This is a genomic window from Candidatus Nanohalobium constans (genome assembly GCF_009617975.1).
GTDB classification, from domain to species: Archaea; Nanohalarchaeota; Nanosalinia; order Nanosalinales; family Nanosalinaceae; genus Nanohalobium; species Nanohalobium constans.
This window is the reverse complement of sequence record NZ_CP040089.1, coordinates 385,023-442,036: the sequence shown is the minus strand read 5'-3', so window position 1 is coordinate 442,036 and position 57,014 is coordinate 385,023. Positions and strand designations below refer to the sequence as shown.

Here is a 57,014-nt window from a genome sequence, read left to right as displayed (position 1 = left end):
TGAAGCAGGAGAAAACTTTGTGGAAGCTTTAGCCAATGGAATAACTATGAGAGGTCATCTTGAACTATGAGGAATTTTAACGAACTATTGAAGGATGACAGAGTTGAGGAAGTAAGCGAAGATTACGCAAAGCAAAAAGGACTTATCAAAAGATCAAAGGCAAGACTTGAGAACCAGAAGTCCAGGAAAATAGATGAAAACACTGCCTTTGAAATCCTGGAAAACATATATGAGTCTTTAAGAGAGGCTTTAGAGGCAGCAATGGCTGCTGATGGATACAAATCAAACGACCATGTCTCCACCATAGCTTATGCAAAAGACGAATTAGAATTCAACAGATCCATAGTAAACAGGCTGCACAGATTCAGAAAGTTACGAAACGAATCAAGATATGAAGCAAGAGAAATCAAAGTGGAAGAAGCAGGACAAATCAAAGAATTTGCCGAAGAAATCATCCCTGAAATAGAACAAAAAATCAAGGAAAGAAACTAGACTTTGACCTCGAGATTGTGATCAGAGGCAGATCGAAGTATTCTGCCTGCTACCTCTGAACTCTTAGTCAGTGAAACTTCTCCTGTCTTCCCTACTGTTGCGGTAAACAGGTACTCCTCTCCATCAAAAATATCGACATCCTGGCTGGCGTATTCTTCACCCAGTTCTAATACTACAGAATTACCTCTTTCATCGATATCGTAGTCAATATTCTCCTTGTTACTTGCTCCTCGAGGCTCTACAGTGATGCTGAGACCTAATTCGTCCTCTATCTCATCGATTCTCTCGCCGCCCTGACCGATAATCTGTGGAATGTTTCCTTCATCAATGAGAAGTCTGATGTGATCATCTGAGATAAACTCTATCTCCGGGTTTTTCACATGCTTTTTGAGTCGGTGCTTGATCTGGTCACGGGCTAGTCTCTGAGCTCCGGTTTCTACACTGGATTCTTCGATCGGTACAACAACCGTTTCCTCGCCGTAAGTGTAGATCTCATATTCCGGTTTGTCGTTTTCGAATCGTGAGATCTGGATGACCGGTCTTGCAAGGTCTTCTTCCGTCATTCCTTCCGGTACTTTGACCGTGAGTTCAATCTTGTATACTTTTTCCACTCCTGCGTTCTGGATGTGGATTACTGTGTCGCAGACCTCCGGAATCATTCCCAGCTCAACCCTGCCGATCAGCCTTTGAACAGCGTCCACTGCCTTCGAAGCGTGGACAACACCAATCATCCCTACTCCTGCCAGGCGGAGGTCGGAGAATACTTCGAAGTCCCGCGTTTTCCGTACCTCATCATAGATAGTATAGTCAGGACGAGCTAACAATAGGAAGTCACCAGTATTCTCCATCGAGCCATCAAGTTCTGAGTACTGTGTGATTCTTTCGCCGACATCCAGGTCACGCGGCTTCTCCATCGTCTTAACAACCTTATTCTTAGCCTCATAGTGCTCTGCCAATGCCTGTGCAAAAGTAGACTTTCCATGCCCTGGTGCACCGGCGATCAGGATTCCTTCAGCTTTCTCATCCAGCCTATCCATCAACTCATCGCTTAAATCATAATCCTCTAATCCAACCTTGGCAACAGGTCGTACAGCCGTGATCTCAGCCTTTTCAGAGAAAGGAGGACGAGTTATAGCAATCCTGTACTTACCTATTTGTACTACTGTTGCCCCATTCCCTTCCATCTCGATAAGTCCTTCATCACTCATCTCAGCATTTTCAATAGTCTCAGAAATCAAGTCCTCAATCTCCTCTCTTTCAATTACATTTTCACCTATCTGTTCTAGTTCGAACTCTCCCGGCAAACCCTTCTTCGCCCTCGGAACATCACCTTCCTTCAAGTGAACACTCATAGTCTTATCATCAAAGTAATCCTCCAAGGAAAACTTCAAGTCATCTTCAGTTTCAAAGAATCTTACATCAACGCCTTTAGCCTCAGCCAAGCGATACTGAACATAGTCGCCAGTAAACAAAGTAGCATCCATTTCCTCAGCAACATCACGAATCAAAGCATCGATACGGCCATTACTAGCCATCTTAATCTCTTCAGTAGTTGGCTTCCTACCAGTAAAGGAAACAGTTATATTATCAAGTTCCTGAAACTGTTCTAGTTCTTCGATACCTTTGTAACCTACTTCCATTCCTTTATTCGCCTGATTCTCCAACTCATCCACAACAAACTCCGGAATAACCACTTCAACATCTTCTAACTCTCCTTCATCAACAAGTTTGGAAACTTCTCCATCAATCAGTGCGGAAGTATCAGGTACAATTTTGTTAGTCATATTTAGTGGTTTCCTGTCTCATTCTTAAAACTCTCAGCTGTGTGACAGATATTCTCTAGAAGACACTCTATCTAGCATGTGAGCCATTGCTGCAATGCTTTGGTAGGTGTTCTCTCCTCTGGGAGTTCTCTTCCTGTTATCCGGCTCACCTATAAATAGACCATGATCATCTCGCATTTTCTCATATCTTATGGTTGCAGCCCTTCTGCCAGCCTCCAAATTATCAGCTATTTCTGTAAAAGATTCCTCTGTCTCCATTGAGTAGAGAAATGTTAGAAGACGATCCTCTTGATACGGTTTTCTCCCTGCCACTCGAGACAGGATTCTAGAGGCATCCTGATAATCTTCAAATTCTGTGACTAGAGGAGTTAAACCTTCTTTTACGGCTTTCCCAGTTGAAGTAATCTGTGGAGACTCTTCATCATCAAAGTAAACCAAATTCTTATCCTCAAAGTCAGAAAGTGCATCGAGATACGTCGATTCCTTCAAACCTAAAACCATTTGGGAGTTGACGGAGCTATCGACCGCATATAGAAGCCCTGCTTTATTCGTATAACCTTCTCCCTCAGACCTTGGATTAGCTGATAGAAAATTAAGCACCTCTGCAAAGCTTCCAACCTCTAAACAATCTACTAGACTTCCAGCACATGGAAAAATATCCTCAAAGGAACTCCCAGGATCAACAGGAATATTATTGAAATCAAACGAATCTGTGAACTCAGAATTACTGTCAGAACGGGGAGGACCAAAAACACCCTCATCAATAATACTCGAAAGATCCTCCTCTTGTTTTCTAATCACCCATTCAGGATTCTTCTCTGCCACTAACACAGAGTTATAACATAAAACTTTATATGAAGTTATTCTAAATTTGTCACTTCTTACTCAACATTCGTTTTGGGTCAACATCGCAGGATATATAAGGAGTAGGTTGGAATATTGACTCAAAGGCACAAGATGTTGTGGGAGGGGAATAGAGTTCTCCACGACATATAGTGGTTGATTGTTCAGCCAGAGGTAACTATATCCAAATGAAATGCATCTACTGCAGCGACGGCAAAACAAAAGTAGTGGACTCAAGAGAATCAGAGGGAAAAGTCCGTAGAAGAAGAGAATGCCAGAGCTGCGGAGAAAGATTCACAACATATGAAACTGCCGACGACCTCGACATCCAAGTCATCAAAGGAGACGGAGAAACGGAAAAATTCAGAGAAGAAAAAATCCGCGATGGCCTGGAAAAAGCAACCAACAAGACCTCACTAGGCGCAGAAGAAGTCGAAGAAATCATCGAAGAAGTCAAGAAAATGGTCCGCGGCAAAAACAAAGTCGAATCAGAAGAAATAGGCAACAAAATAAAAGAAGAACTCTCAACACGAGACGAAGTAGCCTACATCAGATTCGCATCAGTATACGAATCGTTTGAAGATGCAGAATCATTTAAAGAAGAAGTAGAGTCTCTGAAGTCAAAATAATAACTTAATCCTATATTATCAAGTGGTTTAACCATGGCTAACAAAGTCAAACAAAAGTCAGATTTCAAACTACCCGTAAAAAGAGTAACAGGCGACACAGTCGAAGAAAGACTGACAGAAAACGCCTACCAACGGATCCTGCCATCCAGATACCTCCTCAAAAACGAGGAAGGAGAAACGGTGGAGGAACCAGAGGAACTCTTCGAACGAGTAGCCAAGAATGTAGCGCAACCCGACAAAGAATACGATGATATAGACTTCGAGGAGAGCTGGCAAGAATTCTTCGATTTAATGTCCAACCTAGCATTCATGCCTAACTCTCCAACGCTGATGAACGCAGGAGCAGAACTACAACAGCTCTCAGCATGCTTCGTCGTCCACCCAGAAGACGACATGGACAGCATCTTCTCTACAGTTCACGACGCTGCAAAGATCTTCCAGTCCGGAGGAGGCATGGGATACCCATTCCACCTAATGCGTCCAAAAGGCGACAGAGTGAGCAGTACAGGAGGAGTAAGCTCTGGCCCACTAAGCTTCCAGCAGGTTTACGACACGATGTGTGGAACCATCAAGCAAGGAGGGAAGCGTAGAGGAGCACAGATGGGAATCATGAAAGTAGACCATCCTGACATCCTTCGCTTTGTGACAGCCAAGAGAGAAGAAGGAAACCTATCCAACTTCAACATCTCCGTCGGCTTGACGGAAGACTTCATGGACGCAGTCAAAAACGACGAAGAATACACACTAATCAACCCAAGAACCGACGAACCATTCGAAGTCGCAGAGATGACCGCACAGTTCTACAACTCGGACGAAGAATGGTACCCGGAAGCAGCAGGTTCAGACCAAGGTAAGGATGATAACTTCTGGAGAGACTTCGCTGCAACCTTCGGAGACGAAGTCCAGAAATACGACATCGACCTCGAACCCGGCGAAGAAATGACACTCCCAGCACGATTCATCTGGGAATGTCTCATCGACGGAGCATGGAGAAACGGAGAACCAGGACTATTCATGTACGACCAAACCAACGAAATGCACTCTTTCGACGTCGAAAAGCATCCAGAGCACCGGATCGAAGCAACCAACCCTTGTGGAGAACAGCCACTGGAGAACTACGAGGCATGCAACCTCGGACACATCAACCTGTCCGTCCTAGTAGACGACAAAGGCGATGGAAGAGCGTTAAGCTTCCCAGAATGGAAGGAAGAAAACTCCGGAAGATATAACTTCGACGACCAGGCAGATCTAGAGGCAGCAGTTCAGGAGTACATGCAGGAAGCACTGGACATGGAAAGATTCGAATACGTCGCCAAGACAGGTCTACGGTTCCTCGACAACGTTGTCACCATGTCAGACTTCCCACTGGAAGAGATCGAGGAAACAGTCAGCTCCTTAAGAAAGGTTGGACTCGGACTCATGGGATACGCACAGATGCTGATCCAGCTAGGAGTCCGCTACGGTTCAGACGAATCAGTAGCAATCGCCAAAGAAATCCAGCGGTTGATCACAAGATTCTCAATCGAAGAATCCAACAGACTCGCAGACGTCAGAGGAGAATTCTCAGAATGGGAGAAATCCAAGTGGGCAAACCCGACAGAACACGAGGAATGGTTCAAACAGTACACAGGAGGTCTTGATCCACAAGAGTTTGAGGACGGCCTCAAGATGAGAAACCACAACACGGTAACCATCGCACCAACCGGAACAACATCCATGATCGGAAACACCTCCGGAGGATGTGAACCGATCTTCAGCCTGGCCTACTTCAAGAACGTCGCAAAGGACATCCAAGGAGAAGACATGCTTGTCGAGTTCGACGACTACTTCATCAGGGCTTTAGAAGCCAACGATGTAGATGTAGAGGAAGTCAAGGCAGCTGCACAGGAGAAGATGGAGAACAACGAATGGGAAGGCGTAGAAAGTATTCCCGACGAAGTTCTTCCGGCACACGTTAAAGAAATCTTCGCCACAGCCAACCAGGTCAGCCCTGCCGAACACATCGATATTCAGGCAGCATTCCAGCACCACAACCACTCAGGCATCAGCAAGACATGCAACTTCCCAAACGAAGCTTCGAAAGACGACGTCAGAGAAGCCTACATGCGAGCCTACGACAAAGGAGTCAAAGGCATGACAGTCTACAGAGACGGAACAAGAGACACACAAGTCATGCAAACCAACAAAGAAAACACCTTGACAGACATGGACAAAGTCGACATGCTCTCCGAAGTCATCGACGAATTCGGAGGACCAGAAGACCTAGTACAATCCAACGAATTCGAAGAAGTAGTCAGCCAGACAGGAGTACAACTCCAAGACGAAGAAACAGAAAACCTGGACAAAGAAGTAACACAGGAAGGAGTAGAAGCCGACAGCCCAGACCAAGGCGGAGCCACAGAAATGGGCAAATCCAAAAACGTCAAGGAAAGACCAAAAGTCGCACAAGGAACCACACAGGAAATAGAGACAGCCTACGGCGACCTCTTCGTCACCATCAACAACTCAGAGAACAACGGACCATTCGAAGTATTCGCCAACCTAGGCAAAAGCGGAGGTTATACCCAGTCATTCACACAGGCACTAGGAAGAATGACCTCACTGGCACTACGGTCAGGTGCAGAAGGAGAAGATGTCATCAAACAACTAGACGACATCAGAAGCCCACAAATCGCATGGGACCAAGGAACACAGATCCACAGCGTACCCGACGCAATCGCAGAAGCAATGAAACGCCACATGCAAGTACAAAGCGGCAACCAACAAACCGTCGACCAGTACGAAACACCCGGCCAGAAACAGGAACAAATGGGCGAAACACAGCCAAAAACCAGTCAAGAAGAAAAAGCAGACGCAGCCAAAATCGTCCAAGACGGAGGCAACCCAGAATGCCCAGACTGCGGCGGCATGCTCGTCCTACAAGAAGGATGCAACAAGTGCCCCGAATGCGGGTATTCAAAATGTTAGGAGGTGATTCAAATGACTTGGCTAGATGACTTACAGGATTACCTGATCGAAGTTACTGGAACCATTATCTTCCTAGCTGGAGGCCTAGCAATATTGAACAGTGCGACCAACATTATTCCCTCAATTCCAGGAGGTTTCTTCCTTGGAACAGGATTGGTGACTGTTGGTCTAGTCTTAATGGGTTACAAGAAGATGGCGCAAACATTTTCAGAATTATTCAACAATTAGGCTTGGTCGAGCCTTAATCGACCATATTTAGCATTTTCTTACTCTAATCGGGTGGAAATGCTTTCCACATTTATGATAGACAGATTCCGAGAGAAGGCTAAAGAAGATCCTTGGAAGCCTCTGATAGTTTTAGTAGGTGCTATAGGATCCATCGGAGCATTTGAAACAGAAGTAATCAACCCTATAATACTTCCTCTGATGATGCCACTATTAGAATGGTTCGCTGGCATGAAAGAAGGTTTACAGAGCACCGGTATGCCCGAATCTGCAGCACTCTGGATTTCGGCGTTTGTGGTTCTTTTCCCTTTATATGAGGCTGTAAAATATAGAAGCAAATTTATTGAACTCATAAGTCATAATAAAGACTACTTCAAAAATGGTGATGTCAATGAAGATTGAGGTTGAAGAGATAATAGAGGTTGGAATAGGCTCAATATTCATCATATTAGCAGCAAGTATAGTGGCACAGATTTACTTGCCGCAGTATGAGTCAATAATAAATCAGTTCGCTTCAGCTTTGCTTGAACTCATAATTCCTGCAATTTTAGGTATAGTAGTGGCAGTTCTAGTAATCAGAATAATAGAAGAGTTACCTAGCTAAAAATCTTCCTCAAGAGTAACTGAGTAATCTTCAAAACCGTTTTCCTGATAGAACCGAATAGCGTCTTCATTCTCGGCTGATGCTTCTACTCTCAATCGATCTGCGCCTTTCTCTCGTGCCCAGTCTTTGAATTCTTGTACTAGTTTAGAACCAATTCCTTGTCCTCTGTATTGTGGTTGGAGGTACATGGTTTCGAGTTCTGCTAGTGTGTCGGTGGTTCGGAACTCTTCTGCTGATTCTGTGACTCCTATTGCGTATCCGATTACTGTTTGGTCTTCTTGTGCTACTACTGCAAATCCGTTTCCTTGGTTTATTCTTTCTCTGTACCAGTTGGCTGCTTCTTCTGTTAGCGTCCATTCTGGGTCGATTGTTGGGTCGTGTTCTTCTGCTTCCATTTCTGATAGTTCGGTGTTTAGTTCCTATATTCTTTCTATGTCTGAGTTTTCTGCTTGTCGGATTTGAGTTTCCATAATTACCAGATTTATCTAAAGAGTTATTTTTCTAGTTCTCCGAGAATTTGTATGTGTTCTGGAGTTTTTCCCATGTTTCTATAAGGAGGTCTGAGTGGTCTACTGCTGTGATCATTGAGGGTACTTCTGAGTGTTTGGTTGTGGGTTCTCCTTCGGACAGATTCCCGTTTATTTCCTGGAATGAGTTTACTATCTCTGTGTAGGAGTTAGCGCCTGTGTTCATTATGGTCACTGTGTAGGAAGTATTTCCCCTTTCGTTTTCATTAACTGTTTCGATCGGGAACTTGGTTGTTTCTTCTTCGAAAAATGTGTCTAACTCAGCCTCTGCTTCTCTTACCTGATCTAGCCAGTACTCTGTTTGTCTGTTTTCCAAGGCATGATTTTCAGGGATTCTGATTCCTAGAAGATGGTTGATCTCTTCTTCCAGTGTTAACGCATATCTTGCTCTTTCGAGTGATGAATTCAGTTCGTCGAGGCGATCGAGAAGTTCTTCGCCTGAATACTGGTAGCTATCTAGGTTCAAGGACACGAATAAGACTCAGGCATCAAATTTATTTAATGCTGGTCACAACAACATTTTAAGTTTTAGATGTTCTTTGTTTTGAGTGAACTTTGATCAGGATTTGGAGCATCTTTCGTATGTTGATGAGTCTAAGAATAGCAGGTATAATTCTAGGGCTGTTTTTTCGGATGTTGGTATCGGTGTTGAAGTTGAGGAGTACGAGGGCTTCACTCTGTATGAGTGGAGAGGTGACAAGGATTTTGAAAGTGTTCTTGAGGCTGTTGAGAGATTTTTCCCTCTGCAGAAACCAGCTTTAGGTCTGGTTAAAGAGGAAGGGCGTTTAAGAGATGTGAAAACTGATTTTGAGTCTAAGAAAAAAGTCTATGAGGATAGAGAGGATTGGCAGGAAGGTAGATGGGATGAGTATTCGCTGATTCAGATGAATCTTGAGAATTCCAAGGTTGTCTATGATGAGAAAGAGGGATGTCCAAGGTTGAGAGTTTACGAAATAGGTCAAACAGATGTATTTGAGAAAATTTTCCCTCAAACAGTTTCCGAAAGTTCAGAAAACATTTTGGAAGACATAATAGAGACTCAAAACTGATTGAACTTCTTACATCTCTAGAAATCAAGTCAAGATTATTTCGTGTTTTCCTCTATCCATTTTAGGAAGTCCTGGTTTCCGTCTATTTCTGTGTATTCTATGATTGGTGTTTCGTCAGAATGAATTTCTCTTACTTTATCTATGATTTCTTGCTTCAGGCTTTCTACTGTGTAGGCTTGGATGTTGTAGTATGTTTCGTTGACGATCTCTCCTTTCCAGTGGTACCGTGAGTCGCCATCCACAATCAGTGTTCCAGCAAGGAGTTTTTCTTCCAGTAGTTGGTCGCAGATTTGTTCGGCTTCTTCTTTGGATGTTGCGGAGATCACTGCTTTGATGTGCATTAGTTTCTACCTTTATGGAGTGTGAAGTTTTGATTGATTAAAATATTTTCTTGTTGAATGCGGGTTTATGGGAGAGAGTGTTGATTCTGTTCTGACTGGTTCTGTTGAGAGAGCTTCAGGTATTTTGGAAGGTAATCTTGGTTTTCTTGAGGATGATATTGATGCTTTGACCGGGATTGAGGGATATATTAAGGCAAACAAGAGAGAAGTCTCTGAAGAGATAGAAATAACAAGGAATAGCCTGCTTAACTACCAGGATGATTTAACTACTTTGGAAGATCATGTAATTCACGTGAATGAAGAGTATACTTTGCCGATGGATGTAGATGATGCAGAAACAGTTGTAAAATACCTGGATATAGTGGAAGAAAGGCTTGACCAGCTTGAAAATAGAAGAAAGCACGAACTAAGAAGAATGCCAGATATAATCAGTGATCACACAGTTGAAACGATAAATAACTACTTTGAAGACGAGGAATTCGATGACCCTGTCCTCTACGACATAGATGAGATGCGGGAAAACATCTACGAAGCAAGAGAAAATATCCAGGTGAAATAAACAAACCAGTCTTTAACCGAGAGTTTCCGGATCAACTCTCAATATCTTATCATCTTTCTCTCCAGGATTTCCTCTCCCATCCGTATTGCTGGTTGATATGTAGAGGTCTTCTTCAGGTCCTTTTTCTACGGCGCGCAGGCGACCGTAATCGGTTAGGTGGCGTGAAAGATTTTCCACACTGTTTCCATCTATCTCGGCTTTGTAAAGTGCGTTACCTCTCAGGCCAGCAAAGTAGATACTGTTGTCCATACTGGCTGTTCCTGCCGGCGCCCAGGTATCACTGCCGGAATGTATAACCGGTTGCCTCATTCCTCCTTGGTCCTCATTTCCTTCTATCTCAGGCCAGCCATAGTTCTCTCCTCTTTCAATCCTGTTTAATTCATCTCTACCTGTAGAGCCGTGTTCGGTAGCCCAGAGCTGGTTGTCTATCCATGTAAGTCCCTGAGGATTTCTGTGGCCGTAACTATAGACAGCGTTGTCAAAAGGATTATCTCCCGGTATGCTGCCGTCCGGGTTTAGTCTCAGGATTTTACCAGCGTATCTACTGGTGTTCTGCGCCCATTCCGGGTTTGTTGCGTCTCCTGCTGTTATATAGAGTTTTTTATCCGGTCCGAACTCTATCCTGCCGCCGTCGTGGTAAGGTGCGCCAGGCAATCCTTCGATTATAATTTCTGAATCAGTTAAACTGTTCTCTTCTAATCTGTACCTGACTACTCGGTTTTCAAGCATATCTCCGTCTTGAGTGGTCATGTACAGGTACAGCCGGCGGTTTTCCGTGAAGCTCGGATGGAGTGCTATTCCCAGGAGTCCACCTTCGCCTCTGTGTTCGACTCCTTGTATCCTGTAAGTTCTCTCGAGGCTGCCGTTCTCTCGTTCGACTAAAACCAGATTCCCGGGACGCTCCGTCACAAGCATATCTCCGTCAGGGAGAAATTCGATACCCCATGGCACATCCAGGTCCTCAGCTACCACAGACACATTTCGGTCTTCAACCTCTGGAGTACTATTTTGAAGGGATTGAAGGCTGAAAACTGCTATAGCTAGGGAAAGTAGGATAATACCGGCGTATAGGATTTTTGAGTTCATAGAGATGTTTGGAGTTTGTACAGGTTAAAATACTGACCAGAATCACTGCAACAATAGGCGAATATTCAGGATATTTTGACACATTGATGCCGGAAAGTTATGTTAGATCAACAGTTTTCCGATATAACCTTGGAAGAGGTTATGTTCAGAGAAAAATCAACTATTTGAGCTTTAGAAGCCAGATAACGGTGTAGAGTTGTGTATATAGTATAATGCAACTGATGTTTTAATCTGGTTTTATTTTATGTTTCTTAAAAAATCGTGACTACAGGCAACTATATAAGTTTTTGTTACTTAATAATTGTAAATAGGGGAGAGGGTTTTTACTAAATGATTCCAAAAAATCCATTGTCTGGAAATGAAGATAACGGAGAATCTAGTTATACCAATATAAATATAGATAGAAGAACTATGGTAGCCGTAGGTGCGCTTGCCGCAGCTTCAGGTATTTCAGTCTACTTAGGTGGAAGGAGACAAGATGATTCTGATGGTTTGCCTGGATCCAAAGATCCGATGGATCTTAACTCTTCGAAGCCTAAGACTGCGGCAGATGAGACTGGGAGTGTTGGTACGAGTAGAGACGATGGTTTAGTGTTAAATTATGATAGCGGGAGCTTGGAAGAGTATTTCTTTGGCAGTATTTCCGACAATGATCACGTAGATGATGTTCAGGAGCATTTCTTTGAATCCGGACATGAGACAGTTCTGGAGAGCAGTGAATACATTGATTCGGGTTCGGAGGCGCTTAGCGCGCAGGAGGCGTATGAAACAATTCATGACGGATTCTTTGATGAAACTTACCTTGATGAAGATGGAACAAGTCTTGATGAAGGCGCTATAAGCGACGCCTTTAGCGGAGAAATCAATATCACCGACCTTCTCGTCGACAACGAACAGCACCACTCGTCTTCAAACTCTAGAACCGAATTCTACAGGGCTTTAAGCTCTGTATCAGAAGATGAAGCTAGAGATACAGCTGAAACATTGAAAGACTTGGAAACTGCTTCCGAATGGTACGACAACAATGTCAGCACCGAAACAAGTACTAGCTCAGAGTACGAACCAGACTTCGAGTTCGGCAAGTTCATCGACATCTACGACGATGTAGTACAAAACGGACAAACCGAACAGTTGATGAACCGTGTCCAGGAAGAGAACATTGAGGCATTCCAAATAGTTGAACAAGCCTACGATGTAGGACTAGCCTATGAAAACTCCGACCAATCTATTCAAGACGGAGATCATACAGTTCAAGATGGATCCAGATACATCCTTGCCGGAGTACTAAACAAGGACCAAGAGATAAGCGAAACCGAAGTAGAATGGATGAACCATAGAACAGACAACAAAAGTAGCTTCGAACTACCAGATAATCCATACGAAGACGACTGGTCAGGAGATGGTGTAGATAACGATACAATTATCGGGCTTGGTAGAGGTCCGAATGAACAAAACTATAACATGAATCCTATGCGGAGTTACGGAGCCTTCAACGAAGATGACAACTTGAAGGATATTTCAATCTCCGATGAAGGAAAAGTCAAAATAAAAAGGAGATCCGACATAAACGACAGAACTCTAACAACAACTCTAGACTTCAAAGACTGGAAAAACCACAGAGACGGAGCCTTCAAAACCGCCAACAAACTAATCGAAGATTCAGACAGCCATTACCACCTCAGGAATCCATTATTCAACGAAAACAGCTTAGGAAGAAGAGTAGAGAAAATACTAACAGGCTCCCGGGAAGATGTCTTTGAAGACCTGGTCGTAGACATGCACAACCTTGCTACGATGTTCCCAGAAAACAACAGCAAGGTCCAAAAAATTGCTGAAAAAGCATTCAATGACCGGCTTGAAGATAGAAAAGAGAAATTCAATATTCTAGAATCCTCCACGGCAATATACAATATTGCCCATGAATACATGACGGAAGACAGCTCCGAATTCAAAGACAGAGACTTAAACGAAGAAGCCTTCGACTACTTAGAAGCAGCGGCAGCCCCAGTCAAAGAACTAGGAATAACCAGAGAAAACTTCATAGACAACTTAGCTCCTATAGATGAAATAAAAGAAGAGCAATTCAGCGACATCATGGAATACCTAGAAAAAAGAGGCAAACCATTCGACAAAATGCCAACAGAAGTAATCAATCAAGAAATCGGCAGCACAATCTCATCCAGTTCAAATGACGATGATGAAGACGACGATTCCGGAGGCGGCGATAATGGCGGTCTACAGGGCGGAGAAGACAGAGGAGGCGGAGTACAATGAAAAGAAAAATAGGCAGCAAAATAGGTTTACTGATAGTGTTTGCAGCTGCATTAACAAGTGTTGCAGCAGCTCAGGCTACGATAAATTATGATTATAATGTCGATGATGTCGAGGTAATGGCGTTCAACTGCCTTAACTCGACCGACTGCAGCAATGTCGGAGATTTCGGAGGAAACATTCTGGACTCAGGCACCACCAGTAATGGAGAGATAACTATCGATTACCCCGCAGAGCTCCAAGACCATGGCTACGCAGTCTACCATGTATCACCAGGATATGTGCCTGTAGAGGCATACGCAGACTGGAGCTGTGGTGGTTCAGGATCATGCGGTGGAAACACTACGGATGTCCAATTCGAGAAGATTTCACAGTGCTCAGCTACAGTCGATTCATTTTCAGTTACCAACGATGTTTATGCCAATGAACCGTTGACGGTAGACGTATCTGCGACTGCAGAATCAACGGTTTCCAGTGCTTTCGAGGAAGCAGGGCCTGTAGATCATGTACCTGAGGCATACAAGGATCAGTACTACTCCGCTAATACAAATATCAGTCTAGAAGTAACTGATACGGATGGAAACCCTGTTCACACTGCCGAGCAGCAGAAGAACATCTACATGAATGAGACCGACCAAGTCGAGTTTGGATGGACTCCAAGCAAGTCAGAGAACTACACTGTCCAAGCGTCAACCGAAGTAATTGACCCACAGTGCAGCAGCACCAACATACTTTCCACAGACAAGGAACCCATCACAGTACACGAGGAAAGACCGCAGAACGAGTACTACACCTTAATCAACGACCTAGACATACAGGACAACCATCCAAAAGCAACACAGCAACAGACATTCACTTACAGCAAGATAAGCAACTACGCCGACAACGATTACGACAAAACTGCAGTGAAGACTGATGTAAACTACACTGTAAGAGACAGTGACGGTCAAGAAGTAAACTTCAGCACCGAACAACTACCTGCTAACCAAAACGAACAGGATGCAGAATCATTCTCATTCAGCTGGACTCCAAAGAGCGCAGGAACATACACTGTAGAAGTTGCCGGCGAATCAGTCCAAACAGAAGGCGAAAACCCTCCTACCTCTCCAGATACTGCCAACCTAGAAATAGATGTAGCCGAAGAACCAAAATGGAAAGTAGAATTCAACGTAGTAGACACAAACGGAGACCCAGTAAACAATGCAGAAGTCAAAATAAACGATAGAACAAATCAAACAGACTCCAACGGAAACACAGAGATCACCAAACTGACTAAAGGCAGCTACACATTCAATGTCTCCAAGACTGGATATACAACGAGCAGCGGCTCATTAACCATAGAATCAACCACCTCAGATCCTTTACAAAAATCAGTAGTAATCCAGAACAACAACACTGCTCCAAAAGTACTTGATATCCCTAACAAGAAAATAGTCGAAGGAGACACCAACAACGATATCAACCTAGACAATTACGTATCAGACCAGCAAGACCTGGCATCGGAGATTAGCTGGACATCTAATGGAGCAGAAGACAACCAAAACCTAGATGTCAACATTGATCCGGATACACACGACGTAAACATAACTTCAACCAGTGGATGGACAGGCACAGAATCGATCACCTTCACAGCCACCGATACTGCAGGAGCAACAGACTCAGACTCGATGACAGTCACAGTAACTGAGAAAAATACAGCTCCAACAGTCTCCGAAATACCAGATGTAACACTTGACGAAGACACCACAGAATACGATTATGTGAACTTAGTGAACTTCGTATCCGACGCAGAATCAACATACAACAACCTAGATGTATCAATAGATGTCTCCTCAGACAAATGCGGCGTCAGCATCGATGAAAACGAGATAGACATCGCACCAAACACCAACTTCCACGGAACATGCACAGTAACAGTCCAAGCAACAGACCCTTACGGCGCAACAACCAGCAACAACTTTGAAATCACAGTCAACCCCGTAAACGACCCGCCAACAATCACATCAAACCCACAAACCACTGTAGACGCATACACACAGTACTACTACCAGCTATCCGTAAGCGACCCCGACAACGGAGCAGCATCATTCACATACACGAAAGAACAAGGACCTGCCAACATGACAATCAATCAAAACGGAGAGGTAACCTGGACACCAACAAACAACAACGCCGATAACTCACCACACCAAGTCACACTAAATGTATCAGATGGAACAAACAGCACCACACAAAGCTACAGCTTGACAGTAAACAAAGCACCGAAAAACCAAATCCCTCATCCAGAGATAACAGTCAATAAAACAAAAGGAAAAGCACCACTAACAGTAAATTTCAACGCTTCAAACAGTGCAGACCCTGATGGAAGCATAACACAGTACAACTGGAGCTTCGGAGAAGGAGGCAAAGCAAACGGCATAGAAACCAACTACACATACACACAACCAGGAAACTACACAGCAACCCTGACATTGACAGACGACAACGGATCAACAGCAACTGAATCAGTGCGGATAGAAGTAACAGGAAACAACGCTCCAAGCTTCACATCAACCAGCTTCAAAACAACAGCAACCGTCAACCAACAATACACCTACGATGCCCAAGCCACAGACCCAGACGGAGACACACTAGAATACTCACTCAACACTGCACCGCAAAGCATGAGCATAAACAACAACACCGGTAAGATAACCTGGACCCCAAGCAACACCGGAGAATACAAAGTCGAAATCCAAGTATCAGATGGAACAGACACAGCAATCCAAAGCTACAACATCACAGTATCCTCCAACTCAGACAACGACGGAGGCGGCGACGATGAAGACTCAGGCGGCTCATCCAGCGGAGGAGGCGGTGGAGGTGGTGGAGGCGGCTTCGGAGGCAGCTTCACCACAACAGATGAAGAAGAGGAAGAAAGCATTGAAGAAAGAATCCAGACAGGAGACAACGAAGTAGACCTGGATATAGAACCAGGGATAGATGACAGTTACAACCTGACATTCAATGTCTCGGAAGACACAAACATCACCACAAGTGTAACCGGAAATGTATCCGAAATCGTGTCAGTACCGGCTAACTTCACAGCTAAGAAAGGAGAGAACAACCTGCCTCTCCAGATTAACGGCTCAGTACCTGGAAATTATACAGGCAACCTGACACTTCAGTGGAACAACCAGACACTGAACATACCACTGAACCTAAATATCGAGGATACAGGAGCAAGTGACTACAGCGTCGCAATACTCCACAAATCAACCGCAGATGAGAGGATAAGCTACGATGTCAAGCTCTGGGACGAAGAAAAACCAGACACATCCAACCAGGTCAGCATAACAACCAGCGTGATCGACAGTGAAGGCGATGAGGTCTACCGCAACACAGAGACAGAGAGGATCTACGATGTACTGGTAAGAAACTACAGGACCAGCATCCTGCCAGAAGGAGAATACACAGTCACCGCAACAGTCACAGATGATGGAGAAGAATTCACCGGCAGCAGAACCATCCAACTAGGACCAAGCGAAACAATAACAGGTCAATTCACATCATCGAATAGTTTAGGCAGCCTTTTCCAAGACATCATTGACAGCATCAGCAACCTGTTCTAGCTACTATATTATTCTTCTTTTCCTTTCTATTGACCGATGGGTTTTAATCCAAATAACACCGAATAAACCTTGTGGCAGTTTGGAAAGGACAGTCCTCAATCGAATACCTGGCAAACTACGGTTGGATGGTTGTAGCAGTAGCATTGATAAGCGGCACGGTATACACCCAGATACCAGACCCATGTAACCTTGAACCCCAATCACTTGGCACAAGAGATGTAAAAATCTCTGAGATGGGTATAACCACAAGCCAAGAACTAGCATTATCCCTTCAAAGCATGGTAGCAGAAGAAGTAGTAATCGACCAGATAATCATAGAAGGAAACGAAACACTGTACAATAATCAAAGTAAAGCACTTTATAGAAGCAGCGAACCATTCAACTTAGGTGGAGCAACTAAAACAGAAGAATGCAACGATTTCACATTTACAGTAGTCTACGACCGTGCAGAAGTACCTAACATCAAGCAAACAACGGATATCAGGCTGCCAGTACAACTGGACAGCATCCAGATACCTTACCTGTTAATCGGCGGGGGCGAAATCAGTTCCCTTGAATCAAATTCTACATTCCGAGCTACGAACTCAGATATCTGTCTAGGCGGAAACTGCGGGGACTCCGGTCCAACAGACGACAACCGTGTAAGAGAATATGTCAACCGTAGCGGAGATGAGATGACTGGAGCCCTCGAAACCAACTCGGTAGAATGGGGTTGCATAGGTGGAAACTGCGGCGTCGAAGAGGGAAGCCTCGAAGGATATGTAAGTGAAGAAAACAATACCGTTGATGGAACCCTCAACCTTACAGAAATAAAACCAGACAACAACCTCTGCATGGGACAAACATGCTAAACAACAAAATACTCGTATTAACCCTGATCACCGGTCTTCTAGCAGTTCCAGCAGCCGCAGACCTAGAATTCCGAGACCCAGACCCAGTCCAATTCTACACAGACATACAACTAAACGACGGAACCACAATCGAAGGACTACCCAACCCAGGATCAACATCAGCACCAATGACCAAAGGATACGCAGACAGCACATACCTCAACAAAGAAGGAGACACCTTAAACGGCAGACTAAACGCTAAAAGCAACAACATAACAGGACTACCAACACCACAATCCAATTCAGACGCAGCACCCAAAAACTATGTAGACAACCAGTTAAACGGAATATCAGGAAGCCAAAACCTTTCACAAATACTCAACGAAGGCAACAAAGCCAACACAACAATCAACATGGGAACAAACAAAATAACCAACCTCAAAAACCCGGAAAACTCACGAGACGCAGCAAACCTCAACTGGACACAAAACAACTTCGTAAGAGCAAACGGCGACAGCATCAACGGATCAATAGACCTACTAGGCACAAACAACATAATAGCACCAGATCAGATAATGACAGGCGGACAAAACATCCAAATCATAGACACAAACAACAACCAAGACATTTTAAGACTCAAAGAAGGTGGAAATGTAGAAATACCAAACGGCAACCTAGACCTGAACGGAAACCAGCTTGTCAACCCCAGCAGAATCGAATACATGGATAACGACGGAGACGGCAACTCCTGGATAGGAAGAGAATACTCAACAGACGGAAGCTTCAGATTCTACGACGATACAAACGTAAACCTCATAATGCGGCAAAACGGAAACATGGAAATACCAAACGGAAAACTAACAGTAAACAACCCTGGAAACGGCGATATAATCGATGCATCAGCCGCCAACGCAAAGTTCCTGGTAACAGAAGAATCAACATCAACATACTGGGCAACCCACAACATCACCGACAACGGATACAACATAGGAACAAACAGCGGATCAAGAAACATCAAACTCCAACCCGGAGAAACCAACACATTAACAGCAAAACCAGGAGGAAACATAGAAATACCGAACGGCGATTTGGATATAACCCAATCTAGTAGTACTCCTCTAACCCTGGAAAGCACAGAATCAAGCAATAATGTCAATATTCGTTTCCAGAGAAATAGTAACGATCTCTACAACTTAGGTTACTCAAACAACAAGAATGGTCTCTCCATCTTTAATTTCAACACAGGAAACGATGAAATTATCATTCCAGATAGTGGGGGTGTCGAAGTCCCCAACGGAAATCTTGACATAGCTAGTCCGGGCGTCAGTGGAACAGCGTTAGATGTTGGTGGAAACATGAGATTAAACTCCGGAGCTTACATAGATTTAGGAGGCACAAACTGGAGAATAGAAGATCAAACTGGTAGTAATAACAGGTTAGTAATCCATGACAAAGTTGGAACAAACGAGCATTTAATGTATCTTAATAACGGCGGCAGCATAGAAATACCGAACGGAAACCTAGATTTAAACAAAAACGAAATCAAAAATGCAGTCTTAGACAAAAGAGACTGCAGCAGTAACGGTCCTTCCACAACAGGACAAATCGTATACTGCACAAACTTAGACTAAAAGAGGTACAATGATGGGAGAAGAAAAGACTTCACGCAGAGAATTCCTGAAAGTACTCGGCTTAGGTACAGGCGCCGCAGCACTCTCTCTATCTTCTCTCCCAGGCATGATAGAACAACTACTACAAACCTTCAACAAGAGAAAAACTAATTTAGACCTATCTGAAATTGATGTGAGACGAACTGATCCTCAAAACCCTGAAAATCACAAAATCTGGTTTAGGAAAGATTTAAGTTGATTTAGTGTGTTTAGATGGCACTGAGTAATGTTTTGGATGATTTTGAGGATAATGATCTTGCTGAGTGGAATAATGTTAGTGGCTTGAATACAGACTCTACTTCTTATTCCGGTTCTTACAGTGCGCATGGAGACCATGGAACTAATTATGATAATTATTTGATGGCTGAACGGGGTTTTGGCGAAGAAATAAGCAAGTTCCGAATATATTATAAGGAGACAAGTAATAGCCATGGGGCAGCTTACCAGTTGTTTGATAGTTCCGGAAACCGTGTTTGTGGTTTTGGAACTACTAATCCTGGCTGGACATATACGGACGGTTCATCAGGAGTAGATGCCTACTCAAGCTCTAATTATAATGATTGGCATGAGGTAACTTTGACTTTCGACTACAGTGCTGGAACATATGATATCAGGTGGGAAAACCTGTCAACCGGAACAGTCAAGAATTACACAGCCAACTTAGACACAAACAACCCTGTCACCAGCATTGAAATAGTGAATGTTAATCAGCCAGAAGATATCGCCGATCAGACAATGGATCAAAATACTTGTTGTGGCGCTGCATATGATCATTGGACAGACTACATCCAATATGAACCTCGTGTAAGTGCTCCTTCCCAACCGCAGAATGTTTCTGTAACTGTCGATGCCAATGACCAGATCACAGTGCATTGGGATGAACCAGATGATTGGGGTGGCGAGCGTGGCGATTACAATGTTGACATTAATCGTGATGGAATGGGGTATACAAATCCGAGAGGCGCTCCTAATCTAATCAACGACGATGGCTCCACATCTTACTCGCAAGCTTACACTCCCAGTAGTGATGAACCCTACGATAGAGTGGTCGGCATCGACTCTTCTTTCAAGTTCCGTATCCGCGCTCAAAACAGTGCGGGAAACTCTTCGTGGACATACTCCTCGACGGTCTACACAGAACCTATTCCACCGCATAAGCCGTCAGTATCAAGACCTGATGCTAATACATTTGAATTTAAATGGACTAATAAAACTGATCAAGCGAGCTTAGGTAGCATAAGTACTACTTTAGTTCTTCGCGAGGATACTGGTTCTGGATACGGGAACTGGCAGCGTTTCTGGGGGACGGATGTAACAAGTAAAGGTGACACACAGACTCTTACAATAGATACAAATACTACATTAGAGGCAGATATGTCGGGCGAAACCTTGAATGAAGATGCTCGTTACCAGTTTAAGATCCGATACTGGAATGGTAGCTCTGGGTCTGAGAATGTTCACTTCGACTACGGTAATAATGGTAATGTCTATTTTGAGGATGATTTTGAATCTGGAGACCTGAGTAATTGGGATTCTACTACTGGAGCGAATGTAAGAAGTGATAGTGGAAATGGAGATCTTGGTATAAGTGGTGCTGATCAAGGTACTTACTGGGTTGATTTGACACAGGATATCGATAATGACGGTAACTTGATTCAGAAGAATCTCGGTGATCTTTCAGGTGAATCGGATGTTATCGTTAAGTGTGTGATGGCGACAGGTTCAATGGATAATTCAACTGAGTGGACTGTTATAGACTGGTATGATGGCTCTTCCTGGCAAGAAATAGTTGCACATGGCCATGAGTACAACAAGCAAGGATGGGTTGAAGTAAGCGCTTTAGTCCCTAATTCTTACCTTTCTACCGATAATAGAATTAGACTAGGTGGTCGTGGTGGTCTTGGTGGAGCAGATTTCCATGGATTTGATAGAGTGGTTATCTCGGATATTCTCCATGAGTACACTAAGCCTGCTGCTCCTACTAACTTGGTTTCTCGAGCTACAGGTAGCGGGGAATTAGAGCTTGGTTGGACGGATAATGCTTCGTTTGAGGATCAATATGAGATTTTTTACAGGCAGACAGGTGCTTCCAGTTGGACTGACGATCAAACTATCTCTTCTGATTCGGAAAAAGCTACAATTACTGGTCTTCCAAACGCTACACGATATGAATTGAAGACTCGGGAGGTTGTTGAACAGCCACGGAACGGGAGTGTCAATGAGTGGTGGTTCCATGATAATATTCATCCTAATATCTCTACCCCTCTTGGAGCTACCAAGCTGAATACTCCTTCTGGCAGTATTGAGGTTCCTGTGTTCGATCTTCAGGATGTTGATAGAAGCTTTATGCGTTTGTCGACTCCTAGTGGAACCGGTGCCTTAAACTTTGTTGACCCAAGTAATGCTGATTTGGATCAGATCAGGGTTAACACTGAGAGTTACGGTGTGCAGGGATTGAGTAGTGAAGTTGAGAATGAGTGAATACTTTGAATAAAAGGGGGGCTATGTTTTGGGTCAACCTTATATTTTTCAGTCGTTGGTTATTGTTTGTATGAAGCTTGCTTCTGAGGAGGATATACAGGATTTTGCTGATGATGTTAGAGATGTCTTGGGCGATAAGGTAGAGGAAATTATTCTGTATGGGAGTTATGCCCGTGATGATTATACTCCAGGAAGTGATATAGATGTAGTTATTTTGGTTAATGAAGAGCAGAGAGAAGATGAAGAAAAAGTCTTTGATATAGTAGAACGGTATATGGCTGAAAGGGACTTGATGTTCTCTCCTCGGATTTACGAGGAAAATGAGTTTAGATCTAAGGAAGAAAGAGGCTATAGCTTCCACACAAATGTGACTTCAGAGGGAATTACACTATGAGTCAACAAGAAGAAATGATGCAGGTTGCGGAAGAAAAGCTCGAAATATACTTGACCTCTAATAATTGTAGCTTTTGAGCCTAGAGAGGATAAAATTAGGAAAGAAAAAGATTTAGAGTTTGGTGTGTTCTCCTATTACTGCGTCGTTTAGGTCGGTGTCTTGGATTTCGCAGTTTTCGTCTATCAGGCTGTTTCTGATTTCTGAATCCACGATGTTTGTGTTGGGGAAGACTATTGTGTTTCTTAGTTTGACGTTTTCTAGTTCTGCATCTTCCATTATTACTACGTTTTCTCCCAAGTCGCATCCTGTGGTTTCTCCTTCAATCTGGTTTCCTTCGACTATTTCTGCGGTTGCTTCTAGGTAGCCTTGCCGTGTTCCTACGTCGAACCAGTGTCCGTCGAAGCTGTATGCGTACATGTCGACTTGGTTGTGTGCCCATTCGATGAGTCTTCCGGGTTCGTCGAGGTACTTTTCCTTGGGTATGCTTGTTTCTTGGAAGTGTTTGTCGTATTCTTGGAATAGGTTGATGTGGTCTTTTGGGAAGTAGTAGCAGGCGGTTGATGCCAAGGTGCTTGGTGGTTCTTCTGGTTTTTCTTCGAATCCGACGATTCTGTCCTTGTCTGTGTCTACTATTCCGAAGCTGGAGGCTAGTTCGAAGTCTTTGACGTCGTAGACTACGTTTGCAGGTCCTCTTTCTTCTGCGTAATCGATGAATTTGGATATGTCGAAGCTGTAGATGTTGTCGCCTCCTATGATCAGCAGGTCGTCGTCAATGCTTTCCTGTTCGAGTATCTTCAGTATGGCCCCGATTGTACCAGGTTTATCTGCCTCTGAGTCTTGGTCTTCGACAACTACTCTTACATTGTCTCTTCCGTATTCTTCTGCGTAGTCTTCAAAGTCTGTGGAGAACTTAGCGTTTGTAGAAATCAATACTTCGTCTAAGTCGTCTAAATCTTCAATTATGTAGTCTATTATTGGTTTTTTCCCGATAGGTAGGAGTGGTTTAGCACGGTTTTTGGTTATCGGCCAGAGTCTTGTGGCGTGTCCGCCGGCTAGTACAATTGCTTTCATCGCTTATCAAGTATTACAAACTAATACACTGACGGGTTAAAACCCTTTCCGTCACCTAGGAAAGCCCCCACAAAAATAAGGTTAGCAAGCCAATCACAGATTATGAGTAAGGAAAAAGATGTCAAACTTTTCGGAAGCATAGCTAAGAAGAGTAGAAGAGGCCTTGAAAAGCTAGCAGAGGAAAGCGAAGCCGAAGAGATGAGAGAACACAGATTGAAAAGAAAGTTGAAGAAATACTACCGCCGATACATCAAAAAACCGGAGGCACAGCCAGTAGAAGTCTAAATCTTTCTTTCAATACTCGTCTCCAAAGACCTCAGATAATCCTCCAGAAACTCTAGGCTTTCCTCACCAACCGCGATATCCTGCAAAATAGATACGAAATCCCCATCCAGCAAAGGAATCACAGGAGCTTCAACGCCCTTCTCCTGTTGAAAACTCATCAAAAACACACAACCAGAGATGTAAGCAGTCCGCTTATTCCCATCAGCAAAAACCTGAGACTCCGCTAAAGTCTTCACTATAAAAGCAGTCAAATGGATAAGACCGGAGTTCTGTCTACACTCCATGAAAAGAATATTTTCAAACAGGTTGCCCAGAATTCCCTCATTAATAACCTGGTGATAGTCCTCGTTTCTCGAAAACTCGATATCACGACCCTCTCTAAACAGTGAAATAAAATCTGAGAACTCTTCCGAGCTTAACTCATCATTCTCCTTCAACCTCTGTCTCTCCTCTTCAGTCTCAGTAACCATCCTGTTAATGCTGATTACAAGCTCTTTATCCAGATAATCTTCCAATCTACCGCAGTCTAACAGGAACTTCTGCTCGGACATAACTACTGATTAAATCTTCAACGGGTTTAAATCTAGAAACCAGATACTTCTCCTATGACAAGGGAAAAAACCGTTTTACATATCGACATGGATGCATTCTACGCATCAGTAGAGAAAAACAGGAAAGACATGGAAGGTCCTGTAGTCGTATGTGTTTATTCAGGTAGAAGCGAAGACTCGGGTGCTGTCTCAACATGCAGCTATGATGCCCGCGAACTAGGAATACACGCAGCGATGCCAATTACAATAGCCAAAGATATTGCGGAAAACGCAGAGCAAGAAGTACACTTCGTACCTATGGACAAGGAATACTACAGAAGTGTATCAGACAGGATCAGAGAAGAAATATATGAGAGATACGCGGATACAGTTGAACAAGCCTCAATAGACGAAGCATATCTAGAAATACCTGAAGAAACAGATGACGCAGTTGAGGTAGCTGAAGAGATTCAGAAAGAAGTGGGAGAGGATTTTCATCTCACCTGTTCTATTGGTGTGGCTCCGAACAAGCTTGTAGCTAAGATCGCCTCGGATAGACAGAAGCCTGAAGGGCTGACAGTAGTTAGAGAGGAAGAAGTCCGGGGATTCATGTATGGATTAGAGATAGAGGACATTCATGGGATAGGTGAGATAACTCGAGAAAAACTGGAGAGTTTGGGAATCAACTCAGTTGAAGAACTGGCTAATGCAGAAAACGCCCTGCTTGTGGAAGAGTTTGGCGAAAACTTTGGTCCCACACTGAAAGAGAAAGCACGAGGAAAAGACTCTTCAGAGGTCAAACCGCAAGAACAGAAACAGATAACACGGATAACTACCCTGGGAGAAAACTCCAGTATACCACGCTACATAGAAAAATACTTCCCGGAACTGGCACAGGAGATAGTACCAAAGGCAGATGAGAAAGGAGTAGGGTTCAGAAAAATATCGGTTATAGTGATCGACGACGAAATACAGATGCATACACGCAGCACAACCCTGAAGAGTCATGTCAACGACAAAAAGATAATAATTCAGGAAGGGGAGAAACTGCTGGAAGAATTCCTGGAAAACTTCTCAGGACAGGTAAGAAGAATAGGATTAAGAATCTCCGATTTGAAGGAGATAGAGGACCAGAGTAGTTTAGGAGATTTCTAGACTACTCCAATCTCATTGCTTCCAGGTTCTGAGGTGCTGAGGTATCGATATGCAGGATCTTGTGCAGTGCTGATGCCAGACTGTAACAGTTTTTCTCTTCTCCGTGGTTGGTGAAAATCCTGTTAGGTGTGCTTCTCAGGTCTTTGGCGAAGTCGATGATCTGTTCCCTGTCGCTGTGAGCTGAGAAACCTGATACAGAATTGACATCCAAGTTGACATCCACCTTCTTCCCGTTTATCTCTATCTGATCAGCTCCATCCTGAATCTTCCGTCCAAGCGAACCTGCAAACTGGTAGCCAACGAAAATCAACGCGTTGTCAGGATTATCTGCTTCCTGCTGCAGGTAGGAAAGCACTGGTCCGCCCGTAATTGAACCTGAGGTGGTCAGGATGACGCATGGTCCTTCATCGAACACTTCCTTCCTCTCATTATGGCTGCCAATCGCCTTGATATTATCCTGGAGGAATGGGTTTTCTTCCTCCTCGAAAATCTTCTTCTGTACTTTCTTAGACAGGAATTCTGGGTAAGCTGTGTGTAGTGCGTTGGCATCCTTAATCATTCCATCGATGTAGACAGGGTAGTCGAAGTAGCTGCGCTCCATCTCATCAGCAAGAAGGCCTAATACTTCCTGAGACCTTCCGACTGCGAAAGCTGGTACGATAACCTTTCCGCCCTTGTTCAAGGTCTGTTTGACCTTGGAGAGGAACTTCTTGTTCGCTTCTTCTCTTGGAGTCTGCTCATCATCTCGACCTCCATAAGTTGACTCTGTGATCATTGTCTCGACTCTCTGGAAGTCGGTGGATGCTTCTCTAAGCATCTCGGTATTATCGTAGTTATAGTCTCCTGTGTAAAGCAGGTTGTGGAGTCCTTCTCCTACATGAATATGGCATAGCGATGAACCAATTATGTGCCCTGCGTTCTCAAGTGTCAACCGCATGTCCGGGGTGATATCGGTTACTTCACCGTAGTCAGGAGTGATTGTTCTCTTAACTGCTTTCTTAATTGCTGTAGAATCATAAGGTGCAGTATTATTCTGTGAGTGAGCCAGTCCGATGTAGTCCAAGGTCAGCATGATCATCATGTCTCTTGTCGGCTCAGTACAGTACACAGGACCGTCATAACCCATCTTGAATAAGTAAGGGATCATTCCACAGTGGTCCATGTGTGCGTGAGAGAGTACAACAGCGTCTAGCTGCTTCAAATCCAGTTCCGGAGCGTTCAGGTATGGGAAGTTCTCCGGCGTTCCTGATTCTGCTGCAGGATCGATTCCTGCATCCAGTAGTACATTTGATTCCTCAGTTTGAAGAAGGAAACAGGACCTTCCGACCTGTCTACATCCTCCTAATGCGGAAACTCTGACCCATTCATCGCCTACAGACTTGTCAAGCCTGATTTTCTTTCCTACATCGTGCAAAAATTCTTTCCGGAATTCTGGATCTTCTACTGTTAGCTCCCGGGCTCTGTCTACTACTTTGGAGTCGATGGCCGGTACTCGTTCGACCTGCGGGCTCCACAAAGTTTTTTCCTTGATTTCGTCTAGTCCTGAGCCCCGGTTTCCTATAACTTCTCCGGGTTTTTCTGCCCGGATTATCATTTTTCCGAGGCTTGGCTGCATTATTACTTCTTCTACTCCTGCTTCGTCTGAGACAAGTTCCTTGACTTTTTTCTTGGCTTTTTCAGGTGTTGTGTATAGTTTTGAGGATGGTCGTATCTCTACTCTTTTTTTCAGTTCTGATACTATTTCTTTTACAGTATCTGAGTTGTTTAAGAAGAATTTTTCACTGTCTGTGTATATTACAATGTCTGATCCTTCGTATTTTAGTTCTGATACGCTTGCGTAGCTTGGTAAAAATTGTTTCACATCTTCTAGTTCTTCCATTGTTGTTGATTCACTTTGATTGATAAAATAGAGTTAAACTGTGTGAGAAAGGAGGAGAGAAGTAATAAACCGAGTACTTCTTTTTTGAGATCCTTTTGTGATCTCAGTCTCCTTTCTTTATTTGAGTTTGGATTCTACTTCTTTCTCTTCAAGGATTTCGAAGCCATCCTCAGTAATCTCTGCAACCATGATACCGTTTCCGGTCGCTGTGTCTCTCTCCATAGCTGCCTGAATAGCCTGAACTGCTACATTCTGTCCGGTTTCGTGGTCGATTCCGTCTTCATACTGGTCTTCCAGTACTCCGAATGCCATCTGGCTTCCACTCCCTGTTGCTGTGTAGTTCGGATGCTCCATCAGTCCTCCTGCAGGGTCAAGGCTGTAAACTGCTCCTTCTCCATCCTTGACTCCTCCCATCAGGAACTGATTCATGAAAGGCATCATCTTGTTATTGTGCAGGATGTTGGAAAGCAGGGTTCCAGCACCTTTCAGGGAAAGCTCCTTTGTCTCCAGTTTGTGAAGCTTTAACTGGCTTCTCATTACTCTGACAATCCTCTGAGCGTCTCCTACGCTTCCGGCGATTGTCAAACCGATGTTATCATCTAGTTTGAATACTTTCTGCGCGTGCTTGTTGCTGACCAACCGTCCGCCTAGAGAAGCTCTCTTGTCTGCTGCTAGGATCACTCCTTCGTCTGTTGTTAGTCCTAGGGTTGTAGTACCTGTTTTGAATTCGTCCATTTTCCCTTCTTTCTGCATTTGCTCTTGCATAATTTCAAACACCTTGTGTCTAATAATTTAACCAGTACATTTTCACATTCATAAAAAATCGCCTACACCTGCGCTGAAGACCCTCCAACCGAATGTGGAAGTTCTCAAGAACAGGTCTCCGAAAAGACTCTAACAAAGTATTGCCTGCCTAAACTTAAATAGGTGATTAACTCTTTTTCCCGGAAAATGGATAAAGACTCTGTCCTAAAAAAGTTGTATGAGCTTGAGAGAAGGCGCTTCGACAATCATCGACCAGTGTTTGGAAGTTCAACAAAACGAAAAAGTGTTGGTATTAAATGACAGTAATGATAGAGAGCTTATCGAATCTTTAGTTAAAGTTCTGGAAGATCGAGATGTAGAACACGGCGTGATTAACTATGAGGAGCCGGAGAATCAGGGAGATGAACCACCTGAATATGTTGCAGATGCGATGAAACAGTTTGATGTGGTTATAGCGCCGACGATGAAATCCTTATCCCACACAAATGCTTCAGGCGAAGCAGCTGAACAAGGAGCACGAGTAGCTACATTACCTACAGTAAATAAGAGGATGTGGAAAAACGCGCTTCAAGCCGACTATGAAGAGGTTGAAAGGATTACAGACAAAGCGGCTGAACAGTTACAAGGAGTAGAAAAGATAAGAATAGAAACGGAAAAAGGAACTGATTTAGAACTTGAAATTGACTCAGACTATTTAGAACCTTCCAATGGAAAACTAACGGAAGCAGGGATAGGAAACATCCCTTCTGGTGAGGTATTTACAGGCCCGCTAGATGCAAATGGAACTCTAGTGTTAGAAGAAAACAGCTTCGGTTCTAAAGAAGATGAAGGCAATGAAATTGTCATTGAGAACAGAAGAGTCACAGAGATAAGAAATGCTCCTGAAGATTCCAAAATAGTGGAGAAAATAGAGAATATTGAAAACGCAGACCAAATCGCAGAATTCGGATTTGGAACCAATCCAGAAGCAGAATACATAGGCCATACACTTCAAGACGAAAAGATTCTGGGAACGGTGCATATCGCGCTCGGAGAAAACTCTTTCTGTCTACCTGAAGGACATGAAAAAGCGAACGAAAGCAGTCTTCACTGGGACTTCATACTACAGAACCCAACTGTATGGTTCGACGATGAGAAAGTCTTGGATGAGGGAGAGCCAGTCTTCTTGGATTAAAGCCTAGGAGCTTCTTTGTATTCTTCTTCTATTTCTGTTATCTGTTCCTCTAACTGTTCTAAGTCTGTATCTTCTAAGTATTGGTTAAATTCCTTGTTAATTCCATCTTCTAACTCGATATCTATTTTCAATCTGTCTGTAGAAGCATTGTACGATAGTCTGGCGGTGTGTTTGTCGTTTACTACCTGGGCGTTCAATGACTTTCCCATGGATGCGTATCCTTCGATCATTTCTCTTGCAGTTTCTCCAGTTCTAAGATCTCTATCTCTCCCTGTGTAAGGTGTGGAATTGTCGGGATTGAACTCTGCTTGGACTTCTCCATCATAGTTCTGGAAGATTGTTTCTACAACATCCAACAAGTTCATGTTGCTACATCTTGATGACAATTATTAAATGTTCTTTTCCTGAGTCAAACTTTCAGGGTTCTCGACTTTCCTGGCTTTGTGACCGAGAATCGTATCATATCCTTCAGTTGACATCAGAACAGGATAGAAATCTTCATCTGCTCTCAACTCTTTACTTCCGTTCCTAGCATACACTTCGCCTTCCTCAACTTTCTGGAAGTTTACAGCAATAAACTCATAGTCCGGCTCTTCCACGGTGTCATAGATTTCGAAAACTGATGGACTGGAGATACGATGTTCTGCATCAATTATTCCATAAGCAGCTAGAAAATTCTTTACAATTCTGTAAGCATTATCTACAGCACTTTCAGATCCCTGGAATCCGCATTCAACCTCAACACATTTCGCGTGATCATCCAAGGTATCCAGATCCTTATCCCGGTGGTACGAGGCAGTTCTGATACCTGTTTTCCTGACTAAATCCATATTATCGGGTTCAAGTGAAGATAGGGCTACGAAGGGGTCAGCATAGGACTTCGTGGAGTGAAGACCCAGGACTTTAAGCCCCTCTACCTGAGCCATTATCTCGGCAGCCAATCTCTCTTCGTGATCCTCACTTTTCAGATCGCCAGGAAAGCTGCGATTCAAGTCACAGTCAACGAATCTAGTATCTTTTTCCAGCGCTTTCTCGTTCGCTATAATTAATTTAACAGGCTTCTTCACTTCAAAATCCGAGTCCAGAAATTGTTCAATTGCCTTCTCTCCGCAGGGCTCATCACCGTGAATCGCTCCAACAACAGCGACTTCCGGTTCTCCATCTCCCAGTTTCTCAACTCTCATACAGCTTACACGCAAAAAACTACGATTAAAGAATAAATAAAAAATAGTCGGAGTTGAATCCCACAGGGTTAAAGCTTCCCGCCTCAAAATGTTTATATACGAGGACAGAATCTTTCTATGAATTTCAAAGAACTAGGTATTTCCAGGCCTGTAAAGGAGAACCTGGAAGCAAATGATATTACAGAACCGACAGAAGTACAGCAAAAAGCAATACCAAAAGTAAAAGAAGGAAAAGACCTGATGGTCGAATCAGAAACAGGATCAGGTAAAACACTCGCCTTCTCACTACCACTAATCGAAAAAATCGACGGAGACCACACACAAGCACTAATCCTATCTCCTACAAGAGAGCTAGCCAAACAGATCTCAGCAGAGATCGACATGGCCTCCGCAAATTCAATCGAAACAGTAACAATCTACGGAGGAGTCGACTACGAACCACAGATCCAAGGAGCAAAAACCGCCAACATCATAGTAGGAACACCAGGAAGAGTACTAGACCTGTTCAAAAAAGGAAAAATTAACGCAGACGAACTAGAGTACTTTGTACTGGATGAAGCCGACAGAATGCTTGACATGGGATTCCAGGATGAACTCGAACAGATAATAAGTCATCTGCCTGATCACAAGCAGAATCTCCTATTCGGGGCTACTATCCCAAGAAGCCTGAAGAAGATGTGCGACCGCTATGACATCGACCCGGAGACAATCAGGATAGAGAAATCGGAGCACACCAGGAACCTGGATGAAAAATATGTGAATGCCAATAGAGACGAAAAACTCTCCATGCTATACACATTCCTCAAAAAACGGGACAGAGACCTTTCCGTAGTATTCTGTAAGACTAAGAACACAACCCGATGGTTAGCGGATAAACTAAGGAAAAACAACATTGATGCACAGGAGTTAAACGGCGATATGAACCAGAACCAGAGAGAAGATGTTCTAGAAAGATTCGAGAAAGGAGACATCAAAGTAGTTGTAGCTACGGATGTCGCGGCACGTGGAATAGATGTAGATGATGTAACGCATGTCTTCAACTATGATGTACCTGACAAAGCCGACACATACACCCATAGAATCGGAAGAGCCGGCAGACAGGGCCGAGAAGGAGAAGCCATAACACTCCTGGAGAAAAATGACCACCAGAAATTCAGGAAGATCAAGAAGAAGTTAGATATCCCCAGAATCGATGAGAAACCGGATTTACTGGATGCTAGAGTCTAAAAGAGACTCTTCATCTAGTCTTATCTCCTTTTCATGTTGTCGAAGATTATTTAATTCTAAACTTTGAATTGTTTCTCTATGTTTGACTGTCAGAAAATGAGGTCTTTGTTCTTTTCTGGCAGCTTTAGCTATTTCTATTACTTTATGTAGTGGAGCAGGTCCTTTTTCTCTGTCCTTGCTCAGCAATTTCCAAAGGTGATCTAACAATCAAAAATAATCATGATACCGCAACCCCGAATCCTACACAAAATCTCAGAACTAGTTCAAAAAGTGGCGCCTTATGAGTAAATCAACTGATAGCTCCGAGATAAGAGAAAGGAGCCAGATTGAAAATCCGTTCAACTCAGCGGAGACAGGAATCCCTTCTGAGAGCCCCCGTGTTACTAAACATGGTTTGACCACTGCTGGATTGGAAGAGCAGCCTCTTGACATGCTATCAGCGCTAGTACACGAAAAGAAAATTCAGGATGAAGATAGAAGAAGACATGGAGAGACAGGAGAACTGCATTTTTTCATGGCTGATATCTTTGAATCTCTTAATATGGGTAGAAGTAAGGCTGCAGGATTTTTAGAATCGGAGAACGAATCAAGAGCTGACCGAGAGGATTATTTGGAGGCTTCGGCCGAACTGGCAGGAATAGAAGGAGTTAACTTTGTCAGGTCGGAGGATATTTTCAGCGACCGAGGCTTCTATGAAATAGCAGAGGATATTGTTTCAGATGCTCTCGGCATCTCTGCTGCTGAAAGCGTTGAAACAGGTTATCCCTCTCTTGCTTCTGCTAAAAGAGATGTAGAATCTGTTCTGCCGAAAAGTGTTATAGCTGACGGCATGGCGGCTGAAAGCGCTTTAGGTTTGTTTGAGGAAATGTATGATGTAGATATTCCTGATTCTCTCTATAGCGTTACGGACCAATTTGAACATAGTACAGGCGAGGAGATGAGAGCTGCTCATTGGTATGGTATCTTTGAAGTTGCAGCGACAGAGTGGATGCGAAGAGAACAAGGAATCAACAATAAATCTGGGCATGACAAGGAAAACATCTACGATAAGAAGATAAATGAGCTGATAGGTACTTCTCGCTACAATCAACCTGCCTCACTAGGTTCGCAGGTAAAGAATGCGGGCACTAGGATTCCCTACACGGTGTGGCCAGGTCGGGAAGACTCCCGTTTGTTGCTGTCCGATTCTCAATCTGATATCGAGAATAAAATAGGTGGCGCGGAAACTAATTTTGCCGTAACAACTACTGAAGGACTTCCGGGCTATATCTGGAATCCTGTACTAGAGAAAGGTTTTGTTGCAGCGGAGATACTTTCAGAACACGGAAGAGGTCTTGAAGTAGATGATGAAGTATTAGAATCTGCGGAAGATGTACTTGAATATTCGCTGAATGTAGAGCTAGAGTCTTACAGTATTGAGGATGTTGCACAGGTGACATTAGAAGAACCTTACTCAAATCAGGGCGTTGTTTCTGAAGCAGTGGACCAGAATGCGATTGGAGATATAAAAGATGCTCTTCCTGAGGCTTACGGTCAGATAAACCGGCAAATTCGAGGTAGAATGAGTTCGTAGGAGGGTTAAGCTATGCAGATTAGTAGATCACTTCAAAATGGTGCAGACAGTATCGATGTGGGTTTAGGTCAGAGGGAGTCGATTCCCTCTCATATCTTAACTGCTCATGATGCAGTAGGAGGAGTTCTTTCAGCAGATATCAATGGTAAAACCGCTATCACACTGATTTCACAAAGTCTTGATGGAGAGGAGGCAGTCGCTCTTTCATGGAATGCAATTGACAGTGAATTAACAGAGCAGGAAGAAACAAACCTTTCTCAGGAAACCAAGAGGTTAGTCGAACAGGAAATAGGTGTTGAAAATGTTGAAACTGTTCCTACTAATGAATCTAGAGAGTACCTAGACATTCAAAACACTATGGCTGAAGCCTGGAGTTCAACAGGCATAGGTGAGGCAGAGCTGATACCTACTTATGAATTTGAAGCAAAAGACAGAGGAGGAAACCTTATAGTATCAGAAACTGATGGAATAAGTTCTCTAGCATACATGTTCCCGGATATGACCCAGGATAATGTGCTGTACTCTCATGCTGTTGGGTCGGATTCTCACAGTGCTGGGGCAGGTCTAGAGATTAAAAAGCAGCAGAGAGAAAAAGCAGCAAAACACAGTTATGATACTATTTATTGGACTGTAGATCCGCTTAAACCTGTAAATAATCGTTTAAACCTGACTAAACTTGGTGGAGTTGCTTCTGAATATAAGGAAGATGTCTATGATACCGAAACCTCGGGAGGAACACCTGCTGACAGATTCGTCATAGAATGGAGGATAGACTCATCTCGAGCAGAAGATAAGCTAAATGCAACAGAATCACAAGGGAAAGACTATTTGTCAGATATAAGACAAGATGAAACAGATATAGTGCTTTCAGCGGATGGAGCTCTTCCTAATTCAGATTTTGGGGAAGAAAGAGAAGAATTAGAGGGACAAGTAGGAGTTGAGATTCCTGAACAAGCTGTAGAAGACATGAGTGATGAAGTCGAAGAGGAATGGAGGTATGCTACCAGGACGGTTCTAGGTTCTCTGATGGACCAAGGATACGAAGTCACTGAACTCATGAGGCCTGGAGAAAACGGATTCGAGCAGAATACATACATTCTGGAGGACTAGAAAGTCCATTTTTCCATGGTCTTCTCCTTAAGTTTACCTCTGTCAACACTGTTCGTTAAACCAGGGTTATCTGGAATCTTTATCTGACCATTGTTTACTTTTATCTCCGGATTGACTATGTCCTCTTCGAAGTATCGGGAGGAAGCACCTATATCGCCAGGGAATTTTATTTCACTGAGTGATGAGAGTATTATTTGTGTTGAAGCTCCTATACCTGATTCTATCACTCCTCCCATCCACATCTTCATATCTTCCTCCTTACAAGCTTGGTTGATCTTCACTGATTCTTTTATTCCACCGACTCTTTGAGGTTTTAAATTGACTATGCTACAGGCATCTATTCTTGATGCTCTTTTAACATCTTCAGCAGAATGAATGCTTTCATCAAGGCAGATGGGAGTATCTATATAGTTGTTAAGTACGGAGTGATTTACTAGGTCATCGTGTGATAGTGGCTGCTCAATCATTTGAAGATCGAAACTATCTAACTTCTTTAATCGGTCTTTGTGGCTTAAACTGTATGCAGAATTGGCATCAGCCATTAAATCTACATCAGGAAAATGTTTCCTAACCTTCCTGACATATCCAATATCTTTACCAGGCTTGATCTTCAGCTTTATCCTCTTATAACCTTGATCTAAATAACCTTGTACTTTTTCCACTATCTTATCTTCATCTGTAACTCCTAAGCTGACGCCGCACTCAGCCACATCTCCTGCGCCATTGATGATATCTTTCAATGATTTTTCCTGGTTAACTGATTGCCGGTGATGTAGAAGTTGGTCTCCTGATGACTTCGCATGCGGATGTCCCTTAAGATATGAGATGTTATTCCAATAGTCCTCAACGGAGTTAGAATCTTTTACTGCAGGGATAACATACTTTTTGATGAACTCTTGGGCCGTCTGAGTTGATTCATGATTGTAGACGGGGTCAGGAAGTACGGAGGTTTCGCCGTAAACCCATTCTCCGTTTTTCTTTCCACATAGGATTAGTACTTCTCTGGTTTCAATTCTCCAGTTACTTGTCTCAAAAGGATTTACAAGATCCAATCCAGCCTTCCTCAGTTCCAGTTTCTCAAAATCCATGTTAATACCTCTTCAAAAACGCTGAGCGAACTTCTTAACTGATTTAACATAGTCTTCAAAACTATCGACAACTGCATATTCATCTTTCTGGTGGCTGTTATATCCCTCAGGGCCAAATACAACAGCAGGAATGTCTTGCCTCATGAAATGTCGTGCATCGCTTCCAGGAGCCTTCTTAGTAATTCTGGCGGATTTATCTTCGTCTATAGTTTCTTCCAAGTCGCTTTGGAGTTTTTCAACAAGCACAGAGTCACTAGTATTAAGCATAGGTTCTTCCACTCTAAACTCAACACTCAAATCGTCGCGACTGCTTACCTTTTTCCTGATTTCTTCCTTTACTTCTTCGATCGGTTTCTCATCAGACCACCGTATATCCAGTCCAAGAGAGGCTTTATCCGGCACCTTATTCAGTCCGTCCCCGCCTTCCACCATTCCAAGATTTGCAGTAGTATCCCATGTCCTCTCATCGGCACTAGGAAATAGCGGCTTAATCTCATTTCCATACGTAGAAATCAATTTATCTATAGCATTTTCGCCTTTCCACTTCCGAGATGCATGGGCACTCTCTCCTTCGGCAGTTATATACGCTCTGAGAATACCTTTCTGCTTGTTAACAATATCTAAGTAACCTTCGCCGATGTTATTTGGTTCAGCTGAGATAGCAAAGTCGGCACTGTAACCTTCTTCATCCAGCAAGTATTTAGTCCCTCTAAAACCACCTTTTTCCTCATCAGTCGTCAACATCAACCCGATGCTTGGTGGATTCTCACTTAACTCTTTCATAACTCTCATCAAGCAGGCAGCACCAGCTTTCATATCACCTGTGCCACGACCATAAATTCTTTCTTCTCCATCTATAGTATCTGTAACTGGTTCAAAGTGGTCCTCGGCATCTTCTCCAATAAAATTATCTTCATCAGGCCTTACCACATCCAAGTGCCCATGTAACATCAAATCCACTTCTTTAACACTGCCAAAAGTAGCAACCAACGATTCTCGGCCATCCTGGGTGAAACGCTTCACAGATAAATTATCGATAGAAGAAAGATAATCCTCAGCAACATCCAAAATCTCACCCATTACCTCTCCGTTTACTTCCTGATAAGACTCAGTTTCACCAACATCTCTAGCATAAGAATCGATTTTAACAAGACGCTCAGTAAGAGAAACGACATCATCAACTCTGGAAGCCATAGAAAACCTTCTACAGCTCCAATTTTAAATCAATTTCGAAAAAATATTACTAAAACTTACCTTTCTTCTCCTCAACTCCTTCCAAAACATCTTTTTTATCAACAGAGGAATGCTTACTCTCCTTAACCACTAAATCGCCATCAACCACTACATCCTCAACTTTACCATCAAAAGCGAAGATAATATTTGAAATCAAACCTTCTTTACCGTGAACAGGCTGCATCTCCTCAGAATTCAAGTTTATAGTAATCAAGTCAGCCTTCTTACCTATCTCTACTGACCCGATCTCGTCTTCCATGCCAAGAGCCTTTGCTCCGTTAATCGTCATCATGTCCAGTATTTCCTGAGCAGTTATCTCAGTCGGACTATCCCTCTTATGCAGTAATCCCGCGAGTTTTGCCTCTTCAAATAGATTCAAGTTATTGTTTGATGCTACTCCATCAGTACCTAATGCGACATTGATTCCTCTGTCCAGGAAGTCCGGTATATCGGCGATTCCGCTCCCAAGTTTCAGGTTGGCGGCCGGGTTGTGGACAACTGTTCCTCCTTTCTCCTCCATCATATCCTTCTCCTCATCCATCATCCAGACACAGTGCGCCGCAATCAAGTTATCATCGACCAGATCCAGGTTATCCAGGTGCTGCAGAGGAGTCGCATAGTTCTCCTTCACAAAGTCCTCGACCTCGCTCCGGGTCTCGGAAACATGGATATGATACACAGTATCCCTGTCCTCAGCAAACTCCTTCAAATTCGTCAAAACATCACTAGAAGCAGTATAAACTGCGTGAGGAGCAAAACCAGGAGTAATCCTGCCATGGTCGTTGTAGTCAATAGCAAAATCAACGGCTTCATTAACCCTCTTCTCACCTTTGCCGTCGACATCCAAGACTCCACGGGAAAGGACGGCTCGCATACCTGTCTCATCAACAGCCTCAGCCACTTGATCCATATGGTCGTACATATCGTTGAAAGTCGTCGTACCAGACTTCAACATCTCAAGACAACCCAACTTAGCACCGACATAAGCATCTTCTGGACCTAATTTCTCTTCAGCTGGAAAGATAACATCATGGAGCCAATCATTAAGCTCCAGGTCATCACTAATTCCTCTGAGCAAGGTCATAGAGACATGAGTATGCGCATTAATCAGACCCGGCATCACAACTTTGTCGGAGCAGTCCAAGACTTCCTCATTTCTAGTTGAGAGGTTGCGGCCGATAGCAGAAATCTCGTTGTTAGAAATTTTCACATCTATGTTCTCCAGGATTTGCCTGTCGAAATTCTGTGTGACAAGGTAACTGATGTTTTTGAGAATCATGTAAGTGAGGTGACAACTGAAAGTTAAGAATAAGGAGGCTTGTGAAAAGTGTTATCTTGTAATGTCTTTGGCTCGGGAAATGAATTTTTCGGCTGTCTCTACTACTTCTGTAGCCTTTTGTTTGCTTATATTGCTTTCTGCTCCGTAGTCGGCATCTTCTCTTAGCTGTTTTATCCTGGAAAATTCTCTCAGTAGCTCTAAGTCTATCCTGTCTCTGAAAAGTTTTCCAAGTTCGCTGTTTACTCCTTCATGCGTCTTAGGTGACGAGTCCTCTGTCTGAAGCAGTGATTTGGCTGCGTGGAACATGGAGTAGTATGCTCTGGATACAGCAGCCTCGAATCTCTCATTTTCTAACAGTAGTTTTGCTGTTGAAAGTCTTTTCTCTGCTTCCTCAATCTTTTCCTTTGTCATACTTCTACACCTTCCTTACTTACTGTGGAGTAAAAACCTGGGCTGGCTTCCGCTTTCTGCTTAAATTTGTCCAGTTCAAACACCCGCGGAGAGAAGAAAATATCTTTATCCCAGCGATAGTCTTCAGCAATGTCAAACAATTTCTCTCTATCATTATCTCTCTTCTCACTGACGAGAACTGCTATATCGACATCACTACCAGGAACATGCTCATCACGAGCGTAAGAACCATAGAGCAGTATCTTCTCGACTCGATCACCGAACTCTTCCCGGACATCCTCAGCAAAATCCTTGATATCCTCTTCCGAAGCCAAAACCATACCTAATTATTGAAGACAAGAAATTAAACATCTAACCCAAAAATGATTCTAATGCTAGAAATTTTCAGGCTAGTATTCTTCGGGGTTTGTCGATGAAAGTCTGCGTAACTTTGAGAATAATATCGAAACATTGTGATGAAAGGTGATAATTAGTAGAGGCTGAACGATTTAGTTTTATGTAGAATTCGATAGTTTTTATTCATCATATATCCAGTCTCTATGCCCTAAGTCGAATATCCTAATAGTTTTACCTTCTATAAAATCGAAGATTATCCTGTGGTTGGCTTTATCTTCCACAAGTTTGTATCTGTAGAGTGCTGTATCGGAGAAGCGCTGATCGCTTAAGAAACCAGCATTTTCGTGATTTAGACCTTCTTCCTTTATATCGTCAATGGCTTCATCTACTAGCTCTCTAATATCTTCGTCTAACTCTTTTCGATGCTTTTTGGCTGCATCTGAGAGCTTTACCTCAAAAACCATGTAATTGATTAAGCACATTAGAACTATAAGAGTAACACTCTAATGCTAAACTGTTATGGCATCGGTCGATATTCCTGCAGGTCTTGAAAAAGCAATTGATGAAGAAGTCGGAGAAGAAAAAGTTTACAAGAACAAAAGCGAACTCATCAGAGATGCAATAAGAAGACTTCTAGAAGACAAAGGCAGACTCAACAACCGAAAACTATCAGATGAAATAGTTCAAAATATTAAGGAAGCTAAAGAATCTGAAAACTGGAATAACTGGGAAGAAGTAAAGAACTCCCAATAGCACCAAACTAATTTTTCAGTAATTCTTAGCAAAGTAAGCCCAGCGCTCTGCATCTTCACCACAGACCGCGCATTCGCCATCAATTTCTTCATCTGAGTCTTGTATGGTGGCTGGTTTACTGTCTTCTTGGAATGGTAGGACTACGATCTCTGCGGATACTTCGTCCTTGACTTCTTCCTCACATGATTCTTTGCCGCACCACCTGGTTTTGACGTATCCGCGGTTTTTGCCGATGGTCGCAAGGATTTCATTCTTGGAGTCTGCTTCTCTGATGTTTTCTTCCTGGTAATCTTTCAGTTCGTTGTACATCGAGTCTTGGATATCATCGAGCGTGTTTTTGATGTTTCTGAGGAATTCTTTCCTGTCTCTTCCCATTTCTTTTTCCTGATTGTCTCTTCTGACTGTGGTAACTGTGTCGTCTTCCATTTCGTTTGGTCCTACTTCGACCCGGAGTGGTACTCCTTTGAGTTCCCATTCGTTGAACTTGTATCCTGGTGTTCGGTGTTCTCGGTCGTCTAGTTTTACTCTTACGCTTTCTTCACATGCGCAACCGGCCGAATGGGCGATTTGATGCTTGACATTTTCGGCGTATTCCATGACTTCTTCCTGGTTGTCTTCTTGGAATATAGGTACGACAACCACTTGTGTCGGTGCAACGGAAGGTGGCAATCTAAGACCGTCATCGTCACCGTGTGCCATGATCAAAGCACCGATCGTCCTTGTGGAGAGCCCCCATGATGTCGTGTAGCAGGTCTGAGTTTCGGAGTCTTCATCCTCGAACTCTATCTCAAATGCCTCGGCAAAATGCTGTCCAAGTTGGTGACTGGTTCCTGATTGGATGCTCTTTCCATCCGGCATCAGTGTTTCAATCGTTGTAGTATATTTTGCGCCAGGGAACTTATCATGCTCAGGCTTGTAACCTAGAATACTTGGGATAGCGAGGTGGTCTTCGATAACTTCCTGGTACTGCTCCAACCGCAGCATTGTTTCTTCATCTGCGCTTTCTTCTGTTGCATGTGCTGTGTGTCCTTCCTGCCATAGAAACTCCCTGGTCCTTAGGAAAGGTCTTGTATCTGTGGCTTCCCATCGGACTACATTCGCCCACTGGTTGACTCTGAGCGGCAGATCTCTGTGAGAACGAATTTCGTCTGCCATGTATGGTGCGATAACTGATTCACTGGTTGGTCTTACTGCGATTCGTTCTTCTAGTTCTTCGTCTCCGCCGTGTGTGACCCATGCGACTTCTGGGTCGAATCCTTCAACTATGTCTTCTTCTTTTTCTAACTGGCTTTCTCTGATGAATAATGGGAAGTATGCGTTTTCTACGCCTGTGCTCTCTATCTTAGTATTGAAGTTTTCTTTGATGCTTTCCCAAAGCTTCATTCCGTATGGTTTGATTATCATACAGCCTTTGACATCTGCATACTTAGCTAAACCAGCCTTTTTCACTACCTGTGTATACCATTCGGAAGGATCTTGTTGTTTGTCAACTGTTATTCCAAGTTCCTGACTCATAACTTTGGTTTGAGTGGTAAGGCTTAATTTTCCTCTCCCTATTTTGGTTACACTCTATTGGTAAGTTCTTCCCAGTGGTCGTCTCCTTGGTGTGTGAATTCGAAGTCCCAAATTGCTATTATGATTATTTGAGAGTTTCTAACATCTATGAATGCTCGATGATTGGCTGGGTTCTCTTCTATCGTCAATTGCCATATAGGGTGATTGAGAAAAGGATTAGAAATAAGCTTCAAGCCTTCATGACTTAGTTGGTTTGTTATTTCATCTATCTTGTCTTTTATTTTCGCCCACTCGTCTTGGGAAAGACTATCTTTGTCTTTGATTGCTTCTTCCGTCAGTTTGACATCCATCTGTTTCTATGCCTCTTCGAGGCCTGTCAGTTGTTCTCCACTGTAGTCTATTCTCTTGTTCAGTTCGGCAACTGCTTTCGGGCTGAGTGTGTCCTCCTTATCGAGCATTCTTCGAACAGCATATCGGATAAAGTCAGAATTAGAGGTGTATTCTCCACTTTCAACCTTCTGCTCTATTCTTTTCTTCAAAACTTCAGGAATTTCAACACTTGTCGTTGGCATACTAATAGTATGCAGTTGAAAACTTAACAATGTATGGGAGTGTTTTTTAGAAAGAAATAGATCTTAGAGGTTTCTTCCTGCTGTGAGGAAGTAGATGGTGGAGGCTATCATTGCCATCCAGATTAGTTGGATTGTCTGGAGTCCAGGTACGTCGCGGTTTACCTGTGTCGGTGTGCTTCCATTACCTGTGCCAGCAGTTTCTGTTATCTTGGCGAATGTTGTGTCGTAACCTGATAGCTGTCCGTCCCTGCTGTCAGCCTGGAGTTCAATCTCTTCCCAGTTTTCGATTCTCTTGTTGCCTCTAATGTTTAATGCGTGGGTTTCTGAAGCACCGCCAGCTACATCTACTGTCATTTCGTTGGTTCCTGTCTCCTCAAATACGGTTAGATCTTCAAGATCTCCGTTAGGAATACTCAGCTCCAGATCAAATGTTGATGCATCATCCCTTACATTGATAACCTCAAAACTGACTCTGCCAGTCGTATTAAGAGGAACAGTAACATTATCTCTCGCAAAGTTCACAGGCCATTTCTCAGTCCACGTACTCCCGTAACAAGCCAACTCTTGAGTATCAGAACCTGTAGAAACCTCAACTGTTTCACCTTCATCATAAAGCATCCTCTCACTGCCTGAAACACCTTCAACCTCCGCACGATCCAAGATACAGTTATCAGGATCCTCTGCAACACCAATCACATCATTATCAGTACTACATAAACGGCTATCACAAGTCTGAGTCACGATGTACTCGGATTCATCATCTCCTCCACAGAAACCCTTAGTGACCACGCTTCTATCGGTGTTAATCTCTCCCGATGAGACAGGTGTTTCATCTTCAGACCATGAGCTTGCCTCGGGCTTAGATGTTAGATCTGCTTCACCCTGATTCTCTAACTTATTATTAGAGTCATCATCTATTCCTCCAGTAAACGCATTTGGATGCTCTTCAACGTCCTCCTTGTCAAACCATCTTTTACCCAGATCCCCGTAAAGATTATTCACCTTACAGGTGTCCTGTTCACCATCTCCATCAATATCACCGAAGTCCTGATCATACCAGTTAGGGAATTCGTCACTAGGTCTCTCCGCACATATCTCATCGTCTAACTTAGCTCTGCCTCTATTCTCTGCCTCCTCATTCGCCTGCTGGTACTCCCCAGTATCGTAAAGCTTTTTGCTGTAGTCTCTCTGAACACAATGATTTCTAGCATCAGCACAGGCAAAACGGCCTTCATACTTATCCGAATTAACAACCTCACCTCTTTCCTCAAGCAGGTATTCCCTCTGATCGTCCCCACACATAGGAGGCTCCAGATACTCGTTGGTATTATCCGCAGTAGCATCACCCGTCGAAGGCTCGCCCTCAAAGAATATATCGGTATTTACGATTGATCCTCCAGAAAAAGTATCTATTGACGTCTTTCCATCAGTATGGAATCCTAGACCTCCATCAGGACCTGTAATATCTAAATCATAGTTTAGGACACTTTCCCAAGAGCCTTGATAGTTTCCTTCTTCGGACCTAATATCATCAGGTTCAATCCAGTAACCTTCTCCATTTTCAATCTGTTCAGGTCCATCCTCAGGGTTAAAGTCCCTAGCAGCTACAACAGCAAGAGAGTTCCCAAATACCTTATCTTCCTTAGAAACTGAGGAGTCCTGAGGATCTGATCTCTCAGAACCTGAATAATCCTTATGGTAAGGTGCTGAGCCTGGGCTGTAAGGCACACCCCTGTTAGAGATACTCCAGGACAGACTCTCCGTCAACGCAAACATGTCAGCCTCATCTCGTCCTCCAATAGAATCACTCCATTTATCTATTTCCGATAAGAGAGGGAATGTCGTATCCATACCTGGCTCTAACTGATCAGTATCCTCCTGCAACTTATTCAACCTTCCTGGAGGATTGAAAAACGAATCTGCTTCATAGATACCTCCCTCCGTACTACCTCCCTGAGGACTGAAATCCTCATCACGAGTTCCCTCAGGATCATTCAAGAAGTTAAAGAAGCTTGGATTACTGCTGGATTGAAGTTCTTCATCATTACAATCAACATTCGGACCGCAGTCATCTTCTAATGCAGTACCAGCTTTTCCACCTTGCGGATTGTAATCAGAGTGGTAAGGATTTGGATTTTCTCTCCAGTAAAAAGATAATCTGTGTGGATCTCCATTACTTCCTAAATCATTGCTATCATCCTGTAAAATACCTGTATTGCTTCTTACGTAATCTTGTACCTTTTGTGAGTCAAGGTCATACCATTCTCCGCCATAATCCTTAGCAGATTGATCATTGTCCTCACCGTTATCCCATGGAAGATCATCACCCTCATCGCCGTTGTCTCCAATATCTGCACAGACCTCCCAATCAGGAGAGTCACCTCCTTCCTCATAATCAGTTTCAACACCGCCTCTTGCAACGTTAATTACTGTTCCCTCGCTGTAAGCAGTACCATTTCTAACACAGGCATCAGCCGATAAACTATTACCAAAGCCACCGGTATCCTCACCCCAATCAACACATTTCTGAGCAAAAGCCAAATCACCATTAACCTGAGAACTGGTACTTTTAGTATTCTGAACATCATCCTCATCAACCTCAGTACCCTCAAACTGAATCAAATGCTCAGACTCCTCATCACCACAAGCCTCCGGCAAAGGAGAAACATCATGATCAGAAGAATAAGAACTACCACTATCCCTATTACTTTCATAATCACAATCAATCAACTCATCCTGACCATTACCATTCTTCTCATTAATCCTGTTAATATTCTTACAGACAGAATAAGACTCATCAGCCGTAAGCAAAGATGATTCGCTAGTATCTATTTCAACGGCATCATCTATAGCATTGTCTCTTGACTGAGTGTGAGTGCTCCAACCCGAATCACTTGTCTGGAAGTCCACATAGACAAGACAGCTCGATTTACCGTTATCACAGCTAAACTCGTTTTCAATCATGTCCGTATAATCCCTACCAGTACTGGAAGTTGAACCATCGCTCACAAACACGCTTTGACCAACACTATCAGAACCATCAGGGCTTTCAGTTGCGACTACAGATCCATCATGGATCACTGCAAAACCGTCACCATTACCTTGCGGACCATCAGCATCAACAGTCAAAGTAGACTCATAACCACACCAAACCCTGCCATCCGAGCCCCAAGAAGAGTCTTCATGAGCCTCAAAATCAGTGAACGTGGCCGCAGCATCATTATCTGGTTTTGATAACGCCTCATCGCTGCCTCCAGACTCTCCACCGCCGTCTACAACATTATAAACATTACAGTTCTCGGAATTGTCCTTAACCCAGTCACGGTTATCTCCAGTTACCTCAGCACCTTCTCCACCAGGATAAGTCGTAGAACCTGCTGTTGAACAAGTCATACAACTACCCCCCTGCGTAACTTGAGAATAATCAGTACAAGTTGCTGAAGAACCCTTTGAACCCTCTGCATAAGTAACATCACTCTGCACAACCTCACAGGAATCCTTAATCAAGCTCTCACCTTGTATATACCAGTAGTCATTACCTTCATCACCCGAATGATCCTCCGCAGTATCACAGACCGCATCATCTGGGCTATTGGTAGAGGAAGAAGCACTACAACCACAGATACTTGCACCATCATCACAGGTAGCATCCTCACCGTCAGTACAAGTCAATCCCAAATCATTACCACTACTATCCTCATTATCATCCCTACAGTAAAGCCCGCCATCTGTCTGAGAACCGGACTGATCTCCATCCTCCTGCTCCTCCTCATAACTTGAACTTTCTGAAACACCGTACTTCTCCTTAACACGTCCATTATCCGCACGGCAATCAGTAGTAGCAGAACTAACACCATCATCTCCGGACTTGGAAAGAGCATCCGTCTCATAACCATCTCCGCAACGATCCTCAGAACCAACAATATCGCCCGAATCAACGCCAGAAATCCCAATACCAGGATTCGGAGAATCAATCACCCGGTCAGAAAGAAGAACAGTACCTTCCGGAAAACCAGAGTGCTCCTTCTGACCGCTCCTTCCATAAGCATAAAACTGGTTATCAGCATTACCAAAAGAAGTACCTACCTCACTACCCATATCAACAATAAAACGTTCAACAACACCGCTACCATCACGAGAATCACTTCTTTCACTGGGACTGTAATCATTACCTGTGAAAACAGAACCACCGAAGAAAACAGACTCATCCTCACTCAAACTCGGATCTTCCCCACTTAACGTAGTTGTCAAATCACTGTCCCAAATATTTCCCTCTATTTCATCAAAACCTTTCGGACCAACACAGCCAACATCACCCAAATCAGAAACCCCGCTACTGTCATCATCCGCATCATTATAACAAGAACCAGGACTCAAACTCGGATCATCACTGCCACTGTTACCATCACCCGGAACATCACCACCATCACCAAAATCGTCATCACCACCACTACCGCTTCCACCATCATAACTTCCTGTAGAACCAGTAAAACCAATTGAAAAACCAGCCAACAAAACAACACTCAACAACAAAACACCGATTTTATACAAATCCATGATCACAAAACCGGACCACTCAAATAAATAACCACCGAACCCCTGCCTCTTGCTACAACCCAATGAATACATCCAAATATGTTATCCTCCTTTGTATGACACAAGACATGATACGAATGTCACTAGTCCGTGACAAAATACCGAAGAATTTATAAAACATGAAAACAAACAATAAATTATGCAAAACCACAAAATCAGCGCCAAGACAGAGGCTTAGAACTTAAACCATGTCAGCAGAAAACCCAAACGACATCTTCCAAAAAGTAGGAACAGCAGTAGACGGACTCGTACCAAATTTTATGCTTGGAGAAGACCACATGGACCAATTCCAAGAATTCCTACAAGACACCGATGCCGACACATTCGAAGACTTCAAACAAGAAACAGGACAAGGAGCAATAGTAAACCTAGACTACGAAGAATTCAGAGACAGAGCAGAAAAAGGAATGTTTGACCACGTCAACGACTTTGAATACTCCCCTCAAGAAGGAAAAGCCATGATAGGACCCGGCTTTGGCGAAAAACAAGCCAAACAAGTAAACCAAGTAATGGAAATGAACCCTGACAGAAGAACACTAGGAAAAGCAGCAATAAGCCTAGGACTACTAGCAGGAACAGGAGGAACAAGCGCAGCCGCACAATACGGAACAACAATACTAGAAAGTGGAAACGTAACCGAAGAACCAGAAAGAAGAGAAGTAACACCTACACAAGAAACAACATACACACCAGACGGCACAAGAACAAACACCCCACAAAACATAACCGAAGAAACACCAACAATGACCCGGAAAGAACCAGTAACACCCGAACCACAACAAGAAGACGAAAACCTGACCGGGCGAGAACACTACTTCAACTGGATCCACGGAGAAGACGACCAAATACTCGAAGAAGTACAAGGCACACAACAAAACACCAGCATAAGCTTCCAAGCCATCAACAACGCACTCGAAGAAGGCATCGAAAACGGCGGCAGAAACCAAGCAATAGCAAACGCACTCGAAACCGCCTCACAAGAATACCAAGAAAACAACAACTACGAAGACCGCCACACCCACATCCTCTCCGCACTCCACCAAACACTCGAACAAAAAAACGGAGACCAATGGGACTTCGACGTATTCTCCAACATGAACTACACCCAAACAGCCGGAGCCACACTCCAATACTCAGAAATCAAAGTCGAAACAGAAGACACCACAGACACCGGAGAAAACGAATACGCAATCATCAACGCCGCACTCAACGAAACAATGAACCACGCCACCCACACACCAGGCGAAGACGGCGGAGAACAAGTCGACTACAAAAGAACAATGGAAGAAGTCCGAAACAGCTGGAACCACATAGTACTCCCACCACACGATGTGGAATCATTAGAAGAGAGAGAAAGAGAATCTGATATGGCTGAGAATGTTCCAGAGTCTGGTGCAGCTTTAATGGGGTACCAGCTATTTGCCGGCGGACATAATACTAGTGACGGTTTTGAGTACAGACCAGATGAGATGCTCGTTCCTGCATCAGAAGAAATTCACGATAAAATTGATGAAATCAGTTATGAACAGGGAGACAAAGTTGATCAAGAAGGCAATCCATTGGGAACGCATGGCAGAATGGATCTACAATTAGCCATCAATGAAAGATACATGGACGAAGGATATGATGAGGTAGATAATCCAGTAATCATAGACAACTTAGAAGAAACAGAAGAAGGTTGGAACTTCGAACTGAGAGAAGAACCAGACTGGAACTGGGAACAAGGCTACCCAGCAACAACCTCATAAAACACCTATTTCCAACCCTCCATCTTTCTCAAAAACAATTTACTGTGAATCAGGACAATCATGGAACCTCTGACAGACTTCCAAAGGATCTCTAGGTTGAGTTCCAGCAAGCCCTCCTCCTTCTGGGTATGTGTTGAAGATGTTGTTTGTGGGTGTGTTGGTTTGTGTGTTTGTGTTTGCTTTTTCTAGTGTTGTTTGTATGTTGTTGGTGGGTTGTTTTTCGTTTGTTTTTACTGTGATTGGTTTGATTGAGTTGCTGCCGGCGACGATGTAGCATGTTCCGGAGTCGCAGTCTGTGATTTCTCCGATGAGGCTGCCGGTGCTTGTGAATACGTCGTCGACTGTGGGTTTGTAGTCTGAGCTTGTGATTTGTTGTTGGAGTCCGAAGTTGCAGGTGTAGTGGTCTCTGCCTAATGCTTTGTTGTTGTCTCCCCAGTCTCTGTTTTCCGGGAGTCTCAGTGCGAGGATGTTTGTTTCGTCTGAGTTTGGTCCTGCGTTTTCTACTTTTTTGATCCCGGTTTTGATATCGTCGTTGTTTGCTGGTCGTTGACCGGGTTTGCCTTGCCAGCAGTTTGCCCGGATCTGTAGTTTGCTGATGCCGTTTGTCGATGAGTCTGGTGCTGTTGGTACGCCCAGTAGTTGACTCCATTTGTGTGCTTCTTGGGCCGGTAGTTCGAGTCCGACGTAGTGGTTGGTTTCTCTGGGGCTTTTGTCAAATAGGTTTACTTGGATTGATGTGTCGAGTAGTCCTGATGGGCATAGCCATGTGCCTTCTTTCAGGTTCCATTTTTCGCTGCCGCAGTTTCCGTGGAAACCTCCTTGGAATGACTTGTTTTTGACGCCGTCGCTCGTTCCAGTGTTTGCTACTTCCCACGCGTCTTCGTAGTTTGAAGGATTGTTGTTTCCGTAGGGCTGGGTTACTTTCATGCCTTTGACATCCCATGTTGGTTGGCTGTGAGGGTTGGTTTCTGAGTACTTTTTCTCTGCTTGGTGAAGTGTTTGTAGTCCTGTCTGCCATCCTTTTGGTTCAGCTGTTGATATGTAGAATCTTTCGTTTGTTATGAAGTCTTTTGATGGTTCTTGGTTGGTCTGAGGTGGGAGGTTGACGAGTGGCACTCCGTTTTCAAGTTTTTTTGTTCCGAACTGTGCTTCGATATGTTCTTTTGTTGGGTAGTACTCTGCTACTTTCACGTCGCCGTCGTGTTCTTTTAGTTCTGTGGTGCAGAAGCTGTCTTCTTCTCCGTTGGATGACCTGCTTTCATCGCATCGGAATGTTTCTGGTTGTTTCAGGTTTCCGCTGTCGTCATGGTTGAAATCACGTAGTTTTTCTGTGATACATTCGTTTTCGCTGTTTGTGTAATTGATTTTTATTTTTCCTTCCTGTGTGTAGCCAAGGTATCCACAATTTCCACTAGGTCCTGCTTCTCTTTCTGTTTTATCGGACGTTCCTGAACATGCGGGGTGGTCATTTGTATCTACGTAATTGTTGTCATTATTGTCAACTCCATCTTCACACTCAGTTACTTTCACCCATTCGCCACTCCATTTCGAACCACCTACTCTCCAATCCATAAGGTCAGTGGTACCTCCTGCATCACACCTGTAAATTTCTGACTTTGATTCAGTACTTGGATAGCGGTTGACTGATTCTCCGTCCATAGTATCCCTACAGATATAAAATCTTGGCTCCGTGCTTTGAGTTCCAGCTGGGACTTCTTCATACCCCATCATAACTTCTGAACGGGTATCATATGCTCCGTTATCGTGTATTGGAGTTACATCCTCACCGATTCCACTAGGAGGAGAATTATATGACCATTGCACATCAGGATTGGGGAATCTGTAGGCCACTAATGAAGGATCATTTCTTGAATCTCCATCAGCTAACTGTCCTTCTGTTACCCCACATCTTGACTTTGATCCTGCCTCGATTCCTACATCTTTCTGATCATCAGTACATGTCTGGTCATGCATATCTGTTAAAAAATCATCGATTCCTACTCTTCCTTTTATGTATTTAGGGAGATTGCTGTCATCCTCTGGCACATTACCAAATGGGAATAAGCCACCTTCGTTACCTCCTCCAGAAAAACCATCTTTTTCTATGATTAAGGCGTAACCCGTTTTATCAATTTGGGGGGGAAGCGCTGAGAATATTGATGGAGTAATTTCTGAGTCTTTATTTTCCCATTCATTGTCTGATAAAAACATCCAATGCAATGTGTCATCTGTTATTTGGGCGTCCCCATCACTGTTGTATTTTATATACAAGTAGGATCCGCTATGAGGTGTATTAGATGGAGAAGTAACTTCTATAGTGTCTTCTCCTAGTTTGTACTTTGATTGGGTATCCTCTGTTCTGTGGGCGGTTATTGTGTGTTCGCCAAGTCCGCAGGAAAGGTCTTCAGGAATATTGAATTCATATAACAGTTTAGGCTGAAATCCTGAGCCAAGTTTAATCTGGGAGTTGCAACCTGTTACATATATCTCATTAGCTATACTGTCCTCATCCAGTTCTAGTTGGACGTTTTCGCCATATTCTAGTGTTTCGCCATTGGAAGGAGTGATCTCAATTTTTGAAGATGCTGTGACTGTGAGTAGAATTGCCAGGGTGAGAAGTAGTGGTATCTTTAGGTTGCGCATAGCTACGTTAAGGTTATCTCGGTTAAAAAAACCATTGGTAAAAAGGATTGGAGGAAAAAAGGAGGGATATGTGTTTACCGTGGGATTCTCTAGGTCTACATCGCTTTCTTTTGTGTAGTCTTCTCTGGCTCTTGATTTTAACAGCAGTAGTTCCTCTATTTTGGGAGGTCATCTTCTTATTTTAGCTTTCTGATCTGGTCTTCTTTGATTATGAATAGACCATATTCCTCATTTTTTATCTTTGAGAGTTGATTCTTCAAAATCTCATTTATGACTGGTATTTTCTGTTTGGTTGGTTTTATTACAGATACTTTGAGTTTTTCCTCATTTGAGAAGTAGTAGATTTCTCCAAAGTCGTTATCTAGAGTTATTATTGTTCTTTCTTCTTTTAGTGCTAGCTTTATTACTTCTTTGTCATTGGCTTCCTAGATTAACATCTCTAACTGACTTGACATCATTTCCCTGTTTTTTCAAAAAATTTGCTGTTTTTGGAGATATATTTTCATCTATGAGAAGTTTCAAGGTTTTTATGCCACCGTTTTAGAGTCAGTTACTTCTTCTCTCCGAACTCTTTTTGTGGCGTAACGAATGCACGCTCGTACATCTTCTCTCTCTCTAAATCAGGGTATGCTTCAAGTATATCTTCTATCTGTGTATCTTCTTCAAGCATTTGAAGTACCACATAGACGGGTATTCTTGTTCCTTTAACAACTGGTTTGCCAGCCATAATCTCAGGATTGACCTCTATTCCATCAGTACTGGCCATGAATTAACATTGTTTCTCTATTGTTAAATCAGTTGTGAAACTCAATTAAAAGAAATAAAAGAAGATAAGGAAATTGAATCAAATCACCGCGGCAAACGCCACAGCATTGACTTTGCTTTGTTCTGCATTTCTTCGGCTTGTCCGCCGCCGAACATTGACATGAGTCCCATGTAGCTGACGTCTTCGTCGTCTTGTTCTTCGTATTCGTCCCAGTATTTCCGGAGTTTGTTGTGTACTCCTGAGGTTTCTTGTCTTGTGTTGGGTATTCCACAGGTGTTTCCGACGCCGATTACTGCTACTTCTCCTTCGTGTTCGTTGATTACTTGTTTGGTTTTTTCGACTGCTGGTTTGTAGGCGTCGTAGATTTCTCTTTTCATAGGTTTGCTGGCTTCTGGTGCGGACTGTTTGATGACGATTCCTTCTAGTGGTAGTTCTTCTTCTGTCGCTACTTCTTCTATCCGGCTTTTCTGGACTCCTGGTCCGCCCATCATGACGCCGACTCCTTCATTGACTGCTCCGGTTTCTTCTCCTTCGAACTTGCCGGCTGCATCGACTGTGATTACTGCTTCTAATTCGTTGTTTTCTGCTAGTGTTTCGATTGCTTCTCCGTACTTTCCTAATCTTGAACCAGGTCCATCTGACTTGATTACATGGACTGTTTGGTCGTTGATTTCTTCTTCGCTGTGCATGATGTTTTCGCTGATTTCTTCTGGTTCTTCTGTGATTAGTTTGGCTGCGACCATTGGTCCGATGCTGTCTCCGATTGGTGCTTGGTCCATGAATGCTCGTGTTGCGCCTTTCTGTGCTTCTGCCATTTCTTCGTAGATCGGGAGCATCATGTTGATGAGTCCGACTAACTGGAAGTTTTTGGTTTTGTTGATCAGTTCTCGGTAATGCCTCAAGACCTTGAAGATTTGTTGTGTGCCCATGACTCCTTTGAATGCCATGTTTAGGTCTGCTAGTTCTTCTTCGTCTTCTGTGTCTGCGTGTTTCTCTACGAATCTTTGGAATTTGTCTTCTGATGCGTCTAGAACATTTTCTAGTCTGTCGACCATTCCTGCTGGGTCGAGTTGTGTTGGTGCTGAGAATTGGAAGTTCTTCATGGAGCCAAGTCTTTCTTCGAACTCAGGTGTGACATCCATGTTTTCTTTGAACAAGTTGACGGATGTGTTGTGGTAGTCTTCTATGTCTGCTAGTACGTCTCTTAGTTTCCTGTCTGCTTGCCAGACCATTATTCTTGGTCCGAATACTATGAGTATTGGGAACAGTAGGAATGATAGGATTTGCAGTATCTGTATTATTTGGTTGCCGGTATCTAAGAATGGTAAGACCATACACACCTGTCAAAACTGTATCTTTTTAATGGTTCACAATGCAGTTCTGAAAACTCCAATAACCTGGAATATTTGGTTGTTAGGTCCTGAGAAGCAGTTTTAATTTACTTTGCCTTCATTATTTTCTTGATTTCTTTCAGGTTGTGTGTTTTCAGGTCGGACCTGTTTTCAGCCTCTTGTTGTAGGTTTTTTGTGAATCCTTCTTTGGAGAATAAGGCATACTCTACTTTTCTTTCTCCTTTTTTCCACCGGACTTTTGAGCTTTTGTTTTCGAGTTTTTTGAGTAAATCTAGTCCGGTTTTTTGATTGGTCCATTTGACTTCTCCAAGTAGAATTTTTTTGTCTTTAGTTGCTGTTACATCTATTTCGTCTTCTTTATACCACCATCTTCCTACTTGTGAGTATTCTGTATCTTTTTGTACTGTTTCTCGACAGATTTGCTCAAATGTCTCAGCAGTTTGATGTTTCAAGTTTGCTAGTATCTCTTCTGCTGTTTTATCTGGTTTTTCTTCTATGGCAGATTTTTGAGGGTATATGTTTCTATACCAGAAGCTGATGTAGTTGTCTGTTATCTTGTAGTTTGAGCGCTTTGTTTTCTTGGATGCTGTTACTGGTGTTTCTCTGGTTATTAGCCTTAGTTTCTGTAATTTCTTGAGATATTTGCTTATTGTTCCTGATGGTATTCCGGTGTTATTGCTTATCTCATTTGATTTGTTGTAGCCCTCTGCTATAGATCCTAGGATACTTGAGTATCTTGATGGGTTCCTCAGTTCTTGTCTTAATAGGAACTCTGGTTCTTCAAAAAGCATTGAGTTAGGGTTTAATACTTTCTCGGTCAGGTTTTCTTTCAGTTTTTTGTTGTAGTTGAAGCTCATCAAATACATAGGTGTTCCTCCGGTTACTGTGTAGGATTTCACTGCTTCTTTGAAACTGTAGTCGATTGCTTGAATGCTTTGTTGGAAATTAAAAGGTTTCAGGTCTATCTGTCCGGTTCTTCGGCCATATAGAGGACTTTCATATCCTAATACTTGATTCATCATTATGCTTATTGTAGATCCTGATAAGATAAGCATGGAGTCTGAATCATCTAGTAGTTCGTCTACTAGGTACTGGAAATGTGAAGGTACTGTTTTTTCTGATTCAATGGCGTAGGGGAATTCATCTAGTGCTAAAATTATTTTCTCTTCATTAAGCTTTCTTCCTATATACTCTACTGTTTCTCGCCAGTTCTCAAGTTTAGGTTGTGGTTCATTGAAATAATCTGCTATATTGGAGGATAGGCGTTCTATTTGTCTTTTTTCTGTGTCCTGGGAGAATAAATGATATATGTGCGGCTTTTCTTCACATATTTTTTTGATTAATTCGGTTTTGCCCACTCTTCTTCTACCATAAATTACTGAGAACCTGAAATCATCTTCTTCGAAACTTTCCTGTAGATATCTTAATTCCTCTTTCCTATCATAAAATTCCATGAAGTATCGACACAATAATTATTATCGTACCGATCTTTTTTAAGGTATTGCCAGATAACTCTGGAAACCTAATTACCTGGATTTAATTTCTGCTGTAACAGCTTTCATCTCTTTCTCTGTTGGTGCTGCTCTTTTCAGTAGTTTCCTTGTTACTTCGCCGGTTTCTTCATTGATTGCATCTAGTTTATCTACTTTTACTTGTTTTTTCTGTTTTGTGTAGAAGCTGTGCATTAGTACTGCGGCTGCGTGGCTTTGGTTTAGTGAGGAGTGTTTTCCGGTTTCTATGTGGATTTTTGTGTCGCAGTGTTCTAGTTCTTTGTTGGATAGTCCGTGGCTTTCCCGTCCTATCATGAGGGACATGTTCTCGCGTGGCTGGAATTTTTTCAGTCCTACTCCTTTTCCTGGTTTGGTGCCAACTACGTAGTCCAGGTTTTCTACGGCTTTTTCTACTGTTTCGTATATTTCTGCGTTTCTTAGTTTGTCTTGGTATTTGTTTGTGGTTTTCCGGGCTTCTGACAAATTGAATTCTGGTTGTATGATACGCAGTTCTGCTTCGAAGTTGGCTGCTAGTCGGGCGATGAATCCTGTGTTTTCCGGTATTTCGGGTTCGACAAGAATTACTTTTTCCATGGAATTATTTTTTGGAAGTTAAAGTTAGAAGGATAATGAGTGGGAGGAGGGTTTTTTAGTTTCCTAGGCTGTATTTTCCGGCTTTGAGTGTGTCTACTTTTCCGTCTATGATGAGTGTCTTGTTTCTGGTGTGGACGGTTATGTCGCCTGTAAATGAGTTGATGTTTAGGTTAGTGTTGTTGGTGTTTATTCCGAAGTCTGAGTTGTTTGTTGGTTTGATTGATGCTTTTGAGAATTTCATTTCTGATCTCTGGGTGTTTTCTACGTTTATTTTGTCTGTGTCTGCTTCTGTGTTAAGTCTTATTCCTGTTGTGATGTTTACTCCGCTTGTGTTTATGGCTTTTGCTGTTCCTTTGATTGTGCTGGTGTTGTCGAATTTTAGTCTGCCTTTGAATTGTTTGAATTTGATTTCTTCGTCTGATTGGATGTCTATGTTTTTGGTTTGTATTTGTTTTAGGCTGGATGCTTGGAGTGTTGCTTGTTTTAGTTTTAGGTCTGAGCTGTCTTGGATCTGTATCTGTGCTTTTACTTTGTTGGTTGGTTCTGGTTTTTGGTTTAGCTGGTCGATGAATGGTATGTCTGGAAGCATTGATTGTAGACCGCTTTCTTGTGTTAGTTGTTCGTTGGCTAGGTCTGTGTTTCTGATGTCGTCTGCTGTGAATGCTCCTCCGTTTAGTCCGGCGAAGATTGCGGCTAGTGAGGCGAGTGTTGCGGCTAGTATTTTGGCTTCCATGTTGAATCATTTGTCCTTGAGTTGTTTTTATTCTTCGTCTTCATCTTCTTTGTCTTTGTTTCCGAGAATTACTTCTTTGGTTGATTTTTCTGACTTGTCTTTTTCTTCTTCTTTTTGTTTTTTCTGTTTCTGGCTGTTGGTTTGTTTTGGTGCGAAGTCGTCTCTTTCTTTTAGTTCTTCTATTTTGCTCCAGGTGTATTGGAGTGGTTTGAGTGCTGCTTCGATTATGTGGACTGGTATTGGGAGTACTGTGGCTCCTAGTTTGTATAGTGATGCTAGTAGGCTGTATGTCATGTAGAGGGATGCTCCTAGGAATGTGAATAGTAGGACATCGTTGATTGAGATTGGTCCTCCTTGTATCATTCTTAGACCAATGTAGAATGTTGCTGATATTCCTGCGATCAGCATTGTGTCGAAGATCATTTCCATGACTTTGAATGCTATTACGAATGCTGCTATCAGTGCTGCTACTAGTAGTATACTGCTGATGTCAAGTTGTTGGGTTATCTGGTTTATCATGGTTGTTTTACTCTCCTAGGACGCTGTAGAGTGGGTCTCCTTCTTCTGGAATGTAGCTTTCGTAGAAGATGAATCCGATGAGTAGTAGGGCTATTACTGCTCCGGCTATTGGAAGTATTGGGAGTCCTCCACTGTTTTCATTGTTTTCTTCTCCCGGGTTGTCTGGTGGTGTGGTTGTTGTTTCGCTGCTTATTCTTTGGAGTGTTGAGTCGATTTCTTGGTAGGTTTCTTGTGCTTCTTCGTAGTTTTCTGCTGTCAGTGCTGTTTCGTAGTTTGATATCTGTGCTGATATTTCTGTCAGGTCTTGTTGTTGTGTGCTGCCTGATTCTACTTGGCTTTGCAGACGTGATTTTCTGTCTCTGAGGCTTGATGCTCTGTTGGTTACTATGTTGGCTGTTACTGTGATTGACGTGGTTTCTCCGATGTCTAGGTTTATTCTTCCGTTTTCTTCTTCTACGTCTTCAAAGTTCAGTGTTATTTCTTGTGTGTTTCCTGCTGCTAGCTGGGATTGGAAGGAGCTTGTTACTGTGTAGTCGTCGGACGTGATTGACAGGCTTTCTGACGTGTCTTCCCCGTTGTTTGTTATTGTTACTGTTTTTGTGGTTGAGCTTCCTTCCTGTAGGTATCCTAGGTCTAGGCTTGTCGGGTCTGCTGAGATGCTTATGTCTTTGTTTTGTTCGTTGCTGTTTTCATCTTCGTTTGGCTGGTAGTTTAGTGTTGTTGGTACTGTGAGTTCTTCTCCTGATTCTGTGTCGAATACTATGTCGCCTGTGTATGTTCCTGTTGCTTCTGGCTGGAATGTTACTGTTACTTCTTTTGATCCTGAGAGTTCTGTGTCTTCGCTCTCGTTTTCGATTGACAGGTATGGTGATATTTCTCCTTCTATTGTTGTGTTGTAGGTTACTGAGCCGTCTTGTTCGCCTATGTATCTGAGGTCTATGGTTTCTGTGAATTCGCTTGTTGTTCCTGCTGTGACGTCTATGTCATCTCTTGATTCTAGGCAGAGGTTTCCGGCTTGTCTGTTGCAGTCTGGTGTGTCTATCTCTATTTCCGTGGTCTGGTTGTAGTTT

Annotated in this window: 55 protein-coding genes and 1 pseudogene (2 of these 56 cut by a window edge); 24 read left to right on the top strand and 32 right to left on the bottom strand. The window is 43.1% G+C overall.

The window, feature by feature from the left end; translation table 11 throughout:
- On the top strand, positions 1-70 hold the 3' portion of the coding sequence (locus LC1Nh_RS02525; RefSeq protein WP_153550140.1) for a nucleotidyltransferase domain-containing protein. The gene continues 449 nt to the left of window position 1, outside the view; the window shows 70 of its 519 coding nt (coding positions 450-519); its start codon lies off the left edge, out of view; its stop codon occupies positions 68-70.
- Complete coding sequence (locus LC1Nh_RS02520; RefSeq protein ID WP_153550139.1) at positions 67-492, top strand: hypothetical protein; 426 nt, start codon at positions 67-69, stop codon at positions 490-492. Before LC1Nh_RS02525 ends, LC1Nh_RS02520 begins: the two co-directional genes overlap by 4 nt.
- Here LC1Nh_RS02520 and LC1Nh_RS02515 read toward each other — a convergent pair.
- Together LC1Nh_RS02515 and LC1Nh_RS02510 are read right to left on the bottom strand one after the other, a co-directional pair.
- Complete coding sequence (locus tag LC1Nh_RS02515; protein ID WP_153550138.1) at positions 489-2,276, bottom strand: PINc/VapC family ATPase; 1,788 nt, start codon at positions 2,274-2,276, stop codon at positions 489-491. The genes LC1Nh_RS02520 and LC1Nh_RS02515 overlap by 4 nt on opposite strands.
- A 33-nt stretch (positions 2,277-2,309) precedes the next feature.
- Entirely contained in the window at positions 2,310-3,101 is a 792-nt protein-coding gene (locus tag LC1Nh_RS02510) for a hypothetical protein (protein ID WP_153550137.1), read from the bottom strand.
- 206 nt (positions 3,102-3,307) lie between these two features.
- Here LC1Nh_RS02510 and nrdR point away from each other — a divergent pair, with 206 nt between their 5' ends.
- From nrdR to LC1Nh_RS02485, 5 genes are read left to right on the top strand one after another with little or no spacing between them, the layout of a single operon-like run.
- Positions 3,308-3,748: a transcriptional regulator NrdR gene (gene nrdR, locus LC1Nh_RS02505; RefSeq protein WP_153550136.1), complete on the top strand. Its 441-nt coding sequence runs from the start codon at positions 3,308-3,310 to the stop codon at positions 3,746-3,748.
- A gap of 33 nt (positions 3,749-3,781) precedes the next feature.
- On the top strand, positions 3,782-6,715 hold the full coding sequence (locus tag LC1Nh_RS02500) for an adenosylcobalamin-dependent ribonucleoside-diphosphate reductase (RefSeq protein ID WP_153550135.1): 2,934 nt from the start codon (positions 3,782-3,784) through the stop codon (positions 6,713-6,715).
- Positions 6,716-6,727: 12 nt separating this feature from the next.
- Complete coding sequence (locus LC1Nh_RS02495) at positions 6,728-6,943, top strand: hypothetical protein (protein ID WP_153550134.1); 216 nt, start codon at positions 6,728-6,730, stop codon at positions 6,941-6,943.
- Positions 6,944-7,000: 57 nt separating this feature from the next.
- Positions 7,001-7,342 (top strand): hypothetical protein, encoded by a 342-nt coding sequence (locus LC1Nh_RS02490; protein ID WP_153550133.1) that lies wholly within the window; start codon positions 7,001-7,003, stop codon positions 7,340-7,342.
- Entirely contained in the window at positions 7,320-7,544 is a 225-nt protein-coding gene (locus tag LC1Nh_RS02485; protein ID WP_153550132.1) for a hypothetical protein, read from the top strand. The genes LC1Nh_RS02490 and LC1Nh_RS02485 overlap by 23 nt, the downstream gene beginning before the upstream one ends.
- Here the strand turns inward: LC1Nh_RS02485 and LC1Nh_RS02480 are convergent.
- Together LC1Nh_RS02480 and LC1Nh_RS02475 are read right to left on the bottom strand one after the other, a co-directional pair.
- A complete protein-coding gene (locus LC1Nh_RS02480) occupies positions 7,541-7,939 on the bottom strand; it encodes a GNAT family N-acetyltransferase (protein ID WP_153550131.1) in 399 nt (132 codons plus the stop codon). The genes LC1Nh_RS02485 and LC1Nh_RS02480 overlap by 4 nt on opposite strands.
- A gap of 106 nt (positions 7,940-8,045) precedes the next feature.
- The gene (locus LC1Nh_RS02475; protein WP_153550130.1) at positions 8,046-8,543 is read right to left on the bottom strand and encodes a hypothetical protein; all 498 of its coding nucleotides are present in this window, start codon (positions 8,541-8,543) and stop codon (positions 8,046-8,048) included.
- 76 nt (positions 8,544-8,619) lie between these two features.
- Between LC1Nh_RS02475 and LC1Nh_RS02470 the strand changes: the two genes are divergently transcribed.
- The gene (locus tag LC1Nh_RS02470; protein WP_153550129.1) at positions 8,620-9,120 is read left to right on the top strand and encodes a hypothetical protein; all 501 of its coding nucleotides are present in this window, start codon (positions 8,620-8,622) and stop codon (positions 9,118-9,120) included.
- Between the two features lie 35 nt (positions 9,121-9,155).
- Here LC1Nh_RS02470 and cutA read toward each other — a convergent pair whose 3' ends face one another.
- Entirely contained in the window at positions 9,156-9,461 is a 306-nt protein-coding gene (cutA, locus tag LC1Nh_RS02465; protein ID WP_153550128.1) for a divalent-cation tolerance protein CutA, read from the bottom strand.
- Positions 9,462-9,528: 67 nt separating this feature from the next.
- Between cutA and LC1Nh_RS02460 the strand changes: the two genes are divergently transcribed.
- Positions 9,529-10,020, top strand: a complete 492-nt coding sequence (locus LC1Nh_RS02460; RefSeq protein ID WP_153550127.1) for a hypothetical protein — start codon at positions 9,529-9,531, stop codon at positions 10,018-10,020.
- A 12-nt stretch (positions 10,021-10,032) separates the two neighbouring features.
- Here the strand turns inward: LC1Nh_RS02460 and LC1Nh_RS02455 are convergent, their stop codons facing one another.
- On the bottom strand, positions 10,033-11,106 hold the full coding sequence (locus LC1Nh_RS02455; protein ID WP_153550126.1) for a PQQ-dependent sugar dehydrogenase: 1,074 nt from the start codon (positions 11,104-11,106) through the stop codon (positions 10,033-10,035).
- A gap of 330 nt (positions 11,107-11,436) precedes the next feature.
- On the opposite strand from LC1Nh_RS02455, the gene LC1Nh_RS02450 reads away from it, so the two are divergent.
- The 7 genes from LC1Nh_RS02450 (at position 11,437) to LC1Nh_RS02420 (ending at position 22,363) form a co-directional block, all read left to right on the top strand.
- Positions 11,437-13,380, top strand: coding sequence for a hypothetical protein (locus LC1Nh_RS02450; protein WP_153550125.1), 1,944 nt, complete (start codon positions 11,437-11,439; stop codon positions 13,378-13,380).
- The gene (locus tag LC1Nh_RS02445; protein ID WP_153550124.1) at positions 13,377-16,988 is read left to right on the top strand and encodes a putative Ig domain-containing protein; all 3,612 of its coding nucleotides are present in this window, start codon (positions 13,377-13,379) and stop codon (positions 16,986-16,988) included. The genes LC1Nh_RS02450 and LC1Nh_RS02445 overlap by 4 nt, the downstream gene beginning before the upstream one ends.
- Positions 16,989-17,059: 71 nt before the next feature.
- On the top strand, positions 17,060-17,839 hold the full coding sequence (locus tag LC1Nh_RS02440; protein WP_153550123.1) for a hypothetical protein: 780 nt from the start codon (positions 17,060-17,062) through the stop codon (positions 17,837-17,839).
- Entirely contained in the window at positions 17,833-19,449 is a 1,617-nt protein-coding gene (locus LC1Nh_RS02435) for a hypothetical protein (protein WP_153550122.1), read from the top strand. Before LC1Nh_RS02440 ends, LC1Nh_RS02435 begins: the two co-directional genes overlap by 7 nt.
- A gap of 13 nt (positions 19,450-19,462) precedes the next feature.
- The gene (locus tag LC1Nh_RS02430; RefSeq protein WP_217907076.1) at positions 19,463-19,687 is read left to right on the top strand and encodes a twin-arginine translocation signal domain-containing protein; all 225 of its coding nucleotides are present in this window, start codon (positions 19,463-19,465) and stop codon (positions 19,685-19,687) included.
- 14 nt (positions 19,688-19,701) lie between these two features.
- A complete protein-coding gene (locus LC1Nh_RS02425; protein ID WP_153550120.1) occupies positions 19,702-21,969 on the top strand; it encodes a fibronectin type III domain-containing protein in 2,268 nt (755 codons plus the stop codon).
- A gap of 70 nt (positions 21,970-22,039) precedes the next feature.
- A complete protein-coding gene (locus tag LC1Nh_RS02420; RefSeq protein WP_153550119.1) occupies positions 22,040-22,363 on the top strand; it encodes a nucleotidyltransferase domain-containing protein in 324 nt (107 codons plus the stop codon).
- Positions 22,364-22,474: 111 nt separating this feature from the next.
- Here the strand turns inward: LC1Nh_RS02420 and LC1Nh_RS02415 are convergent, their stop codons facing one another.
- The gene (locus LC1Nh_RS02415; RefSeq protein WP_153550118.1) at positions 22,475-23,434 is read right to left on the bottom strand and encodes a nucleotidyltransferase family protein; all 960 of its coding nucleotides are present in this window, start codon (positions 23,432-23,434) and stop codon (positions 22,475-22,477) included.
- A 102-nt stretch (positions 23,435-23,536) separates the two neighbouring features.
- Here LC1Nh_RS02415 and LC1Nh_RS02410 point away from each other — a divergent pair, with 102 nt between their 5' ends.
- Complete coding sequence (locus LC1Nh_RS02410; protein ID WP_153550117.1) at positions 23,537-23,719, top strand: hypothetical protein; 183 nt, start codon at positions 23,537-23,539, stop codon at positions 23,717-23,719.
- Here LC1Nh_RS02410 and LC1Nh_RS02405 read toward each other — a convergent pair.
- The gene (locus LC1Nh_RS02405) at positions 23,716-24,270 is read right to left on the bottom strand and encodes a hypothetical protein (protein ID WP_153550116.1); all 555 of its coding nucleotides are present in this window, start codon (positions 24,268-24,270) and stop codon (positions 23,716-23,718) included. The genes LC1Nh_RS02410 and LC1Nh_RS02405 overlap by 4 nt on opposite strands.
- Before the next feature lie 54 nt (positions 24,271-24,324).
- On the opposite strand from LC1Nh_RS02405, the gene dinB reads away from it, so the two are divergent.
- Entirely contained in the window at positions 24,325-25,404 is a 1,080-nt protein-coding gene (dinB, locus tag LC1Nh_RS02400) for a DNA polymerase IV (protein WP_153550115.1), read from the top strand.
- Between the two features lies 1 nt (position 25,405).
- Here dinB and LC1Nh_RS02395 read toward each other — a convergent pair whose 3' ends face one another.
- On the bottom strand, positions 25,406-27,283 hold the full coding sequence (locus LC1Nh_RS02395; RefSeq protein WP_153550114.1) for a beta-CASP ribonuclease aCPSF1: 1,878 nt from the start codon (positions 27,281-27,283) through the stop codon (positions 25,406-25,408).
- 117 nt (positions 27,284-27,400) lie between these two features.
- Entirely contained in the window at positions 27,401-28,048 is a 648-nt protein-coding gene (gene psmB / locus LC1Nh_RS02390) for an archaeal proteasome endopeptidase complex subunit beta (protein ID WP_256727649.1), read from the bottom strand.
- Positions 28,049-28,265: 217 nt separating this feature from the next.
- On the opposite strand from psmB, the gene LC1Nh_RS02385 reads away from it, so the two are divergent.
- Positions 28,266-29,222, top strand: a complete 957-nt coding sequence (locus tag LC1Nh_RS02385; protein WP_153550113.1) for an aminopeptidase — start codon at positions 28,266-28,268, stop codon at positions 29,220-29,222.
- Here LC1Nh_RS02385 and LC1Nh_RS02380 read toward each other — a convergent pair.
- Both LC1Nh_RS02380 and LC1Nh_RS02375 read right to left on the bottom strand, forming a co-directional pair.
- Positions 29,219-29,587 carry a hypothetical protein gene (locus tag LC1Nh_RS02380; RefSeq protein WP_153550112.1) on the bottom strand — a complete coding sequence of 123 codons (369 nt, stop codon included), beginning with the start codon at positions 29,585-29,587 and terminating at the stop codon, positions 29,219-29,221. The two genes, LC1Nh_RS02385 and LC1Nh_RS02380, sit on opposite strands and share 4 nt — an antisense overlap.
- Positions 29,588-29,611: 24 nt before the next feature.
- On the bottom strand, positions 29,612-30,406 hold the full coding sequence (locus tag LC1Nh_RS02375) for a M14 family metallopeptidase (RefSeq protein WP_153550111.1): 795 nt from the start codon (positions 30,404-30,406) through the stop codon (positions 29,612-29,614).
- Between the two features lie 117 nt (positions 30,407-30,523).
- Between LC1Nh_RS02375 and LC1Nh_RS02370 the strand changes: the two genes are divergently transcribed.
- From LC1Nh_RS02370 to LC1Nh_RS02360, 3 genes are all read left to right on the top strand, one after another.
- Entirely contained in the window at positions 30,524-31,633 is a 1,110-nt protein-coding gene (locus tag LC1Nh_RS02370) for a DEAD/DEAH box helicase (protein WP_153550110.1), read from the top strand.
- A 280-nt stretch (positions 31,634-31,913) separates the two neighbouring features.
- Positions 31,914-33,206, top strand: coding sequence for a hypothetical protein (locus LC1Nh_RS02365; RefSeq protein WP_153550109.1), 1,293 nt, complete (start codon positions 31,914-31,916; stop codon positions 33,204-33,206).
- Positions 33,207-33,218: 12 nt separating this feature from the next.
- Positions 33,219-34,316: a hypothetical protein gene (locus LC1Nh_RS02360; protein WP_153550108.1), complete on the top strand. Its 1,098-nt coding sequence runs from the start codon at positions 33,219-33,221 to the stop codon at positions 34,314-34,316.
- Here LC1Nh_RS02360 and menC read toward each other — a convergent pair.
- The 6 genes from menC to LC1Nh_RS02330 all read right to left on the bottom strand — a co-directional run bounded on the left by menC (position 34,313) and on the right by LC1Nh_RS02330 (position 39,127).
- Positions 34,313-35,404, bottom strand: coding sequence for an o-succinylbenzoate synthase (gene menC, locus LC1Nh_RS02355; RefSeq protein ID WP_153550107.1), 1,092 nt, complete (start codon positions 35,402-35,404; stop codon positions 34,313-34,315). The genes LC1Nh_RS02360 and menC overlap by 4 nt on opposite strands.
- Positions 35,405-35,416: 12 nt before the next feature.
- The gene (locus LC1Nh_RS02350; RefSeq protein ID WP_153550106.1) at positions 35,417-36,598 is read right to left on the bottom strand and encodes a M20 family metallopeptidase; all 1,182 of its coding nucleotides are present in this window, start codon (positions 36,596-36,598) and stop codon (positions 35,417-35,419) included.
- Positions 36,599-36,647: 49 nt separating this feature from the next.
- The gene (locus tag LC1Nh_RS02345; protein ID WP_153550105.1) at positions 36,648-37,916 is read right to left on the bottom strand and encodes an amidohydrolase; all 1,269 of its coding nucleotides are present in this window, start codon (positions 37,914-37,916) and stop codon (positions 36,648-36,650) included.
- A gap of 51 nt (positions 37,917-37,967) precedes the next feature.
- Positions 37,968-38,327 carry a HEPN domain-containing protein gene (locus tag LC1Nh_RS02340; protein ID WP_153550104.1) on the bottom strand — a complete coding sequence of 120 codons (360 nt, stop codon included), beginning with the start codon at positions 38,325-38,327 and terminating at the stop codon, positions 37,968-37,970.
- A complete protein-coding gene (locus tag LC1Nh_RS02335; RefSeq protein WP_153550103.1) occupies positions 38,324-38,647 on the bottom strand; it encodes a nucleotidyltransferase domain-containing protein in 324 nt (107 codons plus the stop codon). Before LC1Nh_RS02335 ends, LC1Nh_RS02340 begins: the two co-directional genes overlap by 4 nt.
- A gap of 195 nt (positions 38,648-38,842) precedes the next feature.
- The gene (locus tag LC1Nh_RS02330) at positions 38,843-39,127 is read right to left on the bottom strand and encodes a type II toxin-antitoxin system RelE family toxin (RefSeq protein WP_217907075.1); all 285 of its coding nucleotides are present in this window, start codon (positions 39,125-39,127) and stop codon (positions 38,843-38,845) included.
- A gap of 55 nt (positions 39,128-39,182) precedes the next feature.
- Here LC1Nh_RS02330 and LC1Nh_RS02325 point away from each other — a divergent pair, with 55 nt between their 5' ends.
- On the top strand, positions 39,183-39,416 hold the full coding sequence (locus tag LC1Nh_RS02325) for a ribbon-helix-helix domain-containing protein (RefSeq protein ID WP_153550101.1): 234 nt from the start codon (positions 39,183-39,185) through the stop codon (positions 39,414-39,416).
- Positions 39,417-39,431: 15 nt separating this feature from the next.
- Here the strand turns inward: LC1Nh_RS02325 and proS are convergent, their stop codons facing one another.
- The 4 genes from proS to LC1Nh_RS02305 form a co-directional block, all read right to left on the bottom strand.
- The gene (proS, locus tag LC1Nh_RS02320; RefSeq protein ID WP_153550100.1) at positions 39,432-40,931 is read right to left on the bottom strand and encodes a proline--tRNA ligase; all 1,500 of its coding nucleotides are present in this window, start codon (positions 40,929-40,931) and stop codon (positions 39,432-39,434) included.
- A 47-nt stretch (positions 40,932-40,978) separates the two neighbouring features.
- Entirely contained in the window at positions 40,979-41,281 is a 303-nt protein-coding gene (locus LC1Nh_RS02315) for a hypothetical protein (protein ID WP_153550099.1), read from the bottom strand.
- A 6-nt stretch (positions 41,282-41,287) separates the two neighbouring features.
- Positions 41,288-41,503 (bottom strand): ribbon-helix-helix domain-containing protein, encoded by a 216-nt coding sequence (locus LC1Nh_RS02310; protein ID WP_153550098.1) that lies wholly within the window; start codon positions 41,501-41,503, stop codon positions 41,288-41,290.
- A gap of 63 nt (positions 41,504-41,566) precedes the next feature.
- Complete coding sequence (locus LC1Nh_RS02305; RefSeq protein ID WP_153550097.1) at positions 41,567-46,060, bottom strand: hypothetical protein; 4,494 nt, start codon at positions 46,058-46,060, stop codon at positions 41,567-41,569.
- A gap of 227 nt (positions 46,061-46,287) precedes the next feature.
- Here LC1Nh_RS02305 and LC1Nh_RS02300 point away from each other — a divergent pair, with 227 nt between their 5' ends.
- Complete coding sequence (locus tag LC1Nh_RS02300; RefSeq protein ID WP_153550096.1) at positions 46,288-47,847, top strand: hypothetical protein; 1,560 nt, start codon at positions 46,288-46,290, stop codon at positions 47,845-47,847.
- A gap of 39 nt (positions 47,848-47,886) precedes the next feature.
- Here the strand turns inward: LC1Nh_RS02300 and LC1Nh_RS02295 are convergent, their stop codons facing one another.
- The 10 genes and pseudogenes from LC1Nh_RS02295 to LC1Nh_RS02260 all read right to left on the bottom strand — a co-directional run.
- Complete coding sequence (locus LC1Nh_RS02295) at positions 47,887-50,490, bottom strand: hypothetical protein (RefSeq protein ID WP_153550095.1); 2,604 nt, start codon at positions 50,488-50,490, stop codon at positions 47,887-47,889.
- A gap of 176 nt (positions 50,491-50,666) precedes the next feature.
- Positions 50,667-50,900: pseudogene (locus LC1Nh_RS06215) on the bottom strand (DUF5615 family PIN-like protein); the annotation flags it as partial.
- A gap of 4 nt (positions 50,901-50,904) precedes the next feature.
- Complete coding sequence (locus LC1Nh_RS06210) at positions 50,905-51,012, bottom strand: DUF5615 family PIN-like protein (protein WP_217907074.1); 108 nt, start codon at positions 51,010-51,012, stop codon at positions 50,905-50,907.
- A gap of 28 nt (positions 51,013-51,040) precedes the next feature.
- Positions 51,041-51,256: a DUF433 domain-containing protein gene (locus LC1Nh_RS02290; RefSeq protein ID WP_153550094.1), complete on the bottom strand. Its 216-nt coding sequence runs from the start codon at positions 51,254-51,256 to the stop codon at positions 51,041-51,043.
- 83 nt (positions 51,257-51,339) lie between these two features.
- Complete coding sequence (locus LC1Nh_RS02285; protein ID WP_153550093.1) at positions 51,340-52,590, bottom strand: DUF1512 family protein; 1,251 nt, start codon at positions 52,588-52,590, stop codon at positions 51,340-51,342.
- 104 nt (positions 52,591-52,694) lie between these two features.
- Positions 52,695-54,062 (bottom strand): ATP-binding protein, encoded by a 1,368-nt coding sequence (locus LC1Nh_RS02280; protein WP_153550092.1) that lies wholly within the window; start codon positions 54,060-54,062, stop codon positions 52,695-52,697.
- Between the two features lie 72 nt (positions 54,063-54,134).
- Positions 54,135-54,692, bottom strand: coding sequence for an RNA methyltransferase (locus tag LC1Nh_RS02275; RefSeq protein WP_153550091.1), 558 nt, complete (start codon positions 54,690-54,692; stop codon positions 54,135-54,137).
- A 55-nt stretch (positions 54,693-54,747) separates the two neighbouring features.
- Entirely contained in the window at positions 54,748-55,425 is a 678-nt protein-coding gene (locus LC1Nh_RS02270; RefSeq protein ID WP_153550090.1) for a hypothetical protein, read from the bottom strand.
- Positions 55,426-55,452: 27 nt separating this feature from the next.
- Entirely contained in the window at positions 55,453-55,944 is a 492-nt protein-coding gene (locus tag LC1Nh_RS02265; RefSeq protein WP_153550089.1) for a hypothetical protein, read from the bottom strand.
- A 7-nt stretch (positions 55,945-55,951) separates the two neighbouring features.
- Positions 55,952-57,014: the final stretch of a hypothetical protein gene (locus LC1Nh_RS02260; RefSeq protein ID WP_153550088.1), read on the bottom strand. It continues 1,700 nt past the right edge of the window; the window shows 1,063 of its 2,763 coding nt (coding positions 1,701-2,763); the start codon falls outside the window, past its right edge; the stop codon is at positions 55,952-55,954.

What these genes read in the sequence shown, in the direction of transcription:
- LC1Nh_RS02520 (WP_153550139.1), top strand. Translation starts at nt 67, where the DNA reads ATGAGGAATTTTAACGAACTATTGAAGGATGACAGAGTTGAGGAAGTA.
- LC1Nh_RS02515 (WP_153550138.1), bottom strand. Translation starts at nt 2,276, where the DNA reads ATGACTAACAAAATTGTACCTGATACTTCCGCACTGATTGATGGAGAA.
- nrdR (WP_153550136.1), top strand. Translation starts at nt 3,308, where the DNA reads ATGAAATGCATCTACTGCAGCGACGGCAAAACAAAAGTAGTGGACTCA.
- LC1Nh_RS02500 (WP_153550135.1), top strand. Translation starts at nt 3,782, where the DNA reads ATGGCTAACAAAGTCAAACAAAAGTCAGATTTCAAACTACCCGTAAAA.
- LC1Nh_RS02495 (WP_153550134.1), top strand. Translation starts at nt 6,728, where the DNA reads ATGACTTGGCTAGATGACTTACAGGATTACCTGATCGAAGTTACTGGA.
- LC1Nh_RS02490 (WP_153550133.1), top strand. Translation starts at nt 7,001, where the DNA reads ATGCTTTCCACATTTATGATAGACAGATTCCGAGAGAAGGCTAAAGAA.
- LC1Nh_RS02485 (WP_153550132.1), top strand. Translation starts at nt 7,320, where the DNA reads ATGGTGATGTCAATGAAGATTGAGGTTGAAGAGATAATAGAGGTTGGA.
- LC1Nh_RS02480 (WP_153550131.1), bottom strand. Translation starts at nt 7,939, where the DNA reads ATGGAAGCAGAAGAACACGACCCAACAATCGACCCAGAATGGACGCTA.
- cutA (WP_153550128.1), bottom strand. Translation starts at nt 9,461, where the DNA reads ATGCACATCAAAGCAGTGATCTCCGCAACATCCAAAGAAGAAGCCGAA.
- LC1Nh_RS02460 (WP_153550127.1), top strand. Translation starts at nt 9,529, where the DNA reads ATGGGAGAGAGTGTTGATTCTGTTCTGACTGGTTCTGTTGAGAGAGCT.
- LC1Nh_RS02455 (WP_153550126.1), bottom strand. Translation starts at nt 11,106, where the DNA reads ATGAACTCAAAAATCCTATACGCCGGTATTATCCTACTTTCCCTAGCT.
- LC1Nh_RS02450 (WP_153550125.1), top strand. Translation starts at nt 11,437, where the DNA reads ATGATTCCAAAAAATCCATTGTCTGGAAATGAAGATAACGGAGAATCT.
- LC1Nh_RS02445 (WP_153550124.1), top strand. Translation starts at nt 13,377, where the DNA reads ATGAAAAGAAAAATAGGCAGCAAAATAGGTTTACTGATAGTGTTTGCA.
- LC1Nh_RS02435 (WP_153550122.1), top strand. Translation starts at nt 17,833, where the DNA reads ATGCTAAACAACAAAATACTCGTATTAACCCTGATCACCGGTCTTCTA.
- LC1Nh_RS02430 (WP_217907076.1), top strand. Translation starts at nt 19,463, where the DNA reads ATGGGAGAAGAAAAGACTTCACGCAGAGAATTCCTGAAAGTACTCGGC.
- LC1Nh_RS02425 (WP_153550120.1), top strand. Translation starts at nt 19,702, where the DNA reads ATGGCACTGAGTAATGTTTTGGATGATTTTGAGGATAATGATCTTGCT.
- LC1Nh_RS02420 (WP_153550119.1), top strand. Translation starts at nt 22,040, where the DNA reads ATGAAGCTTGCTTCTGAGGAGGATATACAGGATTTTGCTGATGATGTT.
- LC1Nh_RS02415 (WP_153550118.1), bottom strand. Translation starts at nt 23,434, where the DNA reads ATGAAAGCAATTGTACTAGCCGGCGGACACGCCACAAGACTCTGGCCG.
- LC1Nh_RS02410 (WP_153550117.1), top strand. Translation starts at nt 23,537, where the DNA reads ATGAGTAAGGAAAAAGATGTCAAACTTTTCGGAAGCATAGCTAAGAAG.
- LC1Nh_RS02405 (WP_153550116.1), bottom strand. Translation starts at nt 24,270, where the DNA reads ATGTCCGAGCAGAAGTTCCTGTTAGACTGCGGTAGATTGGAAGATTAT.
- dinB (WP_153550115.1), top strand. Translation starts at nt 24,325, where the DNA reads ATGACAAGGGAAAAAACCGTTTTACATATCGACATGGATGCATTCTAC.
- LC1Nh_RS02395 (WP_153550114.1), bottom strand. Translation starts at nt 27,283, where the DNA reads ATGGAAGAACTAGAAGATGTGAAACAATTTTTACCAAGCTACGCAAGC.
- psmB (WP_256727649.1), bottom strand. Translation starts at nt 28,048, where the DNA reads ATGCAAGAGCAAATGCAGAAAGAAGGGAAAATGGACGAATTCAAAACA.
- LC1Nh_RS02385 (WP_153550113.1), top strand. Translation starts at nt 28,266, where the DNA reads ATGAGCTTGAGAGAAGGCGCTTCGACAATCATCGACCAGTGTTTGGAA.
- LC1Nh_RS02380 (WP_153550112.1), bottom strand. Translation starts at nt 29,587, where the DNA reads ATGAACTTGTTGGATGTTGTAGAAACAATCTTCCAGAACTATGATGGA.
- LC1Nh_RS02375 (WP_153550111.1), bottom strand. Translation starts at nt 30,406, where the DNA reads ATGAGAGTTGAGAAACTGGGAGATGGAGAACCGGAAGTCGCTGTTGTT.
- LC1Nh_RS02370 (WP_153550110.1), top strand. Translation starts at nt 30,524, where the DNA reads ATGAATTTCAAAGAACTAGGTATTTCCAGGCCTGTAAAGGAGAACCTG.
- LC1Nh_RS02365 (WP_153550109.1), top strand. Translation starts at nt 31,914, where the DNA reads ATGAGTAAATCAACTGATAGCTCCGAGATAAGAGAAAGGAGCCAGATT.
- LC1Nh_RS02360 (WP_153550108.1), top strand. Translation starts at nt 33,219, where the DNA reads ATGCAGATTAGTAGATCACTTCAAAATGGTGCAGACAGTATCGATGTG.
- menC (WP_153550107.1), bottom strand. Translation starts at nt 35,404, where the DNA reads ATGGATTTTGAGAAACTGGAACTGAGGAAGGCTGGATTGGATCTTGTA.
- LC1Nh_RS02350 (WP_153550106.1), bottom strand. Translation starts at nt 36,598, where the DNA reads ATGGCTTCCAGAGTTGATGATGTCGTTTCTCTTACTGAGCGTCTTGTT.
- LC1Nh_RS02345 (WP_153550105.1), bottom strand. Translation starts at nt 37,916, where the DNA reads ATGATTCTCAAAAACATCAGTTACCTTGTCACACAGAATTTCGACAGG.
- LC1Nh_RS02340 (WP_153550104.1), bottom strand. Translation starts at nt 38,327, where the DNA reads ATGACAAAGGAAAAGATTGAGGAAGCAGAGAAAAGACTTTCAACAGCA.
- LC1Nh_RS02335 (WP_153550103.1), bottom strand. Translation starts at nt 38,647, where the DNA reads ATGGTTTTGGCTTCGGAAGAGGATATCAAGGATTTTGCTGAGGATGTC.
- LC1Nh_RS02330 (WP_217907075.1), bottom strand. Translation starts at nt 39,127, where the DNA reads ATGGTTTTTGAGGTAAAGCTCTCAGATGCAGCCAAAAAGCATCGAAAA.
- LC1Nh_RS02325 (WP_153550101.1), top strand. Translation starts at nt 39,183, where the DNA reads ATGGCATCGGTCGATATTCCTGCAGGTCTTGAAAAAGCAATTGATGAA.
- proS (WP_153550100.1), bottom strand. Translation starts at nt 40,931, where the DNA reads ATGAGTCAGGAACTTGGAATAACAGTTGACAAACAACAAGATCCTTCC.
- LC1Nh_RS02315 (WP_153550099.1), bottom strand. Translation starts at nt 41,281, where the DNA reads ATGGATGTCAAACTGACGGAAGAAGCAATCAAAGACAAAGATAGTCTT.
- LC1Nh_RS02310 (WP_153550098.1), bottom strand. Translation starts at nt 41,503, where the DNA reads ATGCCAACGACAAGTGTTGAAATTCCTGAAGTTTTGAAGAAAAGAATA.
- LC1Nh_RS02305 (WP_153550097.1), bottom strand. Translation starts at nt 46,060, where the DNA reads ATGGATTTGTATAAAATCGGTGTTTTGTTGTTGAGTGTTGTTTTGTTG.
- LC1Nh_RS02300 (WP_153550096.1), top strand. Translation starts at nt 46,288, where the DNA reads ATGTCAGCAGAAAACCCAAACGACATCTTCCAAAAAGTAGGAACAGCA.
- LC1Nh_RS02295 (WP_153550095.1), bottom strand. Translation starts at nt 50,490, where the DNA reads ATGCGCAACCTAAAGATACCACTACTTCTCACCCTGGCAATTCTACTC.
- LC1Nh_RS02290 (WP_153550094.1), bottom strand. Translation starts at nt 51,256, where the DNA reads ATGGCCAGTACTGATGGAATAGAGGTCAATCCTGAGATTATGGCTGGC.
- LC1Nh_RS02285 (WP_153550093.1), bottom strand. Translation starts at nt 52,590, where the DNA reads ATGGTCTTACCATTCTTAGATACCGGCAACCAAATAATACAGATACTG.
- LC1Nh_RS02280 (WP_153550092.1), bottom strand. Translation starts at nt 54,062, where the DNA reads ATGGAATTTTATGATAGGAAAGAGGAATTAAGATATCTACAGGAAAGT.
- LC1Nh_RS02275 (WP_153550091.1), bottom strand. Translation starts at nt 54,692, where the DNA reads ATGGAAAAAGTAATTCTTGTCGAACCCGAAATACCGGAAAACACAGGA.
- LC1Nh_RS02270 (WP_153550090.1), bottom strand. Translation starts at nt 55,425, where the DNA reads ATGGAAGCCAAAATACTAGCCGCAACACTCGCCTCACTAGCCGCAATC.
- LC1Nh_RS02265 (WP_153550089.1), bottom strand. Translation starts at nt 55,944, where the DNA reads ATGATAAACCAGATAACCCAACAACTTGACATCAGCAGTATACTACTA.